We start from the raw sequence: 57,671 nt of genomic DNA, 5'->3' as shown, positions 1-57,671 counted from the left end.
TAAAGATCTTGAATCTGCCGGACAATTTTTTGCAGTTCTTTTTGCCAGGAAGTGACACTTTCGTGAATATCTTGCAACAAATTCATTGCAAAGGCGGGATTTGCTCCGTTGCGATGGCTAGTAAAGTTAGGAGTTTTCAACTTAGGTAGGCTTGGTATCTTGCTACCACTCTCTTGCGCTGGAAAAGTCTGCACAGAGGTATCATGAGTCGGTGAGTTTTGTTCCGAGTCGGTAGAAGACTCCTGTTCAGAAAATGCAGGAGCAGTTTCTGATTGCTCTGATCCCCCAATGCTAATCCGAAACGATAGAGACTGCTTTGTTAAGCCATCTGCTTCAGCAGAAACACCAGTGTTGCGAGTTCCCAAATCGTGTAGAGTTGCCTCTATGCGTTTTATGCTTGCTTTCATACTAATTTCAAAGAAAGTGTGCTGTGCTTTGTAGTGTTCAACAATGAAGGCAGAAGAGCTACTCCGCTATCTCCTCCGTAGAAACCCCTCGCATGACGGCAGGGGTCAGTGACACTTATTAAAGTTATACTTACTTCATATGTCACACTTGAGCCTTCAAATGATGCTGGTGCTAGTCTTACTATTAAAAATTATTTTGTCGGCAAGTTGCCAGCCTGATGATGAAAAATTTTAGCCCTTCTCAATTCAACATACTAGGTAAACAGTTTTGAGTAAAGTCATATTAGTGACGGGACCAGCACGTTCTGGTAAAAGTGAATGGGCAGAAATGCTGGCAATGCAATCACAAAAAGTGGTTATCTACGTGGCAACGGCAGTAGAAAACTCAGATGATCAAGAATGGCAACAACGTATTCAACAACATAAACAACGCCGTCCTCAAGATTGGGCTACATTAGAAGTACCGTACGAATTGTCTACTGTTTTGACTGACGCAAAATCAAACAACTGTCTTCTGGTAGATTCTTTAGGCACTTGGGTAGCAAATCTGCTGGAACAAGATGAGTTAATTTGGGAAAATATTGTTAGAGAGTTTTTAGAAACAGTGCAGTTAGTTGCTGCTGATGTCATTTTTGTAGCTGAAGAAACAGGTTGGAGTGTTGTACCAGCTTATGCTGCTGGTCGAACCTTTCGCGATCGCCTAGGTCATTTAGTGCGTCAGTTGGGAGGAATCAGCCAAGAAATTTATTTAGTGACTGGGGGTCATGTTCTGAATCTGGGTTTGCTAGGTTCCCCTTTGCCTAGTCGAGGTAACTAAAGACCTGACTTCTTTTTGATGAGAAAGTAACCAATAGTTAACAACTTAGTAACTTTTCTTAAGAGTTTATTTAAAATTCCTCATCTAAAAACTAAAATCTACAGTCTAGAATGATTAGCATGGCATCACAAAAAGACGTAAAAAGATACTTAGCTTACTGGTTCCAGCTAGGCAAGAAAGTTGTTATCAACAACGGTGCGGCAACCTTACTGCCGCAAAAGGTCATTTCTGGTGACCGTTACAGTGATGAATTTGAAGAGTGCTGGCAAAGAATTATTTCACCTGAATCGGGGGACTGCTACTTAGAAGGTACGCACGAAACCATTTCAGAATTACTGACACCTGCTTGGGATTTGTCTCCTTGCTCTCGTTGCAGTATGCCAGTACCAGTGAAAAACGTGGGTATGCCTCCGTTGCTGTGTCCATGCTTTGATTTAATGGGCTGGCCTAATACAGAATTACCGGGACCTCGCTCCCCAGTCAATAACCAGGAGCAACTGAGGGCAATTCGCGACCGGCTTTTGAATAATCTATCATCAAGTAGCAGTTAAAGATTTACTCATCATTTACTCATCGTATGACACAAAGGTGCTAAGTTTGCTTGGCGTCTTTGTATCTTTTTTGTATTATTTAGTACCTGATAGTATTTTAAGATAGTGATTTTTGTTAAAATTCTGGATAATTTATAAATAAAATAACCTCCACAAAGATAGACATTCTGGCAAAAGAATTTTGCATTTTTCCGTGCCACTATAGAGAATAGAGTGCCAAATTCAGCAAGAGGAAGGCAAAATAAGGCTGTGCAGATAACATTTCTAGGGACGAGTTCCGGTGTACCTACGCGATCGCGTAATGTTTCTAGTGTCGCCCTGAGGTTACCACAACGCGCTCAGATGTGGTTATTCGATTGTGGCGAAGGGACTCAGCATCAAATTTTGCGGAGTGAACTAAAAGTCAGTCAACTCTCCCGAATTTTTGTGACTCACATGCACGGCGACCATATTTTTGGCTTAATGGGTCTTCTCGCCAGTTGTGGCTTAGCAGGAAATGTACAACGCGTTGATATCTATGGTCCACCCGGATTAAATGATTACCTGCAAGTCGCCTCGCGCTGCTCCCACACCCACTTTTCTTATCCTGTCAAAGTTCACGCCGTACGTCCAGGGGTGATTTACGAAGACGATGAATTCATAGTCACCTGTGGTCTTTTGCATCATCGCGTGACGACCTTCGGCTACCGTGTTTGTGAGAAAGACAGACCAGGACGTTTTGATGTAGAAAAAGCCAAAGCGTTGCAAATTCCTCCTGGTCGCATTTACGGTCAACTCAAACGGGGTGAAGTTGTGACTCTTGCTGATGGGCGAGTGATTGATGGTAAACAATTCTGTGGACCTACGGAAACTGGACGCAAAATTGCTTATTGTACAGACACAATTTATTGCGACGGCGCAGTCGAATTAGCACAAGATGCAGATGTGTTAATTCACGAAGCGACCTTTGCTCATCAAGATGCGGAAATGGCTTTTCAACGATTACATTCCACAACCACAATGGCGGCGCAAACCGCTTTAACTGCTGGAGTACGTCAGCTTATAATGACACATTTTAGTCCTCGCTATGCTCCTGGAAATGAAATAGACTTGAAAGATTTACTTCAAGAAGCTCGTACGATTTTTCCAAATACTGACATAGCATATGATTTTATGACTTATGAAGTACCTAGGCGGCGGGATAACGAATTAAATAAGGCGGAGGCTATAGCTTAAAACAGTAGACAGTACACAGTGACCAGTACACAGTACACAGTACACACTGATAACTGATAACTGATACTGCGCTTCCTTGATAACTGATAACTGATAACTGGTAACTGTTCATTTGTGTCTATCTTCACTAAATCTTTAATTCTGATGACCGAATAAATAAAAAAAAATCGGTTTTTGATTTCCTCGCAAGTCAATTCAAACACCTGTCTACAAGTTTCAATATATAAATATCAACCTTTAAAGCTGCTTGCTACTCAGCATACTGTATACAATTGTTAGTTTGATAAAACTGTTACCCATACAAACATATCAAAAGATTTGCTTGTTACCATTGAACCACTGATTTGATGATTGTCAAATTCCAAATCTTCAAACTTTTGCTTTACTTATCTTGTTCTAACAAGCATTAAGAGCGAGTTGCAAAAGATAAACATATAGATGAACAGTAGATGTTTGAGTATTCTTCAATACTAAGAATTTTCGATGCATAACTATTTGGAAAAAATCTTCTTATCAAGATAGTGCAATATTTCTGACAAAATTAACAGTATGACAATGATTGTATAAAAAACTTATGTTAGAACTACCAAGTCACAGAAATAGATTAATAACGATATGGTAAAGATAGACAAATAGGATTGACTATTTCAGCATTGTTCACTTAGGTTTAAATGAAAATAAAAATATTTGAGTAGAGGTTACATCTTGTCACCGTTATCGTCTTGAAGAAAAGTTTCTTACTTTTCATAGATGTTGTTCAAAATTTTAACTTTAAATTCTGTCTGACTTTTTAACGTATTTGGAAAATTAAGCTGAATGTTCTCGCTAAGTTGGAATAGTGTATGGTGTAGAAAAAAAGAAGGAGTTTATCAAGTCACAGAAGTTCAGAGTTAGTTTTTAGTAAAATTTTCTACCTGCACTTGTTTGATCTCCTCCAAAAAATTTCTCACAATTTTGTAGAAAAAGTAATTTGATATAAAGAGGACTTTGATTGTGGTTGACATGAGTCTGGAGCATAAACAAATAGTTATTGCTTCCCCACAAAGCAAGGCTAAGAGCAGAAAACTTTCTACAATTCTGCTTCGGCGACGCTTGCGAATTTTGGGGGTTTCTAGCATAGTTATGTCGGTTGCTAGCGTTCTGGCTTTAACTGCAAAACCGACATATCAAAGTACTATACAAATATTGGTAAGTTCTAAGCTAAATGAAGGGGTACAGTTAAGTCATACCCAAAAGGGAGCACAAAGCAATTTGACTGACTCTGATGTAGAAGTTATTGACTACACGACTCAACAGAAGCTCATGCTGAGTTCCAAGCTGATTCAAAAAGCAGTTGATTTACTTCATTCTGAATATCCATATTTAACAGTTGAACATATCAAAGGTAAGAAAGGTCAACAGGGACCTTTGGTGATTACTCCGTTAGAACAACGGATCGCAGAAAATAAAGCGATTAATCAAGTTTTTGAAATATCTTTTAAAGACAACGATGCAGTCAGAGCACAAAAGATTCTTCAATCTTTACAAAAGATCTATCAAGAACATAACATAGAGCGACGAAAACAGAGTCTTTCCAGAGGGCTAACTTTCATCAATCAAAGACTGTCCGAGGTGAAAGACAAAATGAATCAAGCTGAGAGAAATTTAGAAAAGTTTCGTAAAAAACATCATTTAATAGACCCGCAGCAACAAGGTAAAATTCTTCTAGAATCTCTTGCTGATATTACAAAACAGATCAGAATCACTCGTGCGCATCTTAAAGACTTACAAGCTCGTTACGACAACTTAAAACAAGAATTATCATCTTTATCCAAAAATGAACTTATTTCTTTTCGCTTGAGTCAATCAACCCGTTACCAAGCACTACTCAATGAAATTCAAAAAACCGATTTGGCTTTAGCTCAAGAACGGTTACGTTATACAGATAATTATCCAGAAGTCCAAAAACTGATACAGCAGCGACGTACTCAAGTAACGCTACTACAACAAGAGATTGAACGAACAGTAGGAGACAAAGCTGGGGAAGCGATATCCGATAATTTTTTCACACAAAAGTCACTAGATACAAAGATATTGTCTGGTACAAAAGAAGCACAACAGACTGCAAGACAAGTCACAGAAGGTGATTTCAAACTTGTAGAAGAGTTCATTAAGGTTCAGACAGCAGTCTTGGGATTGCGTGCTAATGAAAAAAGTCTTGCTAATTCAGAAGCAGAAATTCGCGCTGAACTCACTAAATATCCAAGTTTGATAGCAGAGTACAACCGTTTGTTACCAGAGGTAGAAACAAATCGCAAAACACTTGAGCAACTTATGGTAGCGCAACAGTCTTTAGGATTGAAGATGGCTCAGAGAGGGTTTAATTTCCAAGTCTTAGAAGAACCTCAAGTGGGAACTTATTTCATAAATAACAAGAAACTATTTCTATTACTTGGAGGAATGTTATTGGGACCGATTTTTGGTATTGCTGCAGCCCTGATATCAGAATCCAATAATATTATTTCTTCCCCAGAAGAGTTACAAAGTCTGACAAATCTCCGTTTATTAGGAGCAGTTCCAAAACTACCACATTTTAGTACGAGAAAGAGGTTGTTTCACCTACCTTTGCAGCGAATCAAGGCTGGTTTATCATCACAACCTATATCTGATGAAAAACAGCTCAGCGTCTACGGTTTGTTACCTTCCCATGAAACGCTCGATATGGTGTATCAAAACATTCGGATATCAAAGTCTTCTGTTCCTTACAAGTCTGTGATGTTGACTTCAGCAATATCGGGAGAAGGAAAATCAACTTTAGCGTTGGGACTTGCGATGAGTGCTACCCGTATGCATCAACGAGTTCTGTTGATTGATGCAAATTTGCGACAGCCAAATTTGCACAAAATCTTGGGATTAACTAATGATTGGGGTTTATCTTTATTGTTAGTCGAGGAAACAAATTCCTCTGCTAAGGAATACATCCAGCCTATTCATCCTTCTATTGATGTTTTGACTGCTGGACCAACACCTGAAGATATAGTTAAGCTCTTGAGTTCTGCACGGATGAAAGAATTGCTAGAATTTTTCAAGCAAACTTATGATGTTGTGATGATAGATACTTCTTCGATTATTGGCACAGTTGATGCCAGAATTGTAGCTTCTCTTTGTGATGGAATTGTCATGGTAGGGCGGATGGATCAGGTGACTTGCAAAGAAGTGATTCAAGCGACAGAAATCTTGAGTAATTTGAATTTAATTGGGATGATTGCTAATGGAACAGAGCGTTCCTTGTAAGTCTCTCATTTTATATTTCGGCGTTTGTTTCATTCATAAAATGTAAGAATTCAGGAGTCAGAATCCAGGAGCGGAGGCTGGTGGCTCCGCTTCTGACTCCTGAGTGCAGCAATTCTTACCATAAAATTAACTTGTGAAGCGTCATGTGATAAATTTTTAAAAATACCCTGACCTGGAGTCAGCAAATTGTACTGTATTGCTTCAAAATTAATCTTCATTATGAAGGCGATCTGCCGAAGCGCGTAGCGTGCGCTTTGCGCTCGTAAGGCAAGCGGAGCGCTCCGGCCCCCTAAGGGGCTAGCTATCGCCTGATTTTTATCTATTTACATTAGAAGATTGCAGTGAAGTTTGGCGGACAGAATCTTCTGCCCCGAACCCACCAGAGTTTCACTGAAGAAATCTTAGTTCACAAATATCCTTCTTTTTCAGCAAATTTTCGTAAACGAGGAAGACACTGGCGTTGATAAAAACTACTTAAAGTAGAAACAGACAGACCAAATTCCGCTGAAAGTTCCTTCCAACTGACTTCCGGTGGCATACGTTTCAAAATTAACACTTGACAATTTGCTTGCGGACATCCTTGAATGTGTGTTTGGCGTAATTCTCCATCAGCATCTTTCTCTACCCACAACTTAACGTTTTCTAGAATCGGAGGAACATCAGGTTCAGCAGCAAGGTTATCTATAGGATCAACGATTTCACTTGCTTCACCTGAACGAAACCGATTGATGTTAGGAGAGACTGTTCTGGCTTGTTGTTGTTGATAGTCGCGGTAAAAGTCTTGTAGTCTGCGTTTTAAATAAACATTCAACCAAGTTGTCACACTACCTAAAGATGAATTGTATGTTTGACCTGTTGTTCCTTCACAAATATTGCGGCAAAAATATAACCAGGTTTGTTGCAGTGCATCCTGATAGTAGGGAGTTGTTTCTCTCCAGAGTTTGCTATAAGTTAAGCGAATGATTCGCGTGAGCAGTTTTTGACGTTCTGGGCTACCGGGTGGGTGTCCACAGGCTTCGTCAACTAAGCAGCGTAACAATTCCTCCAGTCGATCCATAGCATTTGTGGCAAAACAGAACAAGCATTTTTAGTATTACTCAAAAAGTGACTCTCTAGTATTACCCCTTGTAGTAATATTACATGCTGTATTGTTTTGATTAACTCCAACAACACTAATCAAAAATCAGGGCTTTTTATAAAAACTTCACAGCAAATTTGACTAGAAAAGAGCTTTATGAGTTGCTTTATTTTACTCAATTCTTTTGTAAGCTTGTTTTAACCCGCCTTTAAAAATTCGATATTGAGCTTTAGCTTCTCTCCTAGCCATAACGAATGTTCCATGTGATCTCTGACATCATCGCCTGTTTCAGGGTGGATTAAAATATCTAACCCCTCACGATTGAGCATTAACCACGGGAGTAGCTAACAAACCGGATTAATTCGGAGGGAAACGGGACAAACCGAAGTACCCAGCTACGCCAGACTTCATCGTTTCTTCGATGAGAATCGCTCTGAATGTCACAACCTCAATAGGATTCGCTAGTCCTAAGCGGTTAGGAAAGGAACATTGCCTAGTTTGTGAAGGTGAAACACCTATTCCAGTGCCAAGCATCAGAGCAAAGTTAAAGCAAACGATTACCCTAATTTAGGAGTGCAGAAATGCAAACAAATTACGTATTTCTTTTAAATGCTGACAAAACGCCACTAGATTTAATCCATCCTGCCCGCGCCAGAGAACTTCAATCGAAAGGCAAAGCACGAGTATTTCGCCACTATCCCTATGTTTTGATTTTGCAACACCAAATTATCAATCCATTCACAAAGTCTTACTCAATCAAAATTGATCCAGGCTCGGTGTGGACAGGATTTGTTTTGCAATGTGGGGATGAAATTTTGTTTCGGATGGAGTTAAAGCACCGCAGCTTAAACATTAAATCTGACCTAGAACAACGCGCTGGGTTTAGACGTGGTAGACGTTCACGCAATTTGCGTTATCGTCAAAAACGATTTAATCGTAAGCGTCCCCAAGGCTGGTTGGCTCCATCATTAATGCATCGTGTGTTAACCGTTGAGACTTGGATTAAGCGGTTTATTCGTTATTGCCCAGTAAACTGCATTGAAATTGAGCAAGTACACTTTGACATGCAAAAAATCATGAACCCCGAAATTAGCGGTACGGGGTATCAGCAAGGTACATTAATGGGCTACGAAGTTCGCCAATACCTACTTGAAAAGTGGGGACGAGAATGTGCTTACTGTGGTGCAAAAAACGTACCACTAGAGATTGAGCATGTTTACCCAAAGTCAAAAGGAGGAAGTGACCGAGTTTCCAATTTAACTCTCGCTTGTCACCAATGTAATCAAGCTAAAGGAAATCAAGATATTCAGGATTTTTTGTCAGGTAAACCAGATTTGTTAAAACAAATCTTGGGGCAGATGAAACGTCCGCTAAATCATGCAGCAGCAGTGAATTCTACGCGCTTTGCGATTGTTGCAATGGCGAAAAAATTATGCGGTGCAGTCAAATGTTGGACTGGCGGCAGAACTAAATTTAACCGCACTCAACAAGGATTGGGAAAGAGCCATAGTATTGATGCAGCTTGCGTAGGAGAGTCTGGCGCATCAATCAAATTACAAACACATCAGCCATTGATGGTGTTTTGCAAGGGACATGGGAACCGCCAAGCCCGTCGTGTTAATGCATCTGGGTTTCCCGCAGTAGAGAAAGCAAAAGATATATTCCACCACGTAACGGCTGGTGACATCGTAAAGGTTCAAATTACAAAGGACAGAAAGAAAGTGAAGGCAGGGATTTATACCACACGGGTCAAAACTCCTACCTGTAAAGGATGCGAAGTTTTGATTGATGGAAGTCGCGTCACTCTATCAACAATGAAAGACATTGTTTTTGTTCACCGCAGCGATGGGTATAGTTATGGTTTGCTGAAAAATTCCTAATTGCCCCGATTTACTCCAAATTTTCGCTATCTAGTAAATGGACACTTTAGAGCGTTTTTCAAAGCAGCATATTAAAGTGTGGTTTAATTTTGGTGATCAATCAACAGAGGTCTGTTTTGGCAACTATTCAGTGTAGAAATGTGACGTTTTCCAATATCCAGGCGATTCTGTTTGACAAAAACGGTACGTTGGAAGACTCAGAAGCTGATTTACGTGCTTTTGCACTTAGAAGCGCACGGATAATTGATGCCCAAATTCCTGGAATTGGAGAACCATTGTTAATGGCGTTTGGTGTTAATGGCGATCGCCTCGATCCAGCAGGTTTAATAGCGGTGGCGAGTCGTCGTGAAACAGAAGTCGCCGCTGCAGCATATATTGCAGAAACTGGACGGAGTTGGTTTGAGTCGTTAAGTATCGCTCGTCAAGCTTTGGAGGATGCTGAAAAATATCTTGGCAATACACCTTCACCTTTGTTTGTTGGTAGTTTGGAAGTGCTAAAGTCTTTGTCGGAAGCTGGATTAAAATTGGGGATTCTTTCAGCAGCGACAACCCAAGAAGTGTGTGCTTTTGTCAAGCATCATCAATTAAGTGATTACATTCAATTATCTATGGGAGTTGATAAAGGACCAAGTAAACCAGATCCAGTTTTATTTTTGCAAGCATGCGAAGCTTTAGGAGTCCAACCAAGTGCCACGTTGATGGTAGGAGATTCTGTGGGTGATATGCAAATGGCGCGTCATGCTAAAGCTGCTGGTTGCATTGGTATCACTTGGATAGGGAAGGCGGAGAATGTTAAAGGTGCGGATGTTGTGATAAATCAACTCGATGAAATTCAAGTTGTCAGTGAATGAGACATTATCTGGCGGGAGCATCCAAATTTGGCAAAAACGCCCGTAAGCTATAGCCTGGACGGCAGTTGCTACGATCAAAGTTAAGAAAGTGTAGAGTGGATTCCAGATAAATAAAGTGTTGTCTGCTAATTCATACTTTGATTCAGCAACGTCTTAAAAAGTGCATAAGTTGATTTCAGTGAAACTTATTTAAAGATTGAGAAGGAAAACTTCTGTCAAAGTTATTCTAAATCCAAAAAGATTCTATTCTCTAGGTGAAATATGACTATCCAGGTGAGTAATCTACCTTTCGATATCACTGATGCTCAAGTAAGTAGGTAGGCGTGAATAAAGCGTACTATGTAACAGAATGTAAATGAGTCAAAACCCTTGCGATTGCTTCACTTCGCTTCGCTTCGTTCGCAATGACATAGTTAGAAATTTTCGCGCCCACCTACTTAGCTGACCTAAAAGCTAGATTTTCAAGCTTTGGCAAGATTGAGACATTTGAAGTCATGACCGTTGAAACCGTTAAAATAATAATAGTACAGTTAGACAGTGGTGAAGACGCCGCTATTGAAGCTTTAAATGGAATAGAGTCGCCCGAAAGGAAACCTAAACATAAAGGTCCAATGGGCGAGGGGCCAAAGGATAAAGAAGGAGGTGATGGTCCTCGTCTCCAAGTTAAAAAACAAGATGACGGAAAAAAACAAGATGACGGAAAAAAACAAAAAGGAAGTTAAAAAACAAGAAGAGAGCGGATCCTAGATGAAAGAGGTACAGTTCTAAGCAGTAAAATTATCATTTTAACAATGCTTTTCCTCGGTTTTTAGCTCAATTTGCTGAGGAGTGATCCAATTTTGATCACCCTCAACTGTTCTACAGGTAGTACCAGAATTTGAGCAGTGTTATCTCATTAGACATCTCCAAAAGTGAGTCTGAAATTCTTATGGGGCTTAAGCGTAAATCTAGTTTTTGGAGATGTCTATTTGACCCGACTTTCTCTAACACCATCGCAGAGATTCCTGTTTTTATCTCTGCGATTTGCACTAGGGTTATGCAGGTAGTCCCATAGCCAATCGCAGCTTTTTGTAAGCAGTTCTTTGGGATCAACAATTTGCCACAATTTTATTGTGCCATCCGCTCTGCTTGCGGCAAGCCATTGTCCATCCGGACTAAACGCCACACTATAGACACTTCCTTGCTGCATGGAGATCGTAGCAATAAGTTTGCCCGTTAAGTCCCACAATTTTGTGGTGCCGTCATTTCCGGCAGTAGCCAATCGCTGACCAGTTGGACTCAACGCCATGCTCCAGACTTGCCCCTGTTGTGTAGCAATGGTGGTAATAAGCTTGCCCGTTAAGTCCCACAATTTTATGGTGCTGTCATCTCCGGCAGTGACTAATTGTTTGCCATCTGGACTGAACGCTACACTCTTGACCCTCCTTTGCTCGGTTGTCATCGTGGTAATAAGCTTGCCCGTCAAGTCCCACAATTTTATGGTGCTGTCATTTCCGGCAGTGACTAATTGTTTGCCATCTGGACTGAACGCTACGCTCCAGACACTTCCTTGCTGCGTAGTCATCGTGGTAATAAGCTTGCCCGTCAAGTCCCACAATTTTATGGTGCTGTCATTTCCGGCAGTGACTAATTGTTTGCCATCTGGACTGAACGCTACACTCTCGACCCTCCGTTGCTCCGTAGTCATCGTGGTAATGACCTTGCCTGCTAAGTTCCACAATTTTATGGTGTCATAAATTCCAGTGGTAACGAGCTTTTGGCCATCTGGGCTAAATACCACACTATAAACAGACCCTTGCTGTGTAGTCATCTCAGCAGTGCGGTTGCCTGCTAAGTTCCACAATTTTATGGTGCTATCACTTCCACCGGTAGCCAACCGTTGGCCATCCGAACTAAACGCTACACTATAAACAGGTCCTTGCTGTGTGGCAATTGAAGTAATGGGTTTGCCCAAATCCCACAGCTTGGTGGTACCGTCAGACCCAGCAGTAACTAGCCATTGACTATTTGGACTGAACGCCACACTCAAGACACTGCCCTGCTGCGTAGCAATCGAAGTAATGGGTTTGCCTGTTAAGTCCCACAGTTTTGTGGTGCCCTCAGATCCGACAGTAGCGAGCCATTGCCTATTTGGACTAAACGCCACGCTCCAGACTTGCCCCTGTTGCTTAGTAGTGGCAATACGCTTGCCCGCTAAGTCCCACAGTTTAGTAGTACCGTCCTTGCCAGCAGTGGCAATACGTTGACCATCTAAACTAAACTTTACATCAAAAACACTGCCCTGCTGTGTAGAAATCGAAGTCATGAGTTTGCCCGCTAAGTCCCACAGTTTAGTAGTACCATCGTTGCCAGCAGTGGCAATACGTTGACCATCTGGACTGAATGCTACGTCATTGATACCCCTCTGCTGTGTAGGAATCGAAGTAATGGGTTTGCCCGCTAAGTCCCACAGTTTAGCAGTGCCGTCCTTGCCAACAGTAGCAATACGCTGACTGTCCGGGCTAAACGCCACGCCAGAAACATCACCCTGCTGCGTAGCAATCGAAGTAATGAGTTTGCCCGCTAAGTCCCACAGTTTAGCAGTGCCGTCCTTACCAGCAGTGGCAATACGTTGACCATTCGGACTAAACGCCATGCTCAAAACTTCTTTTTGCTGCGTGGTAAATTCGACAATAAGGTTGCCTGTCAAATCCGACAACTTTACATTGCCGTCAAGTCCGACAATAGCCAACCGTTGGTCATCAGGGCTAAACGCCACTTTCCGAATACTTGTCTGCATACTTTGCCATCGATTGCGTTCTCGAATCTCACTCGCAACCCAAGTCAGCATACCAACAGTCTGATCATTTACATCCTTACGTCCAAACAACAAATGTCTACTTTGTTGCTCTGCATTCACAGCGTCTGTCATCGCTTCAAGCTGCTGATTAGTGAGTAGATTCACCTTTGCTATTTGGACTAAGGTTAAAATGTAGAGTTTTTGGAACTCTGTCCATTGAGCGAATGCAAAAATGCCTGCTGCACTAATTAATAGCGCAGCACTCACTGCGCCAGTTACACTCCTAGCCTGCCTTATCTCTCGTTGTCGAATGCGATCGCGCCGTCCTACACTAGCATCAATAAACTGATTGGCTGCGTCACAAAACCCACCCAACACCTGATTAAATGCCTCATTCCGTCTGAGTTCCAAAGCTTGCTCTAGTCTTGAGCCACTCCACAGTTCATCATCTGCTTTCGTCTTTTGCCACTGTGCCACATCTTCATTTAAACGGTTGCGCAGGGCGATGCTGTTACGATTTTCTCCAATCCATTCATTCAACCGTGTCCAAGAAGTTAACAAAGCTTCATGGACAATCTCCACGGTGGAGACTTCAGAATGAGGTTGACGATCGCTCACTAACAAGTTTTGATCAATCAACTGAGTCAACACTTTTTGTTCGAGTGGATCGTTAAACTCAAATCGCATCGCCCGTCTACGAACGGGTTTGCACTCAGTTCCCGATTCTTCATCCCCACCAATCTCAACGAGCCTCAAAAATATGCGTTGCATGCATATTTGCTCTTCTGTTGTCAAGTTGTTGTAAATTTTCTCAACTCGTTGGTGGAGTGCGCCCCACACGCCACCCAACTGCCGATGGGTATTGATATTGAGAGTGCGATCCTGAATATCGTGATTTTTAACTTCTGTTTCCCACAGTGAACTACCCAACACCGACCTGAGTACAGGTACGGTGTGGGCTTCCGGCGTCATTGACAGATGCCCCTTTTCCTTTCGGATAGGTGGTCTTACTCCGCCTCGGCGCGGCAAGAACGGGGTTCCCTCCGTCCAAAGATAATATCCGAATTCCTTCATTCGTGATGTTCAGTGCTGCATTACCATCACGCTCATGATGAGCATTGCACGATGGACAATCCCATTCACGAATATCAAGCGTTAACTCGTCAAGAACATGACCGCAGCATGAGCAGGTTTTGGAACTGGGGAAGAACCTCCCTATTTCTACAAGTTGTCCTTCTTTAGATTTCAACTTGTAGTCAAGGAAGTTAACGAACATTCCCCAACCTACATCGGATATGGACTTTGATAATTTACGGTTTCGTACCATTCCCTTAACGTTGAGATTTTCCACAACGATGACTTGACTATCGTCTACCAGTTTTCTACTTAGTTTATGTAGAAAGTCTTGGCGGGAATTTGATACTCGTTCATAAACCTTGGCTACTAGTTTTCTATATTTGTTTCTTGAATTACTGCCTTTAACTTTACGGGCAAACTTTTTCTGTTTCCTAGCTAGATTCTTTTCATGGCGTTTTAGGTGTTTTGGGTTTGAATGCTTGGTAACTTGTTCGCCATCATGAACAATAGCAAAGTCTTTAATGCCCAAATCAATACCAAGTGTCTGATCACCAGATGGTTGACCTACACCACCCTCAACCTCAAGCAAGATTGAAGCAAAATATTTATCTGTAGAAGTTTTACTGATGGTAACTGTCTTAACTTTTCCCTCGATGAGTCTATGAAAGACTGCCTTCACAACACCAATTTTAGGAATCTCCAAGTAGTTGCCCACAACTTTAACATTTTGGGGATATTGGATTGATTGCTTGTGGTGTTTTGATTTAAACCTGGGGAACTTAGCCCTACCCTCAAAGAAATTTGAGTATGCTTTGTTTAAGTTGATAGCTACGCACTGTAGAACAGCAGAATAACAATCCTCTTTCAACCAAGGATGTTCTACTTTTAATTGAGGCAAGTAAGCTTTGTAGACACTCAGTTTTAATGACTTTCCAGTTTCTTCATAGTGTTGGATACAGGCATTTAAGGCGTAGTTCCAATACCAACGCGCACAACCAAACGACTTGGCTAGAGATATTTCTTGTTCAGTTGTTGGGTATAGTCTGACCTTTATTGCCTTCAACACTTTAATCACCTCCGACGCATTGTCCCCTAATTTTTTGCCAGCCCTATTACTTCGAGTACTCGTCTTGGAACACAGATCAATAAAACAAGGGCTGGCAAAAAATTTCGTGTAAGACCCCCGCCTTGTTATAGCTATGATCGCCTTAACGAGGAACCATTGAGGAAACAAAATGAAGGATAAATATATTCGAGTTAGAACATCAGAAAGAAGATTAAATAAGTTACGTTTATATGCAGCTTTAACAGAAAAGACAATGACTCAAGTAATTGATGAGATGATTGACTCGTTAAAAATCCCAGAAATTGACAAAAACGAGGGTACCCCATTCCCGCGTTAACCGACGGTCAACATAGGTCAGGGTCGGGGTCTAACACGTTTGCGCAGCGCCCCGAAGGGGCTAGAAATTGAGCCAGCCCTATTACAACGAGTACTCGACTTGGAAGACAGATTAACAAAACAAGGGCGTAGCGGGGTTCCTCCTTGTGAAAAAGAGCCAGCCTTATAACTACGAGTACTCGTTTTGGAACACAGATCAACAAACAAAGGAAGCTCCCAAGGGGAGCCGCTGCGCTAAGGCTCTTTTTCTTTGCCCAAATGCGACGCTCAATTTCTAGGGGACAATGCGTCGGGTACGCCTCGTTTTTGTCCGGCTATTCATCCCGACACCAAGCTTTCAGCTATGGTGCGGGGCTTCTAGCCGCTTAAGCTAATGTTGATCTACTTATCAAAAAGATATAAAGCACCTGAACTGTTCGTGATCGAAATCAACAAACTATGACTGAACCTGTTATTTCTGTTCACCATCTGAATCACTACTTTGGTGAACGAGAACTGCGAAAACAAGCGTTATTTGACATCAATCTCGACATCTATCCAGGAGAAATTATTATTATGACTGGTCCGTCGGGGTCTGGTAAAACAACTTTGCTAACGCTTATGGGAGGCTTGCGTTCTGCACAAGAAGGTAGTCTCAAAATTCTGGGACAAGAAATGAATAAAGCGAGTAAGAAAGAAATGATGCAGGTGCGACAGCGAATTGGCTATATCTTCCAAGCACACAATCTGTTGACTTTCCTAACAGCCAAGCAGAATGTGCGAATGTCTCTAGAGCTACATGACGAGTATCTAGAACAAAATATGGATAAGATAGCTACCGATATTCTCAATACAGTTGGTTTGGGAAATCGTGTCGATTATTACGCGGATAATTTGTCTGGAGGACAAAAGCAGCGAGTGGCGATCGCCCGTGCTTTGGTGAGTCACCCCAAAATTGTTCTAGCAGACGAACCCACCGCAGCATTGGATAAAAAATCAGGTCGAGATGTGGTGGAACTGATGCAGAAATTGGCAAAAGAACAGGGCTGTACGATTTTGCTTGTCACGCACGATAATCGTATTCTAGATATTGCAGATCGTATTGTTTATATGGAAGACGGTCGCTTAGCAGATCAGCCCAATGCTGCTGCATTAGTGGAGTAGTCGTTGACTAAACTTAAGATACTGCCAAATGACCCACATCAGATGGACTTAAGTGAGAGTGTACAACTTCACCGTCACGAAACCAAACAACACGCTGTGTTTGACGAGCAACATCTGGCTCGTGGGTTACCATCACAACAGTGATACCACTACCATTAAGTTCACCAAAGATATCTAAAACTTCTTGAGTTGTGCGCGAGTCGAGTGCGCCTGTGGGTTCATCAGCTAGCAGTAGAACGGGACGGTTAACAATGGCGCGGGCTATGGCTACCCGTTGCTGTTGTCCTCCAGACAGTTGAGTTGGTTTATTGTTCAGGCGTTTCTCTAAGCCTACTCGTTTGAGAGCTTCTGCCGCTCTATCACGACGTTCGCCAGCTTTTACACCAGCATACACCATTGGCAGCATCACATTTTCTAATGCTGATAGCTGAGATAACAGGTGAAATTGTTGGAACACAAATCCCAGTTTTTTGTTGCGAATCTGTGCCAACTCTGTATCTTCCATTTGAGCAACATCAAGGTTATCCAGGTAATAATGTCCGGAAGTAGGACGATCTAAACAGCCAATAATATTCATAGCTGTAGATTTACCAGAACCAGATGGTCCCATGATGGAACAGTATTCACCTTGTTCCACAACTAAATTAACATCATTGAGCGCCCGCACTTCAGCTTCGCCACTGCCGTAAACTTTAAAAATGTTTTCTAAACGAATTATGACTGGTTGATTAACCGGGTTGGGAACGCGGGAATCAGTCAATGATAAAGTGTTTGCCATAATAAAATGCCATAAAAAAAAATTTAATCTAATTCAAAATGTAAAATTGCTTTAAGCGCTTCTCAATGCCACTATTGGATCGAGTTTAGCAGCACGACGTGCAGGAACAACGCCAAAGAATAAACCAATTCCACCAGAAACACCAACTGCAACAGCAATTGCTACAGGAGAAATTCCGGCTTTTAAAGGAGTCAACGTTGATACGAGCATAATGCCGCTTACACCAATTGCAGTACCGATGATGCCACCTGCTGCTGAAAGAATGATCGCTTCAATGATGAACTGTGACAGGATATCTTGCTGATTTGCACCAATAGCTTTACGCAAACCAATTTCTTGAGTGCGTTCGGTGACAGAGACAAGCATAATATTCATGATACCGATACCGCCGACAAATAGGGAGATACCAGCGACGGCAGCTAGCATAATTGTCAAAGCACCTGTGATTTGACCAACAGTTTGCAAAGCATCTTTTTGAGTGCGGATGGTAAAATCATCTTCGCTGATAATTTTGTGTCGCAGCCGTAGCAAATTGGTCATTTGAAACTCTGCCGCATCAACACTATTACTATCACGAGCAGAAGCAACGATGTAGTCTAATGCAATGCCGTAGGGAGAATTTTTTCCTACAAGCCGATTTGCCGAGGTTGTGATTGGCACTACTGCTGCTTCGTCATAATCAGAACCCAAGCTTGAGCCTTTAGCTTCTAAGACGCCAATAATTTGAAAGCTAGCATTTTTGATTCGCAACTGCTGACCGATGGGATTATTGCTACCAAACAGTCTTTGTGCCAAGTTAGCACCTAATACTGTGACTTGATTGTTGCGCTTCATATCTATGTCGGTAAAAAACCGACCTTTTGCAGTTTCAAAGTCCCGTACCTTAGGAAAGCTGGGAGTTGTGCCAATGATGTTGACATTGGTGTTTCTGTTACGGTAATTAACTACATATCTCCCGTTTAACTCAGGAGCGACTCCTGCTACTGTTGGCACTTCAGAGGCGATCGCCTCTGCATCTTCCAGTACTAGATTTTTTGGCACTTTTGTGCTAATACGCTGAGTTTCGCGATTGCCAGGAATGATAAACAGGACGTTTGGTCCCAATGATTCCAACTGCTTATTGACAAACTTTTGTCCTCCTTCACCAACGCCAATCATAGCAATGACTGAGGCATTGCCAATGACAATACCCAGCATGGTGAGGGCGCTACGTAACTTATTTGATAGCAGGGTTTTCCCTGCCATTTTCATACTTTCTAGGATGTTCATTTCTTCATCTGTTCTAGCTTCTTCTGCATCATGTACTCTGTAGGCGGATTGAGGAATATGCGATCGCCAATTTTAACTCCCTCTAAAATTTGAGTTTGGTCTTTGACTTGTGCTCCAATTGTGATCGGGCGAAACTGAGGTTTATTCTTTGCATCTGGTACCAACACACCTGTGTTTCCTTTTTCTGTCACAATTGCTACAGTTGGCACGAGTAAAGCATCTTGTACTTTGTCACCTAAAAAGGTCATGTCCACGTTCAAGCCAGAACGCAGTTTGTCTAGACCAGTATCAATTGCAACTCGTACTTGGAATAATGTAACGCCTTCTTCCTTTACTGCTTCAGGAGCGATCAAGCGGACATGACCTTTAAAAACTTGGTCAGGATAGGCATCAGCGACAATTTCTACTTGTTGCCCTTGTTTGATTCTGCCTATATCAGCTTCCGGAACACTCGCCAAAACTTCTAAGCCACGTGCTAGAGCAACAACTGAGCTAGAAGTTGCCGAGGCACTGGAAGAAGCTGAAGTTGTCGGTGTAACATATGCACCAATGTTGGCGTACTTCTGCGTGATAACTCCGGAAAAAGGAGCACGGATAATTGTATTGTCTAAATTGACTTGCTCTGTTTTTAATTTAGCTTGAGCAGCAGCAACAGCTGCTTTACGTTGGGCAATTTCTTCAGGGCGAGAACCTGCTTGGGATAGTCGCAAAGCTTCTTGTGATTCAGTAACAGCTGCTTCTTTTTGAGCAATTTCTTCAGAACGAGTCCCACTTTGTTGTAGAGAGAGTCGTTTTTGAGCTTCTATTAAACTCGCCTTAGCAGCATTATCTTCACTAATGGCTTGGTCGAGTAATTGTTTTTTTTCCGCCCCCTGCTGGTAAAGGTATTGATAACGCTTGACTTGTTCGCTTGTATAGTTCGCTTTTGCTTGAGCTGAGTCCACTTGAGCTTGTGCTTGGGCAATTTCTTGAGGACGATTACCTGCACGCGCCAAAGCAAGCTGCGCCTCTGCTTGTGCTAAACGTGCTTTTGCTTGAGCGATTTCTTGAGGACGATTCCCAGCCAAGGTTTGCTGTAACTGTGCTTGGTTCTGTGCTAGATTTGCACGAGCTTCAGTGATTCGTGCTTGAATATCTGCGCTGTCCATCTTGGCAAGAATTTGCCCTTGCTTAACTTTATCGCCTTGCTCAACAAACAACTCTACCAGAGTTCCAGAGTTTTTCGGGCTGATATTTACGCTCTGAACAGGCTGCACCTTACCACTAGCAGAAATTCGCAAAGTGACATCTTTGGCTTCCACTGGGATAGTCAGTGCAGCTATGTCTTGTTTGCTTGTTCCTCGATTCACAACTGTGTATGTTGTGGTTGCACCAATAACTAACATCCCAGCTGCTGCTAAACCAATGAACCAGCGTACTGGGTGCTTAACTTTTTTACCAATTACCGGAATTTCTAAGTATGTAGTCATAATAGCTTGTCATGAAAATAACTTTACTGATTGTTTTTCAGTGAAAGAGTGACAATAGATAATTTGGAGTTTTTATAATTTTTGGAATGAGTCATCATGAAAAAAATAGAGTGATGAATAAATCAGCAACAAATGAATATGTAAGATCACAGTTGCTTAATCTTCCTTCACAATACGACTTTATGCTCATTTGTGACTTCACCTGAATGGGTGACTTTTCCAGGTATTATGGACACAATGCATTTTGCATCAGTTGTGATTATTGTACAAAAACAGCAAGGATGAAAGTAAAATTGCACCTCCATCCCGACATCTGCCAGTTATTTTTACTTTTTTATATGCATAATTTAGCACTTTTCAAATCACTACTTTATGAATGAATCAGGACAAACTTGTCATTAAAAATATCCGTACTCAACGACTGTACAGACACAGAATTGCTTAAAGGTACCGTATTGTTTGTAAGGACACGGCAATACTGTGGCATTGCCGCATGCATATACTTTACACGAGTTAGAATTCTTTAGATTTGCACAATTCTAATCATCTCTTCTAACGATTTCCCCGTTGGGAAGTCTGATGTCCCCATTAGGAAGTTCTACAACTCTTCTTGTAGGAACAACATCTCCATCGGGAATGACAACATCTCCATTGGGAAGTCTGACGTAACCTCTATGAAGTTTGCGTATCTTCTTAGCAGGAACAACATCCCCATTAGGAAGCCTGATGTCACCATTACGAAGTTTGACTGTTCTCGGCTTTGGTTCATCGTCACGATCCCAACCACGATTGTCTCTACGAAGAGGAGGCGGGATAACTTCTGGGCGTTCATCTACAATATAATCTCTCCTCTGTGCATTTGCAGGGTTAGCGAATAAACTTGGAACAAGTACTATAGCTGTTGCTACGACAAGAAATACATGGCGTTGTCGAAACATAAAAGTGCCTCCTTTATTGTTAAAGAACAAGTTGAAAGATGATGAAAAGTTTTTCTGATTTCACTAAGCACTCAGCTGATGGTGCAATCAAGGAGCATCAGGGAATGGTTTTTCTTGACGCAGTTGTTGCAGTTGTTGCTTTTGTTCTGACGTGAAAATGTTTGAGAGTTGCTCACGTTGAGACTGCATAATTTCCTGTATTTGTGTCTTCTGCTCAGATGACAGATTTAAATTTTGTAAGACTCCTCGTTGGTCTTTGTTTTGTTCAACTGCAACTTTTAGCTGTTCTTTTTGCTCTTGTGTCAGAATGCTTTCAATCTTGGAACGAGTACTTTGTTGAACTTCTGTTAATTTAGTTTTTTGCTCTTGTGTTAACTCTAAACCTGGTGGAACAGGAAAGTCTTTCATTCTCACATTTTGAGCTTGAGCATTGGGTTCAGAAGAACTTGGCGTCTCAGCTTTTGGACTTTGACATGCAGTTGCAATTATAGAAATTGAAGTCAGAGTCACAACAAGTATAGGAAAGAATTTTAATTTCATGCACTATCCTATAAATTTAAAAATCTAAATCAGTCTATGTCTTACAATTTCATCATAGAAATCTCTTTGATAAATAACATGGAACAAAAGTCCCAAATTTATACAGGACAAAAGTAACGGTTTCGTTAAAAATGCGTTCCTTTGTCTTCCTGCGAGTTAGCTATCCCAAGGCTGGGGCTTTCTTGATAACTAGGGGTGTAGGGGAATAGGGGTATAAGGGTGTAGGGGACTCCACCAGGCGCGGGATGGAGTTTTAAACAAGGATACCGTGTTTTTTCGCCTTACTTTCGTTTGAAAACACATCTTTTTTTTCTCTTCCCCTTAAAAGAGGAGGGAGGGGGAACTCCGTGGACATTACCGGGCAATCTTGGTCAAAATGCCCACCCTTACCCCCGTCCCGTTGGCGCAGCCGCCCTTTCAGGGCTAGGGACTTGGTAAATAGAGTATCGGAAATTGGCTCAATACCTTATCAAGTACTGGCAAGGGCGGACATTGTTATATCCTTTCACGAAAATCCTGATATATTTCACTTCCCCTGCTTACTCTTCCCTGGTGCAACCCAAGTGCTTGCCCATCATGTTCCAACCTTAAAGTGAAACGATTTAGTGGTTGTCCATGTCTATGGAAAATGAAGCGACATAGATTCGAGCACACAAAGCCAGCACTCCAACTTCTGTTTGCACAACGCGCGCTGGCGCGGAAACCTCCAAAGGCGCACTCTCTCCTCAAGAAGAGCTTCTAGTGTATCCGCAGGAAATATCCTAAATTCTTCTGTGCTCTTGTTTGTAAAATTTTGCTGTCGTCAACTGGGGAAATCGTTTAAGCTAACTGAAAGTATTGTTTCATTCTTGGCAAAGAGGCGGTAGTGTGCCTAAACGAATTGGTTTGATTTCTCTTTTGATTGTTTGTGGTTTGTGTATACCTCAACCCACAAATGCACAAGCACTGATTCCTCATACACTGCAACTTGATGCAGTGAAGTTGGAACAGCAAGGGTTAAGTCTGGCAAAGGAAGCAGCACAACTCGCGCAGTTTCAACAGTATGAACTCGCTCTACCAAGAGCTAGGTTAGCATCACAACTAGCTCCTAAGAACGAGAAAGTGTGGTTTCTGTTGGGTGGTTTGTATGTACAAACTAAAAAATTGGATGAAGGTATTAATGCTCTGAAAAAGGCACAATCTCTCAATCCAAAAAATGGCGATGTTCAGTTGGCTTTGGGTTCTGCTTACTTTCAGCAGCAAAAGTACCAAGAGGCGGTGAGTTACTACCAACAAGGTTTGAAGTTTAAACCCAATGATCCAGAGGGATTGTTTGATTTGGCTAATGCTTACTATATGTTGAGGAAACTTCCAGACGCGATCGCCTTGTATAAAAAAGCTGTTTCCTTTGATAAAAAATTCTGGCCCGCCATTAATAATGTTGGATTAATTTTGTACGAACAGGGTGATGTCCAGGGTGCAATGAAGCAATGGCAAGACGCTGTGAGTATTGAAAAACAAGCGGCAGAACCTTTACTAGCATTGGCAGTCGCTTTATATGCTAAAGGCGATCGCGCACAAGGTCTAGCAATGGGACAAGCTGCTATCCGTATTGATGAGCGTTATGCTGATTTAGATTTTCTTAAACAAAATCTTTGGGGTACACGCCTGCTGTCTGATACAAAAAAATTCTTAGAATTACCTGGCATTCAAGCTGCTCTCCAGCAACGTGAAGAACCTTCAAATTCTACCACCAGGCAACGGAGTATTCCACAATAGAGGGCAGGGAAGTCTTAGGGATGAGGAAAATCTCGTAAGCTCTTTCGGGCACGCTGCGCTTACGGAGAAATTCGCTTATTCACACAGTGAGAAAAAATTTGAATTTATAATTTTAAATTTTGTTTGCGTAGCGTGCCCGTAGGGCATATGTTTGAGCAGCTAGTGAGGCAGAGACTTCTAATGGGTGAATGCGTCAAGCGTGTAGCGCGTGGCACCAACAGCCATATTTTGAATTGCTTTGTCCTTCATAACCACTTGCTCAAAATTGCATCTAATAGTACATATATATTATTCTGTTCAAGAAACAGTAGTCCTGCACACGTATTGTGATTGGGCTACTGTTCCAGGTCTGTTCTTAAGTCAAGGACACTACTATGGAAATGTCCTAAGTGGTGTTTACCATGAGGGAAACATTTTTTTTGTTTCAAATGGTGCGTTTAGTTGTTCTGTTTTGGTAGCAGTGCCAGGATCTGGTCAACAAACTGTTGATGGTCCACAATCGGCTTAGAGATGTAGCCATCAGCACCACTTTGTTTAAGAAAGTTCTCGCGATCGCCTTCCATAGCGTGTGCGGTTACCAAAATAATAGGTAAGATAGCTGTTTGCGGGTCAGCTTTTAACATTTGTGTAATTTTGATACCATCAACAGACTTACCTTGGTAAACACTTTTTGACAGAGAAACATCCATTAAGATAATGTCAACTTCTCCCGATTGGGCAATTTTGATAACTTCTTCTACATTTTCAGTATGTTTTACCTCCAAGCCACCTCGCTTAGTCAAGATTTTGGAAAAAACGCGAGCATTAATCAGATCATCTTCGACAATCAAAACAGTTTTCATGAGAATTTCACTAGGATGTGCTTATTTTAACTAGAGGCACACAGGTCAGTGAAGGGGAGAGTACCACAATCATGAAAACCTTGTGTGCTTTATTTGAAATAATCAATATAAATCTTCGTCAACAAGGATACTACTGCTTTCTATCCTGTGACTATCAAGATTGTGTAATGAAAAGTATTTCATCCGTTATGCTGTGGTTGCTGCAGTCTTCATTAACGGCAAATTCTGTGTAGTAGAAATTTAGGGAAAAAACTCATGGCAAAACAGTTAAACCTTCTCTGTGAGGGACAGGTCATCACCACAGCCTTGCATACCGAGATGCAACGGTCTTATCTCGAATATGCCATGAGTGTCATTGTCGGGCGGGCGTTACCAGATGTGCGAGATGGCTTAAAGCCAGTTCACCGACGCATTTTGTATGCAATGCACGAATTGGGGCTGACACCGGATCGACCCTACCGTAAGTGTGCGCGTGTGGTAGGAGATGTGCTAGGTAAGTATCACCCCCACGGTGACCAAGCAGTGTATGATGCCTTAGTCAGACTGGTACAGGACTTTTCTAGTCGCTATCCCCTACTGGCAGGACATGGTAATTTCGGGAGTGTGGATAATGACCCGCCAGCAGCGATGCGTTATACAGAAACGCGCCTCGCATCCATCAGCCATGAGGGAATGCTGACGGAAATTGGTGAAGAAACGGTGGATTTTATCGGTAACTTCGATAATTCCCAGCAGGAACCAACTGTATTGCCAGCACAGTTGCCATTTCTTTTGCTCAATGGTAGTTCTGGTATTGCTGTGGGGATGGCGACGAATATTCCACCGCATAACTTAGGAGAAGTGATAGATGGGTTAATAGCATTGATCGATAACCCAGAGTTACCTGATGAAAAGTTATTTGAACTTATTCCCGGACCAGATTTTCCCACCGGTGGTGAAATTGTTGGTAACGCAGGAATTCGTGAAGCATACACCACAGGGCGAGGTAGTATTGTGCTGCGGGGAATTGCCCAAATGGAGGAAGTTACCCAAAGCAGGGGGAGCAAGCGGCGAACAGCAATCGTGGTGACGGAATTGCCTTATCAAGTGAATAAGGCTGGCTGGATTGAGAAAGTCGCAGATCTGGTGAATCAAGGTCGTCTAACGGGAATTGCGGATCTGCGGGATGAGAGCGATCGCCAAGGAATGCGCGTCGTGATTGAGCTCAAACGCGATACCAATCCCCAAGAAGTCCTCCAAAATTTGTATCATCAAACTGCCTTGCAAAGTAACTTTGGGGCGATTCTCCTCGGTTTGGTAGATGGACAACCGCGTCAGTTGAGCTTACGTCAACTGTTGCAGGAGTTTTTGAGTTTCCGAGAGCAAACACTGAACCGCCGCTATTCTCATCAGTTAGGTAAGGCGGAAAGTCGGCTGCATTTGCTTGAAGGTTTACTTAAAGCGCTGTCTCATCTGGATGAGGTTGTAGAGATTTTACGAAGCGCTGCTGATGGTACTACGGCAAAAATTGGCTTGCAAAACCGATTGGATATGAGTGAGGTGCAAGCGGATGCGATCTTGGCTATGCCAATGCGACGCTTAACCAATTTAGAACAGCAAAACTTACACAAAGAACATGACGAGCTCAATGAACAAATTCAGAGCTTGCGAAGATTACTAGAGGATAGACGAGAATTACTGAAGTCACTCAAAAAAGATTTGCGATCGCTCAAGCGCAAATACAGTGATGAGCGTCGGACGAGGATAGGCGTAATAAGTGAGGAGGAAGCCAAGGGACAAGGGGACAAGGGGACAAGGGGACAAAGGGACAAAGAAGCAGAGGGTCTAAAATCCACATTCCCAGGCGGTAACCTAGGAACGAGAAATTCTAATTTGGAAGTACCACCAGAAGATGTGGTTTTAGAGTTTACCCAACGGGGATATGTACGCCTGAGGTCTTCATCCCGAAAGGCAAGAGCTGACAATGGTACGTCTGATAATGACACGATTATCCAAAGTGTGTTGACCGACACAGCAAAAGAGTTGCTTATCCTCACTAGTGGTGGCAAAGTTTACCCAGTGAATGTGGTAGATATTCCTCCCACCAGTGGACGTTCTGCAAGGGGGACACCATTGATTACTTTGCTTTCAAATTCTGCTCAGCAGGATGCTCAAGAAGGTGTGATTAACCGCTTTGTATTACCGGATCATCCAGAAAATGGCGAGATTGTTCTGTTGACTAAGCAAGGAAGAATTAAGCGTCTACCCCTGACAGAATTGACGAACCTCACTCGTCGTGGAATAACTATCTTGAAACTCAAAGACGACGATGAATTGTTATGTACTCAGTTCACCACTGGGGGTGAACATTTGGTTTTAGCAAGTTCGGGTGGGCGAGTCTTGAAGTTTGAGGTGAATGACAATCAACTCCCGATTATGGGTCGTGCTGCTATGGGTCTGCAAGGTTTACGCGTGCGCCAGCAAGAGGAAATGGTTGGTTGTGTGACCTCAAGCACAAAGGAAAACCTGTTACTAGTCACTCAATTAGGATACGCTAAACGCATTCCTGTGAGTACTTTGCGGGCAGCAAATCGGGGTGACATTGGAACTCAAACCTTTAAATTCACTAGTAAAACTGACTTACTAGCAGGAATGGTACGAGCAACTGCTGATGCTGAAGTGGTCCTGGTTACTAATCACCAGAGAGTGGTACGCCTGAAAGTGGAAACAATTCCAATTTTAAGCAAAGATGGCACTGGTGAAAATATCCTTCAACTCAGTCGCGAAGAAAAAATCATGATTGTTACCGAACTCTCTAGTCATGCTTAGCTTACAGCGATAAGGGTAGAAAGCCTACGGCGCATCTTAAAGATGCGGACGCCAGAATAAGCATGAGGAAAACCCTCCTGGGCGTGCTGGCGAATGAATGCGTTGCAGCTAAAAGCAACAAGTGCTGTTAGAAAGCGCCAATGACCCTGAAGATTTTTACTTTACGAAAAAATTACATAGGACTTATGCACCATCTGCCACCAAACTGGTTTTGTGAGTTCGTATTTGGTTACGAAACAGATGATTTTTGGTAAAAACCAGGTTTCTTTGCGTAAGTCCTGATACAAATCGAGAAGTTTTAACAAAGCCATAAAAAACATGACACTTCTTCAAAATGTTTGTTATATTTATTTACGTAAGGTAACAAACCTTAAACAATTTAGTTTGGAGTGCCAGTTATGACAAACCCAACAAAAGCTACTATCCCCGTAACTGATGACCGCAATACCTGGCGTTGGGGTTTCACACCTCAAGCAGAAATTTGGAACGGTCGCCTAGCAATGATTGGCTTTCTAGCAGCCGCTTTCATTGAACTGTTTTCTGGTCAAGGTTTCTTACACTTCTGGGGCATCCTGTAAGGTTTAAGACTACAGATTGCTAAGTCATAAATACATACATAAATAAGCAAAAACCTGGAAGTTTTCACAACTCCAGGTTTTTTCACAATATGCTATCGAAGTTTTGTTAGCTTAAGTCCTGCGGAGGCTTGCACCAACATTTAGCTCAAGCCCTAGGAAGACCACACTCAATACAGTTGCTGTTAACGTAAATTGTTGCTCAGAAAAACCTGGTAACTTCTGTGAAGCCGGGTTTCTATTAAGCGTGCTTATCACCAACCATATTGGAACCACACTAGGAGAGACACAAATGTGATTTAACTCCTGCTGGAAAAAGCTTCGAGAAACCTCAGTTGAGATTTCTCTTAAATTCAATCAAAATTCAAACAATTCAATGATTTTTTGAATTTTGTATCTCTTTAGAGGAAGAGCTAAGAATTTCATGCAGTGTGTCCCTAATGCTTTAGGAACGAAAGCGAGAGTCATTTGTCTAAAATCAATAACTCATGACATATAATAGAAGACTAACGGATGTACTCTTTAAGAACGCTGTTGCGATTTGGATGACGTAACTTACGTAACGCCTTAGCCTCAATTTGACGAATTCGTTCACGAGTCACATTGAAAATTTGTCCAATTTCTTCTAGGGTCTTCATACGACCGTCATCTAACCCATAACGCAATCTGAGAACATCTCTTTCACGAGGGCTAAGACTATCGAGGACTTTTTCGAGATCTTCTCGCAGCAGGTTTTTAGAAACTTGGTCTTCTGGTGTTTCACTATCAGACTCAATAAAATCGCCCAGTCGAGAATCTTCTTCTTTGCCAATAGGCGTTTCTAGTGAAATAGGCAGTTGTGCAGATTTTGCAATAAACCGCAGTTTCTCAATGGTCATCTCCATGCGAGTCGCTATTTCTTCTTCAGTAGGTTTGCGACCCATTTCTTGAGAAAGCAGCTTGGTTGTTTTCTTAATCCGGGAAATGGTTTCGTACAGATGAACCGGAAGGCGGATAGTACGTGATTGGTCAGCGATCGCACGGGTGATTGCTTGACGAATCCACCATGTTGCGTATGTAGAAAACTTGTATCCTTTCTCGTGATCAAACTTTTCTGCTGCACGAATCAAGCCGAGACTACCTTCTTGAATCAAGTCTTGGAAAGACAAGCCTCGATTCATATACTTCTTAGCAATTGAGACTACAAGACGCAGGTTAGATTGCACCATCTTGTCTTTCGCTCTGCGACCAATGTGCAGTCGATAGCGAAATTGTGGCAAAGGTATTTGTACCGCTTCTGCCCATTCACTGTCTCGAGGATCACGTGCTAACTGCTGCGAAAGTTTTTCGCGCACTCGCTCTAATTCCAGTAAATCGGCAATCTTGCGTGCCAATTCAATTTCTTCGTCCGCACGCAACAGGCGAATTCGACCTATTTCTTGCAAGTAAAGCCGGATTGAATCTTCGGTGTAATGCTTTTTCTTGCTTTGAGACCGACGACGCCCTTTAGCGGCTTTTCCAGACTTTGCGTCGTCCTCATCAGACTGAGGCTCTAAAAATTCATCGAGTTCGCCTTCATCGCCTGTCAGTAAGTCCTCTTCATCGTCAATTAAGAGTTCTTCTAACTCAATCTCAGGCTGATTTATTATTTCTAGGTCATCAGGCTGATATATATTTTCGAGTACGTTGTTAGCCTGGTTCATGCCGCGTTCCTCATGCTCCTTGCAGAATCAATTACTTAAGACGTGTTTGCTGCTCTTAAGGTGAACTATTTACCAACAGAAGAAAAAGAGTGCTTTTGGCGACTTTGCCTAAGATAACTTGAGAATTTTTACACCTTCATAACGGAATTTTCCCTTAGAGGAAAAGCTTAGTTGAAGGTCAATTCTTAATCCTTAGTCAACACCATGTGTGTTGCACAGCAACATAACTTTTAACTAGCTAGTCTAAAAAAGACCCATCTTGCTAAAAAAATTTAGCACTCCATACAAATGAATATGACTGTTGGGAGATTCTTTTGTAAAGACTGTTCCGATTGTAGCCTGTTTCACAGAAATTGCACTGTTTTTGTGTCGTAATCATGAATTTTTTGAGCAAATTGAAGGCTATTCCACAAAAAGTAAGACATAGAAAAAAGAACCCGTACTTTTGTATTTTCTCCAAAACTTTGTGAAATTGCAGGAGTTGGGTAAAACAAGCGAAAAATCGCGGTTCCTCCAGAAAAATCGCCCGATGAGAGCATTGTGAGCCACTTGCTGTGAGTCCACCGCTGACCTTGCCCAGTTTTTTGTGTCGGGATATACTCGTGTTCCGACTTAGGGAGGACCATGCTTGGGGAGGCAGTAGCCCGAGTCTCCTCCAACCCCAGAGGGGAGCCTAAGCTTCCGGTTGTCGCAAGTGGCGTGCATTTCTGTCCGCCCTTGCCAGTGGGCTGTTGGACGTTAAGCGGAGTTCCAGAGTACCCAGGGGGGAACGCTCCGTTATCGCACAAGTGCGTGAGAACCAAAGACGAGCAAGTCACACAGGAGGGCTGCTGTGCCTAATTGAGGAGCCACTGCGTTTGGGGGGTTTTCCCAAGTCGGTGCAAGTGGCGTCGGACTGGCTCATTCGCAAGCAGGTGATCAAGCGCTAAGGCTTATGAGGCACCGCAGTTTTTCAGCACGAGCAATGAAGCGGTATTCTCATTTCAATTTTATGTTGTCACACCGGCTTCTAACTTGTCCAAGGTCTTACGTGGAACATTTATTACCTATAAACTGCATGTTTTTTGACAAATTAAGTCAAAAAAATGAGTATACTCATTTTTACATTTCCTTTACAAGCTACTGAGTAGAGTTAAGATCGCCATCTGGCGACAAGTATGTCATACACAGCCTATCTAAGGTGGCTTTGTGTTTTCTTCTATTGGGCGTACCATAGGCACCATGAATGGGAATAGAACAATGGTGGTGTTTTGTGGTCACTTAACCTTGTTCTGCCAATCACTTTAACTCAGGAGTCAAGACTTTGGCAGCATCAGTTAGATAGACAAGGAATGTAGACTGAGTCAATTTGCTCTTAATCACACGTTAACGCACTGTTGAAACTTCAACCTTATGAATCTTGACAAACTGTTCTTATTGTATCCAACGATATTTTAATCAATTCAAAAAGGATTTGACAGATAGGACTATCGATAATCACCCACATAACGCCTTATTTCATAAGATAGATGCGAGATATACTATAACTTACTATTCGGCGCAGTGATCCTGGGCATCAAAAACACGAGAGGAAGGTCAGGAGCAAACAAGGAGGTTCTTCATTTTCAAATCAGGCATTCATGGGAAAATCCCACGGTTCTTGCCATGAAAAAGATTTTTTCCTTTGATTGTTGTGCCTGCTTGAGTTGTTGCGTTCTATTCTCAGGCTAGAAAGGAAGAGGGTTTGAGCTAACTTCACTTTTCGTGACATACTTATTTACAATAATTTGCGCTTTCAACGCTTTTTTATAAAAAAAACTCATTATATTTTAAAAATAAATTATTTTTATTAATATAAAAACTTCATAAGTTATACCAAGTGTGAAAAATGATTGCCACAGGCGGACTAGTAAAAACGATTACCAGTGACTCTTTCACAATGACGCACTACGGAGCAGGTGAAAAAATTGGGCTAGTCCGTTGTGAGTTCTTTGTTCGGTGATCACTTTGTTATTTAACGAGAGCCAAAACTTGCTGGAAATTTAGAATTTAGGAGGTAGTATAACTTTGTCTACTACGTGAACAACGCCATTACTAGCTGGAATGTCTGCTTGAATGACTTTAGCATCGTTTACGATGATAGTATTGGTTGTGGTGTTAACCTTTACTGTTACAGCAGAACCTTCAACTGTTTTGACTTGTCCTGATGTCAGTTGACTGGATGTGACTTGTCCGGGTAAAACATGGTAACTTAGAAGCCTCGTTAATTTCTGCTTGTTTTCTGGTTTGAGAAGGCTCTCAACTGTACCTTTTGGTAAAGCAGCAAAAGCAGCATTAGTCGGAGCAAAGACTGTATAAGGTCCTTGTTTTGCCATTTGTTGAGTTAAGCCTGCGGCTTCGACTACTCGTGTTAGGGTTGTAAAAGAGCTTTCACTAGATGCTGAGCGTGCTAGCTCTGCTAGGTTTTTGCTTGCTGTTGGTGTTGTAGGAGTTTCCGCAATTGGAGAAACTGTAGAAAAATCTGCTTTTGGAGTTTGCGCAGTTTGAGGAGCAGTTCTATTATCCACTGTAGGCTGACCACAAGCAGACAAAGCAACGAGGTTAACTGCAAAAATCATGCAAAACAATAGTTTTGCTGAAATGCTTTTGCTTGCTTTCATGGATTATGAATATGGGTATTAAAGAATCCATAACTTTTTACAAAAGTTAATAAAGTAGCTGAGTGCGTTCTTCACTTTTAAGACATAAATTATGAAGTAGCACAACCGACTTCGCTTTGCTGGGTGGAGGTTGGCTTTTCCGGTTTCAACAACTCAGCCTCAAAATCTGAAGAAATTTACAAAAGCGCTCCGAAGTCCAAAGTTTAAAGCTTTGGACTTTCACTTGCGACTTACTGATTAGTCTAACAAGTTATTAGCGAACTTAAAGTAAATAGCTGGTTGGATTAGATATCCAAATCTGTTAAGTTGAGTTTAGAACCGTAAGTTTCAATAAACTCGCGACGAGGTGCGACGCGATCGCCCATTAAAATGGTGAAAATGCGATCAGCTTCTGCGGCGTCTTCTATTTCCACTTGCTTGAAGGTGCGAGTTTCTGGGTTCATTGTAGTTGTCCAGAGTTGTTCTGGCATCATTTCACCCAAACCTTTGAAGCGTTGGATGGTATAGTTGGCGTTGTCGGGAAACTCAGCGATGCGCTGTTGCAATTCGCGATCGCTATAGCAATAGTAGTGATTGCGTCCTCGTTCTACCTTATAGAGTGGGGGACAAGCGATGTAAATGTAACCCTGTTCAATTAATGCTCTTTGATACCGATAGAAGAAAGTCAACAACAGAGTCCGGATATGCGCTCCATCTACGTCAGCGTCAGTCATGATTACAATACGGTGATAGCGCAATTGGGAAGCGTCGAATTCCTCTCCCTTGACTCCCAAACCAAGCGCCGTAATTAACGATTGGATTTCCGTATTTTTGTAGATTTTGGCGTCGTCAGTTTTTTCAATATTCAGGATTTTACCGCGTAAAGGGAGAATTGCTTGGAAGCGGCGATCGCGTCCTTGTTTAGCACTTCCACCTGCTGAGTCTCCTTCCACAAGGTAGATTTCTGACTCTTTGGGGTCTCTAGTACTGCAATCTGCTAATTTACCTGGTAAAGGTGAAGATTCGAGAACCGATTTGCGACGCACCAATTCCCGCGCATGTCGGGCGGCTTCTGCGGCTTTGAAAGCTTGGATAGCTTTATCTAAAACAGAATCAGCAACACTAGGGTGAAATTCTAGGTACTCGCTAAGAACTTCTCCTACAAAAGAATCTACAATTCCCCGGACTTCTGTGTTACCAAGTTTAGTTTTGGTTTGTCCTTCAAATTCCGGTTCTGGCACTTTAACAGAAATTACGCCTGTCAAACCTTCACGCACGTGTTCGCCACTGAGGTTAGATTCATTCTCTTTAATTTTGTTGCGCTTGCGGGCGACTGCGTTTAAGGTGCGAGTCAGAACAGCTTTTAAACCTTCTAGATGTGTACCACCGTCTACCGTGCGAATGTTATTGGCAAAGCCCAGTACATTGTCTGTATAAGCATCAGTACACCACTGCAAAGCAACTTCCACGTTGACGTTGTTACGTTCTCCCTGCACGAAAATGACTTCTTCATGCAGTGGCTGCTTATCGCTGTTCATATAGGTGATGTATTCCCGAATACCGCCTTTATATTCATAAGTTTCTACCTTGGGCGTATCACTTTTAAGTAATTCCAGACGGTTATCAGTAAAAGTAATTTTAACGCCTGCATTTAGGTATGCTAATTCTCGCAGGCGACTAGCTAAAGTCGTGTAATCAAATTCAGTGCTCGTTGTAAAAATTTGGGCATCTGGTTTGAAAGTCACAGAAGTTCCTGTGCGGTTTTCTTTGTAGGGCTTTGCTATGAGTTCCGTGACGGGTATACCCCTCTCGTAGCGCTGGATATGAACCTTTTTATCTCGCCAAACTGTCACTTCTATCCACTCGGATAGGGCGTTGACTACAGAAACACCAACTCCGTGCAAGCCCCCAGAAACTTTGTATCCTCCACTGCCAAATTTTCCTCCAGCGTGTAATACAGTTAACACGGTTTCCAATGCTGATTTCCCCGTTTGGGGGTGAATATCTGTGGGGATGCCTCGACCATCATCTACAACGGTTACAGAACCATCAGAGTTGAGATCCACCTCCACATGGGTGCAGTAACCCGCCAAAGCTTCATCGATCGAGTTGTCCACCACCTCGTAAACTAAATGATGGAGTCCTCGCGGACCTGTGGAACCTATATACATTCCCGGTCTTTTGCGAACGGGTTCCAGACCTTCCAGAACTTGAATCTGAGCGGCACTGTAACTGCTCGTCATGTAAACTCTCCTGTTAAGTGGGGGTGAAATCGCAAAAAAACAAAAAATAGAAAAACACTCCAAAATTGTAACACAAAAGGCTTCATGACGACTTTAGGGCAATTTGAAGAGAAGTTTATGATGGGGATGCACCTAACAAGTTATCAGTTATCAGTTATCAGTTATCAGTTATCAGTTACCAGTTATCAGTTTGAAGAAGAATTCAGCAATTGGTGCAATTCTTGATTCAGAAGAAATAAATAAAGAATTGCGACTCCTGACTCGGTGACTCCTGACTCGGTGACTCCTTTACTGTGTACTGTGTACTGAATTATTGACTAATGACTAAATTAATTGTGATTTGTGGCGCGACAGCGACTGGTAAGTCGGGGTTAGCGTTGGATTTAGCGATGCGGCTAGACTCAATAATTCTGAGTGCGGATTCTCGTCAGGTTTATCGGGAGTTTAATATTGGCACGGCTAAACCTACAGAAGCTGAACAAAAGTTAGTACCGCACTATCTTATAAATATCTGTGACCCCACAGACAATATGACTGTTGCAGACTATCAAGAGCAAGCACAGGCTTTAATTGCTTCTCCTCCAATTATTGAACACGGTGACAAACAGACAAACAGACAAACAGACAAAAAGAAAATTTTTCCCCTTGTCCCCTCTGCTTCTTGTCCCCCTCTTTTCTTAGTTGGTGGGACTGGCTTATACATACGTTCTATTACGCAGGGGATGAAGATTCCCAGGGTTGCACCGCACAAGGAATTGCGATCGCAACTAGAATCTTTAGGTCAAATGCAATTGTATGCCATGTTACAACAAGTTGACTTCATTGCCGCACAAAAGATTCATCCTCATGACTTAGTGCGGACTTTAAGAGCATTGGAGGTATTTTACGTCACTGGTCGCTCAATTTCAGAGCAGCAAGGAGAAACCCCTCCAAATTATCAGATTTTGCAAATCGGTTTAGACTGTGATTCTGCTTACCTTACCCAACGCATTGCACAGCGTACAGAGAAGATGATTGCAGATGGTTTGGTCACAGAGGTAGAATACCTTTGCAAGAAATATGGTGCTGATTTACCTTTACTGAATACTTTAGGATATCAGGAAATTAAACAATATTTGGCAGGAGAGATTTCTTTGGATGAAGCAAAAGAATTAACTGTTTTGCATACACGACAATTTGCCAAGCGCCAACGTACTTGGTTTAGAGCATATCCTCAAATTGAGTGGTTTGATATCGAAAATCCCGATTTACTAAAAGAAGTATGGCATTCTGTAGAGAAATTCATATATCTCCCATAAATACTTTATGTAAACCTAGTAATTTTATGTAAACAACCTATTAAAATACGTTAGTTAAGTGCAAATCGAATCGTGCCTTTACAATTCGGTCATCTTTTTTGTATATACATTATTAAATCTGTACCTTCTTAAAAGAAAAAGCAAAGCATTGACTTGCTAAAAAAAACATGAATAATAGAGCCATAATCTTATTACTGTTTACTTCTTTAACACTCAATCTTTTGTGTTTTGTACTTGGGACTTTTTTCTGGATGAAAAAAGGTGGTTGGGAATATTTTTACAAGAAAATTCTCAACAAAAATTCGCCAAAAGAAGATTATGATCCATACTATCTTCATAAAAAGAGTCTGTTTGAACTTTTGCCGAAATCGGGTTTAGAAATTATTTTTTTAGGAGATAGCCTGACTGAACAAGTTGACTGGTCAGAGTTATTACAAAATCCTAATATCAGAAATCGTGGCATTGGTGGTGATACTACGGATTTGATCCTGAATCGCCTAGACACAATATTAGCATCGAAACCCAAGAAAATTTTCTTAATGGTGGGTATTAATGATATGCTTGGCTTGGGTCAGGCTGTTAAAACTATAGAACAAATACTACTTGTATATTCTGCTATTTTGACGGAGTTTAAAAACAAAATACCGAACACAGAGGTTTTTATTGAAAGCGTTTTGCCAGTTCATAACAAGATAACTCGTTACTGGCAAGACAACAATAATATAGTGCAATTAAATTTACACTTAATAGAACTGGCAAAAGAGTTTTCCTATCAGTATATAGATGTTTATTCTCACGTATCAGATTCGGAAAATCAATTAGATATTTGTTATACAGAGGATGGTTTGCATTTAAATGGTCGAGGATATTTAAAGTGGAAGAATGTTATTGAAAAATATGTAAACGACACTAATCGAACTATTTTAAAAAACATTTCCACTGAAGATGTTTTTACAGAGTGTTAGGGTCAAAAATCAATATTATTACAACAAAGCTTTTATGATCTCCGCTTTCAAAGAAGAAGCGGAGATCATAAAAGAAAAAATCTTTTGGTGACGGGCGAGACAGACGTAATACTACCGACTGACAGCAGCGAAAACTTCCTGAGAACGGGCAATATTCTTACGTACTTCTTGTGCGGAAGTATGTAAAGCATTTCTTTCTGCATCAGTCAGTTTTAATTCCACGACTTCCTCAATTCCGCTATATCCCAAGCGACAAGGAACACCGATAAAAATATCATTTAAACCGTATTCACCTTGAAGATACGCCGCGATTGGCAACAGACGTGACTGATTTCGCAATATCGATTCCACCATTACGTAGGTAGAAGAGGCGGGTGTATAGAAAGCACCACCTGTCTGCATCAGTTCCACAATTTCTGCACCACCATTACGGGTACGTTCCACTAATCGCTCAATCGTCGCTGTAGTTAGCAATTCTGTAATCGGAATACCGTTAACAGTCGCATAACGTGGTAAGGGTACCATTAAATCTCCGTGGCTACCTAGCACCATTGCTTTAACATCAAGGGGACAAACTCCTAATTCCATCGCAATAAAGCTTTCAAAGCGTGCTGAGTCTAACACACCAGCCATACCCATAATGCGATTGCGTGGTAGTCCGATTGCTTGCCATACCAAATAAGTCATCACATCCAAGGGATTTGTGACAACGATATAGACAGCATCGGGAGAATAAGTCATTGCTTTCTTCGCAGCTTCGACTACTATCTTCGCATTTGTTAAAAGCAAATCATCTCGAGTCATGCCCGGTTTACGAGGAAAACCTGCTGTGATGACTACAACATTAGAACCAGATGTTTCAGCATAGTTGGTTGTACCAGTGATTCGACGATTATGCTGTTCAATTCCCCTTGCTTCCATCAAATCCAGTGCTAGTCCTCGGGGCATACCCTCGACAATATCAAGCAACACAACATCTGCCAGATTTTTTTCGGCTATGCGTTGGGCTAAAGTACTACCAACTTTACCAGCACCAATAACGGTGACACGGGGTGAATGACACTTGATTGGGGAGGAAGGGGAATAACTCATATTTGCGAATGGTTGAGTGTTATTTAAATTCTTCAAGTTGATCCAGACGTAACCAAATGTTTGGAGTTGGTACTTTCCCAAACTTTACAAAGGCATAATCACCTTTGATATCTACGATTTCACCCTTGGTCTCAAACAAATAAGAAGGAAAACGAGAGTCACTAGCTTGCGCTTCTAGACTGTTTTCCAGCTTCTCGCGGACAGCACGAACCATATCTCCTCTTTTTACAGCCATGAGTTTCCCTCGTGAGTATGTAAATTGTTTGATTAAGAAAGAATTCAGGAATCAGGAACCAGGAATCAGAATGACTCCTCAAGCAATGCTCGGTTGAATCAATGGCTTTAAGATCCCTACGCTCTTTGGTTCAGTAGTCTCAAATCCGCAGGGGATTTAACCCGCTACTGATTTGGGCTGGCTGAATTCTGACTTCTTCAATCAGGATTTTAGCTCGCATCAAGTCCTTATAAAGCAGGAGTTACTTCCTCCCTATTTGTGTTGGGATATGTCTTATACATTCTTTGCGTAGATATTCAGTTAGTTTTATGGCTGCTATGTTTAGATTCCTTAAATTTTCTACTGATAGTAGCTTCTTCAGAATCCAAAATTGCAACTGTAGGTGCGCGCAGATGTACGCAGATGGTTTTTAGATAACCTTCTGCTCTCATTTGCATTTATTCAAAATTCAGAATCTAAGTTCAGAATTGTATCATATCAATACATGATTTTTTATACATTAAAAATTTCAATATTAAGTTGTAACCTTTTTGATTTTGACTTTTAAATTGCTTATCGTTGGCATTGAACACAATAATGACTGGAACGCCCAGCTAACCGAGTCCGTTGAATTGCTGTACTACAAACTCGACAGGGTTCTCCAGCACGGTTATAAACCCAGGCAACTCCACCGTAGTTACCGTTGACTCCCTTGACATTTAGGAAATTACTGAACGTCGTACCACCAGCCTCAATGCTGGCTTTTAACACTTGAATGATACAAGAGCGCAAACGCTCAATTTGCTCTGGTTGCAAATGTGTACATAATGTTTGTGGCAAAACTCCACTCAGAAACAGCGCTTCATCAGCGTAGATATTACCTAAACCCGCTACTATTGACTGATCAAGAAGTGCTGTTTTTATGGGACGGCGGCGGTTTCGCAGCTTTCGCGCCAAATACTCAACAGTAAATTCAGGTGAAAAGGGGTCAACTGCTAATTTTCTCAAACCTGTAATGATACTTTCTGGTGCAACTCCTGGAGGAACCCACCACATTTGACCAAAGGTCCGCTGGTCAATAAAGCGCAATTCGTGTTCATCTTCAAAAAACAATCTGATTCGTGTGTGCTTGTGTAACAGCTCGTCTCGATGTAGCCACAGAAGTTGACCTGTCATTCGCAGATGAACACCCAGTATAGAGCATGGAGAAGATGAGGAGGAAACGGAGAGTTCGGCTAAGAGATATTTGCCGCGACGATGCCAAGTTGTGATTACACTCCCTTTGATTCGGGTGACAAACTCTTCTACAGAAAACGGGTGGGCGAGTGTGCGATGAAGCAGAACATCTCCACCCGTAATTTTTTGGTTAAGGGTCAATTGATTCAGACCCCGCCGGACTGTTTCAACTTCAGGCAGTTCAGGCATCTTTAATTTAGAAGATAAACAGATGAGGGAGATGGAAGGATAAGGGAGATACTTCCTCATTCTCCTCATCTTCCTCATCATAATCAGGCAAAGCCTGTTATTTCTTCGCCTTTGCTTTTGGAGGTTCAACTTCCAATAGTTCTGCCTGGGCAAAGTTATTGGTGTTGATGCCAGAGTAGTTTACTTTGTCAAAACGGACGATGACTGGGTATTTAATACCGCTTTGGTCAACAGACGCCACGGTTCCTACATCTTGGTACCAGTAGGATTCTGGGCGGAGAACACGCACTTTAGAACCACGTTGAACCATGAGTTTCTTCCCTTTTAGTTATCAATTGCCAATATATAAGGCTAATTGATTTCACTCTACAACCAGGAGGTCTCACTAAGAGGCTTTGTTAAGTTATTTATCTTGCTAAGGGAGGTCACAAAAATGTGATAACTCCCCATTATCCAACTCTTGGTAGGCGACTGTGCGGCTGATGCGCTACTCGAAGTCACGGAATTCCTTACCGTGCCATACCCGTAACACAAAAACGGTATCATCCTCTTGAAGATAGCGAACTACGTAGTTCCCGGCGATGAGTTCACGTACGTTTTCAAGTTCTGGGACGGGACGCCCGATATCCGGATTGAGTACAAGCTTTCCTATTGCTTGCCGAAGCCTGAGTGATACCCGTTCTGCCGCGTTCGAGTCGTTCCTGGTGATGAAGTCGCGTAGCCTTACCAAATCTCTTACCGCGCTTTCTGAGAACTTGAGCTTCATACCTTGGGTGCTTTTTCTTCAGTGACAGTTCCCCAAGTTTCAAGCCACTTCATGACTTCCTCACCAGAGACAACCCGGCTTGCCTGAATGTCGGCGATCGCTTCTTGTGTTTCTTCAAGCATCCGCAATTTCTGCTCTTGACGCGTTATGTATTGACGCAACGCGTCGTTTATGACCCAGCCTTTCGTACGTTGAAGTTTTGTAGCGGTTATTTCAAGCTTTTCTTCGAGGTCTTCATCCAGTCTGAAACTCGTGGTGCTCATCGCTCTCTCAAATATAATGCATCTTGATACAATGCATTATACACGAAAGATTGACTGATTGAAACTACAGTACCGAGGTCAGGATCTGAGGCAGACGAACGTCAGTGCGCAATCGCCACCCAACAAGTCCAAAGAAAAAATCACATGCCTTGCAAATCTGCCCGTTGTGATCTTACAATTTCAGTTTTAAAGCTCAATTCTATGCAGCTTCATGTGAAATTGGTACTGTAAAGCATTACAGGATAAAGGTTATCGGGTGTAGGAAATAGGTTACAGAGTATGTGGTTTAAAGATATTTGACTCTTAATCTGCCACCTGTTATTCTTTATTCCATATTTTTTCAAAAAAGTATGAAGTCTACTTGACAAAGGTCTTGAGATCGCATAACTTCAATGGTCGCAAGAACTCATTGAGGAGGATCTATTAACTTTCGTCAAAACAAATATGCTTCCTTCATTACCCCTACCAATACGCAAATTGTTATCTATATAAGTGATATCTAGCCAACCTTGTTGTTTATCACTGTTTAAAGGAAAATCAATTGCGGTGAGTTTTTTACCAACTTCAATTTGTTGAATAAAACTCTCTGGTGATGTGTACCCTATTAAGCGTTGTAAACCAATAATAGACCGCTCAAATTTTACGTTGATGCGCCGACGTGAAACTGGTTCAAATTTTGCAGCAACGCTGACTAGACCTTCAAATAAAGGTAAGCTATAAGTTTCAGCTATATTGTAAATTCTGTTAGTTTCTACGCGAATGCACTGATAAATTTGACCTAGTTTATATAAGGGTAGATTATCAATGTTTAATAGAGCTTTGCTAGTGGTATACAGTAATCGCCAGTTGCCATTGAGCAAGTCTGTTGCTTCAAATGGAGACGGTGTAGGATTTACATCTTCTAAATTTGCAATTGCTACTAAGATCGCCTGTTTCTCTTGCTCAGTTGCAAGTAGTCCACGGTTTGTACCAGCAATTGCTTCTAATAGGGTCGCTTTTCCTAGCATTGTTTGTCACCTCAGAAAACATGATTAAGTTGAGAAAATATTGATTAACTATGTATAGTGTCATACCTATAAGTTTTGCTCTTTCACCGTTTCCTCTATCTATGATAAATAAAAAATTTTTTGTCGGATTTTTGAGTTAAGAGTTGAATTAACAAGTAAATAGTGCTGTATCAAGTGATAGACTCTTAGTGTCTAACTACCTTCCCGTTATATTGTCTTCGTAGATATGCTAAATTCTCCATTGCACGAGGTACCCCGAAACCAGCGGGCGACTGTAATTCCATTAAAACAAGAGTCCTCACTGCTGGACTGGTTGCAATCAAGCGGTCGTCTTATAGCGCGTGATGTTCACGAGTCTGATTTCCAAGACGACGAAGAAGAGATCTCGGAGTTTTTGAGTACTGAAGATGGAATTGGTGAATATGACTTTGATGACGACGATGATACCGCTCCAGAAGAGGAGTGAATAATCCGGGCTGAAGGTATACTATTGGCACAACTCGTCCCTATTGTTTAGTTTTGCAAGTCAAGTGTGGAGTGAAGGGAAGTTTCCGTGGACGCAAAATTATCTCCTGACCAAGGGTTAAACATCATTAATGGCATAGGTCTGGTCTCTCTACTGGGTGCAAGTCTGGGTGTATCAGCACTGGTGTTAGATGGGATGGCAAACAGATTGCCTTGGCAAGGTGTATCGCTCACCCTGCCATTTTTATTCTGTGCGCTCGCCTCAGCCGCAGTCGGTTTTTGGGTAGTACCACTTCTGCAAGCACTGAAAACGGGGCAAATCATTCGTGAGGATGGTCCTCAGGCTCATCTTAAGAAAGCAGGTACACCGACAATGGGGGGCATATTCTTTGTTCCTGTGGCGGTGATCACTGCTTGTGTGTGGTCTGGCTTTACAACAGAGGTGCTAGCAGTTTCTGCTTTGACATTAAGCTACGGATTGATTGGCTGGATAGATGACTGGCAAATTCTGCGCCGTAAATCTAATAAAGGTATATCTCCTCGGACGAAACTCGCTTTGCAAATCGGTTTTGCAGCGACGTTCTGTCTGTGGCTAATTTTTACTCAACCTTTTGACATTACAAATATCGCTTTGCCTTTGGGTTTTTCTTTACCACTAGGATTACTATTTTGGCCCTTAGCGGGCTTCGTACTAGTGGCAGAAAGTAACGCGACTAACCTTACTGATGGAATTGATGGCTTAGCAGCAGGAACAGTGGCGATCGCACTCCTGACACTAGGTGCTCTTAGCGCCCCCTCCTCGCCTGGATTGATGGTCTTCTGTGCTTGTATGAGTGGCAGTTGTTTAGGGTTTTTGGCTCATAACCGTAACCCAGCCCGTGTTTTCATGGGAGATACTGGTTCCTTGGCTCTTGGAGGGGCTTTAGCAGCCGTGGGACTCCTAACCAACAGCTTAGTTGCACTGTTCATTCTCAGCGGAATATTCTTCGTAGAAACCCTTTCCGTAATGGCACAGGTTAGCTATTACAAAGCTACCAAAGGTCCAGATGGTAAAGGCAAGCGTTTGTTCAAAATGGCACCATTACACCATCATCTAGAACTCTCCGGCTGGTCTGAATTACATGTTGTTGCCTTCTTCTACATAGTTGGTGCAATTTTAGCTGTTGTCAGTTTGACAATTGGTCGGTTCTGATGACCGTAGAAAATGCCTGAAGAAAAAATAACCTCCTCCTCAACCAGAGGGGGTTGTTTTTGATTGGCGTAACTGCCCAACTAAATGAACGAGTTCTGGCAAAATAAGTTTTTCCATCGCCAGCCGCACTGCATTACTGGAACCTGGAAGAGAAAAGATGAGTTTCTGCTGATAAACACCAGCAACGGCGCGAGATGCGATCGCTCGCGAACCTATCTCTTGATAACTTAAAAAACGGAACAACTCACCGAATCCAGGTAGCGTTTTTTCAATCATCCTTTCTAGTGTATCATATGTAGTGTCTCTTGGTGCAATACCTGTGCCACCATTAAATATCACGACATCCAGACTTGATTGCTGCCCTAGTCGTTCGATTTGCTCTTGAATTTGCACAGGTTCATCTTTAAGAATTGTGTAAGCTTCTATAGAATGATTGGCATTGCGGAGTAATTCTTGAATCAGCTGACCACTTTTGTCTGTTTGTTGTGAACGTGTATCGCTGACTGTTACAACAGCGCATTTTACAGCTATACCTGGGGAGTCTGGGTGAGGAATGTGCGTCATAAGTCAAGCATACTGTCCATGATCGTTAGTTGTTAGTTGTTAGTTGTTAGTTATTGGTTGTTGGACTAACCACTAACCACTAACTGATGACTAATAACTACTCAAGATTTATTGAATTCCAGACCATTCTCTTTAGCATACCTCTCCATAAACCGCATAAAGCGGTCCCACTCCTCTTTGGATTTCATCAGATAAGTCGCTTCTAATGCTTCTGGCTTACCGTTTACGAATTTACCCTTGACTTCGCGGGTGACAAGTTCTCCCTCTTCGTCAATCATGTACATCCCTGTAATTTCTTCTGTGTTGCTACTACTCAACGCTTTGGGATTTTGGAAGATAAACGTTGCTGTTGCACTGTCACCACTGCGCGATCGCGTCAGGCGCACATCTGGAATGATTTCTTCGCTGATACCTCTGGAGAACTCAATTTTAGCCATGACTGGGTGAATTTAAACTTTTGTTATCGTTAGTTTAATATTCTCTCATCATTTCGTACTCAGCAGTCTAGCTAATGGTGATCTTTTTATTTTACGTATAAGTACTTAAGTCGCTTCTCGCTCTAGTAACAAAGTCACAGGACCATCATTTTCAATCGAGACTTGCATCATTGCCCCAAATCGACCTGTTTCTACCTTGAGACCGCTTTCACGCAACTTGTCTACAAAGTAATTATACAAATCTTCCGCTAATTTGGGAGCGGCTGAGCGGTCAAAGGAGGGACGGCGACCTTTGCGACAATCCCCGTAAAGTGTAAACTGACTGACAACTAGTAACTCGCCGCTTATCTCTTGTACAGATTTTTGCCAACGTTCATCTCCTTCTGGTTCTGGAAACAAGCGTAATTCCAAACACTTACGCACCATCCAGTCAAGTTCAACATGGGTGTCAGTATCAGCAATACCTACGAGCAAGTTTAACCCTCGCCCAATTTTACCAATAATTTCACCGTTGACAGTGACTTGAGATGATTTTACTCGTTGGATAACGACACGCATATTAAAGCAGGAGTCAGGAGTCAGGAGTCAGGAGTCAGGAGTCAGGAGTCAGGAGTCAGGAGTCGTGACGTCAGGAGTCAGGAGTCAGGAGTAAAACAGGCTTTATATCTAGTTTTTAAACTTAGGCAGTGTACTTTATTTACTTACAAACTGCTGTGAAGCTAATGAAGTTTATTCAAACACATATTGTTCTGCGACTTTCCAATATCGGGAGAAGCGCTTCAAGTCAATGTAGCCATCGTAATCAAAAAATGGTTCTACTTCAAAGACTTCTAGTTCCAAAGAATGCTCAATTTTATCGCAGATAGCATCAAACCGGGGGCTTGGACTGTTTGCTGTGACAACTTTCCTGGTATTATGTTCTTTGGCAAAGGCTAAAACTTCTTTCGCCACATCGCCACGGCGAATGATAACGGGTAATTCTAGCAAGCATTCGTAGATAAAAGCGAGACGTTTGAGGCTGAGTTGCCATTCTTCAATTAAAGCATCATCCCAAACCCAGATGGCGGGTGCTTCTGGATATTCTTGTAGTGCAGGGTTTTCGGGACTTAGGCAATCTCCGTGTATCCAAATAATTGGCTGACTCATTATATTTTAGATTTTATTGTGGTTCTTAATTTAGCGAATTTAGGCTTTATCTAATGCTTGTGATAACTGCTTGACAAATGTACTGTGTTCTGTTGAATTGAGTCCTTGTTGCAGCAGTGCTAAAACTTTAGTCATGTTTCCTGTAAGGAGTGCTGGTAAAGCTAACCATAAACCAGGAAACACTTGACTTTTGATAACTCCATCTGTATCTACTTTTAGTGGGACATATTCGCCGTTTTGCAAGCTGAACCAGTCTAATCTATTATCCAAGACTTGCCAGACGATATACTCTTGAACACCATTGCGACGGTAAGCTCGTTTTTTATCATGTAAGTCAATTGATGCGCTACTGGCTGCTACTTCTGCGACTAACTCGGGTGCGCCTTCGATATAGTCATCGTTACTGATGCGTGCTTGTCCTCCCAATTGTTCATCTATTAACAATACAGCATCAGGTTGTAGTTCGTTATCTAAATCTAAGCGTACTGTGGGATTATTTCCTAAATCTATGCTTGGAGTGTAAACTTGATAAATTCCCAACCAGGTAATTAGATGTGCATGAGGTTCTGCATGACTTCTAAAACGTACTGGTGATGCTAAGTAAACGACTCCTTCTATTAATTCTGCTTTTTTAATATGAGGCATAGCGGTATAACGACGCTCAAATTCGTGGCGGGTGAGTCTGTCCCCACTTTCTAATGGTGGGATGCGATCGCCTATTGTTGAGTTATCTTTGATAGAAGCACTCATGAGCCGAGTCCTTAATATAAGTTCTGTTTCTCGCTTTACTTTTAGCAAACAATAGTCGAATTATTCTATAAAACTAAACTGAAAAATTAGGCGATCGCTAGCCACCCCGCATTTGTTCATCAAATCTCCGCAAATCTGGGTTACCAAGATTGTCTTTACGAGCAGCAATTAATAGCTCTTCCAGTCGCCCTTCAGCATTAGCCCATTCTATCAGGTTGGATACTACTTCTGAGTGGTTTGCACCTCCTGCGATCGCATCTAAATTCTCATCTAATTTGAAGCGAATCATCTGCTTGAGTTTTGCTGTGGTAGGAAATCCACTCAGGAGTGCTTTGTGGAATTGCTGCAAGCGTTCTCCATTGAACCATAATTCAGTTGGTGGTTGAGGTGATGATTGAGTTTGGGTAATTCCCCATACCAAGTTATTTAATGCTTGAATATCATCAAGATTTGTAGAAAACTCTACCCATCTATACTCTTTTAAAAAGACTAATTTTTCGGGGAGTTGAGTCACGCCAGGAAGGAGAACAGGAATCAAAGGGATATCTTTTTCGACACATCTTGTTGTTAATGAGCGTAATTCCATTGTCTGCCATTTTCCTAATCCTTTTAAACCAATAAAGATGACGGCAGATTTGACGAGTGGAATTGCTTTTTGGATTTCGTCTTGAAATGATCTTCCTGGTGGAATTTGTTCTTCATCAAGCCATATCTTAATACCGCGTTCCTTGAGTTGATTGGCTATGGCTCTCACTTCGGGTTTGTCTGCACTGTTGTGTGCGAGGAAGACATCAAATTCTTCGGTTTCAGGTTGTGCTTGGGTATCTGATATTTCTGGCATATCATTAATTACAATTTATTTTTGATTTAATATTTTCCAAATCAGCCGAGTACTTCCCTCTTTTAAAGACAATTTCAAGTTCGGAGCAGATTTTACAAAGTGCTTGTTTGTTACCTATACTATGCAAATAGCTAATTAGCTCTAAGGCAAAGTCAGCATCGGTGGATTGCCTTAAAAATCCAAGTTGATTTGGTTCAATTCCAATTTTTACACAAAGAGCTTTTCGCGCCGAATATTCTGCACGTCCACTACGTATTAAGAGTTCTGTAAGTACTTCTCTGTCAGAGTCGTTTAGTTCTTGATCTAACTCAGACGCTAGTTCACTGGGGACTGGAGGTTGGTCTTTAGATCCATAAAAAGGCTTCTTCTTAAGAGTTGGGGTTAGTTGCTCTGGAATACCTGCTAACCTAATTGCAGCACAACCAAATTTGTAGGCAAACTCAATTGAATGCCCTGCTCCTAAAGCATCGTAAAAACCCACAGCAAATTCAATTGCTGCTCTATCTCCAATCGCTTTTTTCATGCCAATCACATAGTTAATATGTTGAGCGATCGCGTTCGCCTGCACCTCTGAGTAACAGCCATTGAGCACCACACACTCAATGTGATTCGCAAACAATTGAAATAATCCAGCCAGTGCATCTCCACTCACTAGCTTGGACTGCCCACTTTCATCCTCAAAAACCAATCCTTCTTCCCCTAGGCCATGTCCCGAAAAATGGACTATTTGGGGATTACAATCTAGAAATGCCCTTGGGATATCCCTCGGTCGGACTGCCCACTTCTGTTCTAAGACAAACTGATCGCGGTGTTTGGCTCGTTGCAATCCAGCATCAATTTCACGTACCTCCTCATCCAAACGCAGTGGTGTTGTGCTTTTAGGATTTGCTGCCAGAATCAGAATTTTTTGGCCCTTTTGATTGTGGTAGAGATCGGGAGTGTCTTCTGGCAGATCAGGAAGCTCTTCAATTTCCTGACGCATCGCGATGAACCATTCCCGCTCCCCTCTCCCTAAACTAGGATTAGCTTCTGCTTCATCCAACCACTCTTTTGCCTTTACCGGATCTAGAAAATTGAGTGCAGTCAGTTGTTGCGCCCGTTCTAATTCAACTCGATCTGCCCAAGGTGAATGATACTCGACATACTGCCAAAGCAGCGTAGCAACATCTTGAATTCGTTGTCTTGCATCTTCCCTTCTCATCAACTCCTGCAACAACTCATTGCGAGTTTCTGACTCGATTTCATATAGTTCTGCGTCAATTTCACGACACAGCCCAGAAGTGAGAAACTCAAACTCGACTGTATGAGAAAGTTGCTCTGGCGGATCAAGAATGAAGTTAATTCGGAGAAAGTGCAGCAACTCAGGATTTAAGGCAACGGGCATGGCAGCGTGATACGCCAATTGCAAGGCTACATCCCCATCCTTACCACATCTACGCTTAAAGTCATTCAAACGCCGCTCTACAAGTTTGCTCGACATGGTGAGAGTTAGGTAGATAAAGAGTTTATGGTGTCATTGCGAACGCTCCACTACGTTCTGCTCGCAATGACAACTTATCATCTCTACAAGTTAAGACACAATGTTAGGCACTGATTGAAAAAACATCTTCAGCCACTTTTGGTAAATCAATAGGCACAAAATAATTTTCTGGATATAGATAATCCTCTTGTGATTCATCAATCACTCGCATCATGTGATGCTCAATAGCTTTACTATCAGGAATGACCTGATATATTTTTCGCACTTCCAAGGATGCGGCGTAATTCTCATTTTTGATGCAGACGACAAATTGTGTTTTGATAGCATTTTCACTCATAATAGTTAATTCAAAATATACTTTATTTTGATTTCTTTTTTACCAATGCCGTGTGCTTCATACCAATGAAGTTCAGCCTCGCAAACAGTGCCATCATTTAAGCTGATAGTTGCTATTCCTTTAAGTTTTCTCCATCTACTAGAACCATAAGCTTTTCGCAGGCGCTCTAACTCACGAATCGAATTACCAACTGCAATGATTTCTATGTTGGTAATTTCTCCAATGATTTCAAAATCCAATGATAACTTCCTATTTGACTTGAGGAGGTGAAAGGTAAAATTTGAAATAATAAAGCTTTCTTAATTTTACCTTTTCTCCCCATTCCAAAATCCAAAATCTACAATTGATTTAATTGATATGTAGTTGGAGTGTCAGGAGGCTGAGCCTCCTTGCATTGCGTTCCCAGACTGAGCCTGGGAACGAGGGTTGATCTTTTCTTACTTTATAGAGTACTCATAGAGGTTTTTCTATTATATATTGATGTCCACGTAGCACATTCACCGCCTGCTGAATGCCCTCCCGATTCAAAGGAAACATCGGCACATGGCGTGCAATCTGGGCAGCGGTGTTATCCTTCCAATATGACTTAGGCAGGGGATTCAGCCAAACATAGTTTAAAGTGTAAGCGCGGAGTGCTTTGATAAAAGAGATGGTATCTAACAGACGCACGACGTTGTAGTATTTACGCACAGCACCAGCATCACTCATCACTACCACAAATGCATCGCTGGCATATTTTTGAAGAACTTCCTCCAACGCAATAGGAGAGAGCAAATCAGGATCTTCATACAGATAACCTGTTTTGAGGGGAGTTATCTGAGGCAAAATGGTATCAAGAACTGGAAAGAGTTTGTCACCCTCTAGCACTTGCTCATCAGCACCTTCAGCAGGAACGTTGTGGAAGTAATAAATTGCTGTTTCTTCCAATCTCCCTGCTTGTTGAATTGCTCTGCAAACTTCTTCACAAAAGCGATGGAAAGCAGTCATTGAACCCTGACGATCCACAAGCATTAGTAACCGCGCAACGTTGCGGCGTCTCGGTCTTAACACAACAGAAGTTGCAAATCCCTGTTGACAACGACGCGCAATTGTGAGTTCTACATCCAGTTCTGTTGCTGCTCCCACCCGCACAGGGCGGCGTAAGCGCCGCCAAGTTTGAGCGACTTCTCGATAGGTTAATGGAAACTGCGGTACGAAGATAAACCGACGTTCAGAAAGTTGCACATCCTTTAAGGAAATGGGAGGTAAGCCGCTACGAGATTCGGTGACAATCTCGTCATGTTCCTGAGGTTCCGGAATGTCTTGATACGGCTTTTTTTTTGATGAGTCTGTCGCATCAGAATTGTTTTCTACTTGCACAGAAGACAATTGCCAATCTTCGTTCTTTGGTGCAAGTTGGTTAAACAGGGCAGTGATAATTTCCTGTTCTTGGCGCGACTTCGCCCACAGGAAATTGCATAGATCCCGCAGTGCTTCTTGTGATGTCCAACCAAAGCCAGCTTGCAAAGACTGTCGCAGCGTTTCATAGTCATCAGGTGTGAGTGGAAACCCACGACGGCGTAGCTTTTGAAATAACTCCCAGAGAAACGCGGGTAACTTGGGTTGCTTCACTACTTAACAAGAGCCTCCATTGCGCGTTGGCGTTCGCGAAGCGCCTGCTTTCAGCAGATCGCTCTCTTGTTTAAGCAACGCTCCCAAATATGGCAATTTGTCAAGTTCCTCTACTGGAGTTTTTACCGCTTCCAAATAACCCACCCAGTCCAGCAGTTCACTTAAACCCGGTCGCTTGCTAAGATCAAGTTTGCGAAGTTCTAACAAAACTGCGATCGCTTTGTCGCTCAATTCTTGGTTAGAAATTTGGTGAGTTGCTAAAACCTGTTGCAAATCCTCCTCTGTTTCGGGAAATTCAACGTAGTGAAAAATGCATCGGCGCAAAAACGCTGTTGGTAATGCTTTTTCTTCATTGTGCGTGACAAACACGATTGGGCGTAATGCTGGGTTGTCGCCAACGGCGTAATATATTTCTGGAGCTTCAGTAACGCGAAATTCCAACCGATCCAACTCCCATAACAAATCATTGGGAAAATCGAGATCAGCTTTGTCGATTTCGTCTATCAGCACGACTGAACGACGCCCATATTGAGCGCGGGCGATCGCTCTCCCCAAAGGACCTAATTGAATATAGTTCTTAATTTCTCGACTATGCAATCCTTCAGATCCTAACTGAGCATCATAAAGCCGATTGACAGCATCGTAGGTGTAAAGTAAATCTTGGGCACGACTGGTAGACTTGATATAACTGACTTCTAAAGGTAAACCCAAGGCATAGGCGACAGCGTAGGCTAAGCGTGTTTTACCACAACCAGGTTCACCTTGTAATAGTAAAGGACGACCGAGGGCGATCGCCAAATTAACTGCTTCAACTAACTTGTCATCAGGTAAATAAGGTTCCTTATATATTGTTATCGTCTTTTTTGCAGGGTTTTCTTCAGATACTGTGATTTCCAGAGTTTCGATTTTACGAGAGTCCTCCAAGGATTCGTAAGCGATGGTGGAGTAGTTAGTAGAGGTATCAATAGAGCGTTTAAACATCAGCTAAAATCTCAAGTTCTTGTAGAAAAGCTTCTGCTGAAAGGTTTTGTTGTAAAAGTTTAATAGCGTACTCTAAATGCTCATAAACTAACCTAGTATTTAAGCATTCACTCTCAAGACATTCATCAATCATATATCGCTTCCACTTATTTCTATCTTCTTCTGTCCATCCCAAATTATCTGTCACCTCAAGAATCCATTCATGAGCATCCGCTTTTGTGAACTGTGGAGGTGTTAGCTGAGTGACATCTTGTGGAAAAAATTTGTATTCACTGCTCACCATAATAATGATGAAACGGTGTTCAAAAGAATTTTGAGTATCTTGAAACTCAGCCGAAATTTTTTCCCAGAATTCATTGCTTGACTTGAAGTCAGACACAGCAACTCGAATTGGACAAATGACATCGCCTTTTTGTAGAAGTCTTTTGTATCGTTTCATTGTCGTTACTGCTGTGTCTACAGAAGTGCGATAATTATCCAATGTCAAAGGCTGTTTGTTGTCAGTGTGACTTTTACCAATTCTTTCCTTCAAACGTTCGCAGAAGTATATCAAAAAAGGATCTTGGTTATAGGGAACAGCGAGTCCAACAAGTCCCTGTTTGTCTTCTAATATGTTCAAACAGCTTCTAATTAATTCGCCCAAGTCAAATGTGCATGGATTCATCAATCTATAGGATTGTTTTGTTGTAGTCTGCCCTTGCAACAGTTCTTCACAAATTCTCTTCAACTCCGGATTACCGGGATTACCATCACGGTCTTTATCACGTACAGCAATTAGTAAATTTTCCAGATTCGCATTAGTTTCAGCCCATTCAATTAGTTTGAAGACGACTTCCTCATCGTTTTCACCTGTTGCGATCGCGTCCAAATTCTGATCTAATCCGAAGCGAACCATCTGTTTCAATTTTGCTCGATTAGGAAACGCACTGAGTAGTGCTTCTTTTAACTGTCGGAACTGTGTACCCTTTAGCTGCATCGTGGCTGAGTCAGGTTAGTCAATATATACTTTAATAAACTAAAACACATTCAAATTGTATATTTTCGGTCGCGTGTAGGTGTGAATTCTTTGTATAGCCGTTTGAAATTGAGTGTAATGCAGATCGTTTGTAGGGGCACAGCAATGCTGTGCCCCTACCTTGTGGTGTATGCTTCCGCCTCAGACTCGAAACTTCCACTTCAAAACTTCTAACTTTCACTCTTCAACCTCAGTCTTGGGTTTTGTTGGGTTGCGCTATCTGCTTACGGAAATGCAGTGGCGTTTGCTTAACCCAACCTACGATTATTATGAACTAAATAATTTCTATTCAAAAATCTTGTTGAGAGCAACTAAATAATAAAATTATATCAGTGTCAATTAGATTTTTATTTGTGAGCTACGACAACGTTTGTAAAATATTAGCTGAAAAATACCCAACCGATTTTGCGCGTTGGTTGCTAGCGGTTGAACCACGCAGCATCGAAGTTTTAAAAACAGAATTGAGCATTGAACCAATTCGCGCTGATTCTTTGACATTTCTGCAAACAGAAAACCGCATCTTACACATCGAATTTCAAACCATAACAAAGTCTAAAACCCCGATTTCTTTTCGGATGCTGGATTATTCAGTCAGATTGATACGTCAATATAAAGTCCCTGTCACGCAAGTCGTCATTTTTTTACAACAAACAAATGACGAAATTGCCTTCACTGAAGAATATCGCAGTGAAACGACAACTCATCGCTATCGCGTTTTGCGGATGTGGGAACAAGATTCAGGGCAATTTCTCAATAATCCTGCACTCTTACCGTTGGCACCGTTAACGCAAACAAGCTCACCTCAAGCGTTATTATCACAGGTTGCCCAGAGCGTTGCTAGAATTTCGGATAGGGAGACAAGGCAGAATATTGCAGCATGTACACAAATATTAGCGGGTTTGAAATTTGAGAAAAACTTGATTCGTCAATTTTTGAGCGAGGATATTATGCAAGAGTCAGTCATTTATCAGGATATTTTGCACAAGGGAGAACAGAAGGGAGAACAGAAGGGAGAACAGAGGGGAGAACAAAAAGAAGCACTTAGATTTTGTCTATCTTTACTTGATGAACGCTTTGGTGAAATTGATTCGTCAATTATTGAGCGAGTTCAAGTTTTCAAGAAAGAACAGCTAGAAGCTTTAGGTAGAGCACTTTTTAGAATGTCATCAATCGCTGATTTAGTGACTTGGCTAGACGAACAAGAAAGCAATTAACTTGTAGATAGTTCAATTATAGGAGGCAGAGCCTCCTGTATGGCACTCCCACGCAGAGCATGGGAGCGAGAGATTTTTGAGCGAGGATGTTATGCAAGAGTCAGTCATTTATCAGGATATTTTGCACAAGGGAGAACAAAAGGGAGAACAGAAGGGAGAACAAAAAGAAGCACTTAGATTCTGTCTGTCTTTACTTGATGAACGCTTTGGTGAAATTGATTCGTCAATTTTTGAGCGAGTTCAAGTTTTCAAGAAAGAACAGCTAGAAGCTTTAGGTAGAGCGCTTTTTAGAATGTCATCAATCGCTGATTTAGTGACTTGGCTAGACGAACAAGAAAGCAATTAACTTTTAGATACAGCAATCTGCTGTCTCACCCAAGCACGAAAAGCGCGGGTTGTCTTCATTTCTCCATTCTTTTTAGTTTCTTGAATAAACCGGGGAATTTCCTTTACTGGTACGGGTGCAAAAGTCGGGCTAGTTTCAACTTCTGTGTATTGCCCATCATTCCCATGATTAAGTATATAAATTCGTAATACACTGCCGTTGTATCGCCAGAATTCTGGCACACCAATTGCTGTGTAAATTTTTGATTTATCAACTTTGGGTTTGGAGTATTCAACCTCTAACACTAAGTCTGGCGGTGGATCAATGGCTAAATCTATGTTTTCCCTGTTCCTTACTCTAGATTCATTCTGAATATAGTAGCTGCTATCTGGTTCACCTCCTCGCTCTACATTATCCCGTGTTAAAGTTAGCGAACCAGCACGTTTAAACTCCAAGCCAAACTCTTCACACAACGCAACAACAAAACCTTCGATAATGCGGTTAGAGTTTTCGTGCGGCATCAGTGGTGTCATAATTTCTAATATTCCGTTGTCATAAGCAAGTCGGTTTTTTCGCTCCGAACCCATTTCTGCCAGCATGGTTTTAAATGTTTGCCAGCTGATGTTTGATAGTATTGTCCTAGTTTCTGCGGGTGTTGCCGTTGTAACCATCATTTACCTTCCTCGTTCCCTGGTTCTGTCAGGGGATGATAACTGTGGACTGCTGCCTTAATATAATTATGGGAAGCAGTGTTTATGAATAAATTATTCCGTAGGGTGTGTTATGGCATAACCATTCTCGTTTCCAGCAATTGTCTTTTTAGCTGTAACGCACCGGCTTTTTTGGTGCGTTACGCTTCGCGATAACACACCCTACGCATTGTTAAAATTTATTTTATAAACCCCTCTAAGCTGCTTCTCCCCCGACAACCACATCACGTATCCTTAAACTAGGACCACCGCAACCTACAGCTAAACCATTTTGCCCACCTTTTCCGCAACCGCCAGACTCATCCCAGTAAAAGTCATCGCCGATCGCCTCAATATCTGCCAAAGTTTGAAAAACATTCCCTGAAAGCGTCACATCTTTGACTGGTTCGGCAATCTTACCATTTCTAATCATCCACGCTTCCCCAGCGCTAAAGGTAAACATTTCTCCATTCGTCATTCCACCTAACCAGTTACGGGCATAAACTCCTTCTTTTATACCGTTGAATAAGTCCGCAACTGGCGTTTTACCCGGTTCAATCCAGGTATTCGTCATCCGTACAATCGGAGGAAAGTGATAATTGAGACACCTTGCATTCCCTGTTGGCGCTTCGTCCAATTTGCCAGCTGTTTCGCGGGAATGCAAACGTCCTATCAAAATTCCATCTGAAATCAGTTGGGTTGTGGTTGCAGGTGTGCCTTCATCATCATAAAAGTAGCTACCACGATGTCCTTGTGGTGCAGCACCATCAAAAATCTGCAATTCTTCTGGTCCAAATCGCCGCCCAATGGTCATGACTTCCAATAAGTCTGGATTTTCATAAGCCATATCAGCTTCAGAAAGATGTCCAAAAGCTTCGTGAACAAATAACCCAGACAGAATTGGGTCAATAACTACAGTATAAGTGTTGCCTTTGACTGATGGCAAAGATAAAGCTGCAACTGCTCTTTGTGCTGCGTTTTTGACTTGTTCATCCAATGTGAGCAAATCTTCAAAGGCTTTGCGCGAACCAGTTGTTTCTCTTCCTGTTTGCACAGTTTCGCCGTTTTTTGCTGTGGCGGCAAAGCGCATTTCCATGTCTACCCAAGATTGTTCAATCAAAGTTCCTTCACTCGTGGCGAGGATAACTCTTTGGGCGGTGTCTCCATAACGAACAGAGGTGGTGGTAATCCGGCTGTCAACGCTTTTGAGTAATTCTGTGTAGCGATCGCATAATTCTTTTTTCTTCGTCAACGAAATCTGCCGGGGGTCAGTTCCAGTTAATGGAAGAATGCATACTGCTTGCACGATGTCAATTGGTGCTAAGACAGTTTCTTCATCACCAACAATTTTGGCAGCGGTAATGGCTTCTTCAATGCGATCGCCAATTGTCGCCAGCTGGTTAAAGCTGCTAAAACCCCATCCACCTTTGTAACATGCGCGAATTTGTCCACCAATGGAGATACCTTCACTAAGGCTTTCTACCTTGTCGCCACGTAAGAAGATATCAGTTCCTTCGGCTTGTTCAAGGCGAATCATCAGATAATCTACACGGGATGAGTAGCGCTTGAGTAAGTCAGAAAGTAAATTTTGAGCGTCAGCAAGTAAAGTCGGCATTTGTGGAACACAGAACAATGAGGAACTGCCTTCATTGTGCAATGCCAGCAGGTGTTGTCTACCACTAAATGACAAGATTTCTTGCAAAAATGAAATATGTCATGTTGAGCGTACCTCTTTCGTTTCTCGTTCCTATGCAGACCATAAGAATGAGAGAACAATAGAGCGTGTGTGGGAAACAACGTCTTACAATAAAAATTTCCCCCGTTTGCTTAAACCAGGGTCAGTGAGTGATGTTGTCTAAATTACGAAACAAGCTGCGACTAACCTCAGAGTTGAACTCAAAAACACGCACTGATATTAACTTTGTCTTGCCGTTGGCAGCAGTTTTCTTTATTCTTTGTCTTATAATCACCCTAAATCGTTATTACAGTTTTTACGCTTCTTTCGATCAAGGAATTTTTAACCAAGTTTTCTGGAATAATCTTCACGGTCGATTTTTTCAAAGTTCGCTTTCTTCAAGTCTTTCCACTAATGTTGTTCATTCTGGAGAAGTTGCGACTGTCTATTACCACCGCCTCGGTCAACACTTTACTCCAGCGTTGTTGCTTTGGCTACCAATTTATGCCCTGTTTCCCTCTCCGGCGACTTTAGGAGTTTTACAGGTTATATTTATCACTGCTGCGGGTTTGGTTTTATACGTACTGGCACGACAGTATCTAGAACCACGATTAGCAGTGATGATAACTGCCAGCTTTTACGCCGCTAATGCTGTTATTGGTCCCACTTTGAGTAACTTTCATGACATTAGTCAAATTCCTTTGTTTGTCTTTGGCTTGTTACTCGCGATGGAAAAACGTTGGTGGTGGCTGTTTTGGCTGCTAGCCGTTTTGATTTTGGTAGTCCGGGAAGATGCTGGTGTGAATGTATTCAGTGTTGGTGTTTACATGATTTTAAGTAAACGCTTTCCCCGGATTGGACTAGCTGCATGTATTCTTAGTTTTGGTTACATGTTGGTTCTGACTAATGCAATTATGCCCTTGTTTTCTGAGGATATTTCCCGGCGGTTCATGTTGGAACGGTTTGGACAATTTGCAGATGGAGATGAAGCCTCTACTCTGGAAATTATTTGGGGGATGATAAGCAATCCTTGGCGATTGATTGTAGAACTTGTCACGCCAGTAGACCGGACAATTAAATATTTACTCGGTCAATGGTTACCGTTGGCGTTTGTACCTGCTGTTTCTGGTGCATCTTGGATGGTTGCTTTTTTCCCACTGTTGAAACTTTTTTTGGGTAAAGGAGAGACAGTGCTAGCAATCAATGTTCGCTATGCTTTGACTGTCGTTCCAGGATTATTTTACGGTGCTATTCTTTGGTGGTCACAGCATCCAAAAAGATTTAAGCTGTCATTTCGCCGTTTTTGGGTTGTCTGTATTAGTCTTTCTTTATTATTTTCCTATACTTCCAGTAGTTCTAGCTTAAATAGAGCATTTTATTTTCTACTACCAGATTCGTTTAATCCTCTAGTGTATGTGTCTTTACCTCAACAATGGCGTCATGTTTTGCAGTTTCGCCCTATACTTGGACAAATTCCACCAGAGAGAAGTGTTTCTGCAACGACTTATCTTGTTCCTCACCTTTCTAGTCGCCGGGAAATCATTCGCTTACCTGCACTAGAACTGCGAAATGATGCACGCCAAGTTGTAAAAGTTGATTATGCGATCGCAGACCTTTGGCAATTACAACAGTATCAACCAGCATTCAAAGAAGAGCGTAATCTTTTACGGGAACTCTTACAACTGTTTGACCAGCTCACTCAGACTCAGGAATATGGAATTATTGATTTTAGAGATGGTGTTATTTTACTTCAAAAAGCTGCTACTTCTAATCCACAAGCAACAGCCGCTTGGTTAGCTTTTCGCCAACAGCTTGGGAAAAAATAAAGACAAAACAGGGCAAGATGAAGAGAGGAGAGGGGGAGAGGGGGAGATGGGGAACTCACCGGCCCCCACGGAGGAGCCAGTGCGGTCTTGGGGTCTCCCC

At 42.0% G+C, this 57,671-nt stretch carries 53 protein-coding genes and 1 pseudogene (1 of these 54 running past the window's edge); 19 read left to right on the top strand and 35 right to left on the bottom strand.

Annotation, left to right across the window (positions count from 1 at the left end):
* Window positions 1–407, bottom strand: partial view of a hypothetical protein gene (locus tag DP117_RS27740; protein WP_169221423.1) — the 5' portion only. It extends 367 nt beyond the left edge of the window; 407 of the gene's 774 nt are visible here — the first part of the coding sequence; its start codon is at window positions 405–407; the stop codon falls past the left edge of the window.
* Window positions 408–675: 268 nt separating this feature from the next.
* Here DP117_RS27740 and cobU point away from each other — a divergent pair, with 268 nt between their 5' ends.
* The 4 genes from cobU to DP117_RS27720 all read left to right on the top strand — a co-directional run bounded on the left by cobU (window position 676) and on the right by DP117_RS27720 (window position 6,263).
* The gene (cobU, locus tag DP117_RS27735; protein WP_169221422.1) at window positions 676–1,224 is read left to right on the top strand and encodes a bifunctional adenosylcobinamide kinase/adenosylcobinamide-phosphate guanylyltransferase; all 549 of its coding nucleotides are present in this window, start codon (window positions 676–678) and stop codon (window positions 1,222–1,224) included.
* Window positions 1,225–1,343: 119 nt separating this feature from the next.
* Window positions 1,344–1,775: a hypothetical protein gene (locus DP117_RS27730; RefSeq protein ID WP_169221421.1), complete on the top strand. Its 432-nt coding sequence runs from the start codon at window positions 1,344–1,346 to the stop codon at window positions 1,773–1,775.
* Window positions 1,776–2,024: 249 nt separating this feature from the next.
* Entirely contained in the window at window positions 2,025–2,990 is a 966-nt protein-coding gene (locus DP117_RS27725; RefSeq protein WP_169221439.1) for a ribonuclease Z, read from the top strand.
* A gap of 1,002 nt (window positions 2,991–3,992) precedes the next feature.
* Window positions 3,993–6,263, top strand: coding sequence for a tyrosine-protein kinase domain-containing protein (locus tag DP117_RS27720; protein ID WP_169221438.1), 2,271 nt, complete (start codon window positions 3,993–3,995; stop codon window positions 6,261–6,263).
* 406 nt (window positions 6,264–6,669) lie between these two features.
* Here the strand turns inward: DP117_RS27720 and DP117_RS27715 are convergent, their stop codons facing one another.
* Window positions 6,670–7,320 (bottom strand): sigma-70 family RNA polymerase sigma factor, encoded by a 651-nt coding sequence (locus DP117_RS27715; protein WP_169221420.1) that lies wholly within the window; start codon window positions 7,318–7,320, stop codon window positions 6,670–6,672.
* A gap of 218 nt (window positions 7,321–7,538) precedes the next feature.
* Window positions 7,539–7,685, bottom strand: a pseudogene (locus tag DP117_RS27710) (DOPA 4,5-dioxygenase family protein); the annotation flags it as partial.
* A 237-nt stretch (window positions 7,686–7,922) separates the two neighbouring features.
* Here DP117_RS27710 and iscB point away from each other — a divergent pair.
* The 3 genes from iscB (at window position 7,923) to DP117_RS27695 (ending at window position 10,794) form a co-directional block, all read left to right on the top strand.
* A complete protein-coding gene (iscB, locus tag DP117_RS27705) occupies window positions 7,923–9,221 on the top strand; it encodes an RNA-guided endonuclease IscB (protein ID WP_169221419.1) in 1,299 nt (432 codons plus the stop codon).
* A 116-nt stretch (window positions 9,222–9,337) separates the two neighbouring features.
* On the top strand, window positions 9,338–10,072 hold the full coding sequence (locus DP117_RS27700; RefSeq protein ID WP_169221418.1) for an HAD family hydrolase: 735 nt from the start codon (window positions 9,338–9,340) through the stop codon (window positions 10,070–10,072).
* Between the two features lie 494 nt (window positions 10,073–10,566).
* Entirely contained in the window at window positions 10,567–10,794 is a 228-nt protein-coding gene (locus tag DP117_RS27695) for a hypothetical protein (protein ID WP_169221417.1), read from the top strand.
* 242 nt (window positions 10,795–11,036) lie between these two features.
* Here DP117_RS27695 and DP117_RS36590 read toward each other — a convergent pair whose 3' ends face one another.
* Both DP117_RS36590 and DP117_RS27680 read right to left on the bottom strand, forming a co-directional pair.
* Window positions 11,037–13,823: a WD40 repeat domain-containing protein gene (locus tag DP117_RS36590; protein ID WP_248277861.1), complete on the bottom strand. Its 2,787-nt coding sequence runs from the start codon at window positions 13,821–13,823 to the stop codon at window positions 11,037–11,039.
* Window positions 13,774–14,994 carry an RNA-guided endonuclease TnpB family protein gene (locus DP117_RS27680; protein ID WP_339381020.1) on the bottom strand — a complete coding sequence of 407 codons (1,221 nt, stop codon included), beginning with the start codon at window positions 14,992–14,994 and terminating at the stop codon, window positions 13,774–13,776. Before DP117_RS27680 ends, DP117_RS36590 begins: the two co-directional genes overlap by 50 nt.
* A gap of 169 nt (window positions 14,995–15,163) precedes the next feature.
* On the opposite strand from DP117_RS27680, the gene DP117_RS27675 reads away from it, so the two are divergent.
* Together DP117_RS27675 and DP117_RS27670 are read left to right on the top strand one after the other, a co-directional pair.
* Window positions 15,164–15,331 (top strand): hypothetical protein, encoded by a 168-nt coding sequence (locus DP117_RS27675; RefSeq protein WP_169221416.1) that lies wholly within the window; start codon window positions 15,164–15,166, stop codon window positions 15,329–15,331.
* 437 nt (window positions 15,332–15,768) lie between these two features.
* On the top strand, window positions 15,769–16,473 hold the full coding sequence (locus DP117_RS27670) for a DevA family ABC transporter ATP-binding protein (protein WP_169221415.1): 705 nt from the start codon (window positions 15,769–15,771) through the stop codon (window positions 16,471–16,473).
* A 13-nt stretch (window positions 16,474–16,486) separates the two neighbouring features.
* Here the strand turns inward: DP117_RS27670 and DP117_RS27665 are convergent, their stop codons facing one another.
* The 5 genes from DP117_RS27665 to DP117_RS27645 all read right to left on the bottom strand — a co-directional run bounded on the left by DP117_RS27665 (window position 16,487) and on the right by DP117_RS27645 (window position 21,467).
* Window positions 16,487–17,251 (bottom strand): ABC transporter ATP-binding protein, encoded by a 765-nt coding sequence (locus tag DP117_RS27665; protein ID WP_169221414.1) that lies wholly within the window; start codon window positions 17,249–17,251, stop codon window positions 16,487–16,489.
* Window positions 17,252–17,302: 51 nt separating this feature from the next.
* Window positions 17,303–18,520, bottom strand: coding sequence for an ABC transporter permease (locus tag DP117_RS27660; protein WP_169221413.1), 1,218 nt, complete (start codon window positions 18,518–18,520; stop codon window positions 17,303–17,305).
* The gene (locus DP117_RS27655; RefSeq protein WP_169221412.1) at window positions 18,517–19,989 is read right to left on the bottom strand and encodes an efflux RND transporter periplasmic adaptor subunit; all 1,473 of its coding nucleotides are present in this window, start codon (window positions 19,987–19,989) and stop codon (window positions 18,517–18,519) included. Before DP117_RS27655 ends, DP117_RS27660 begins: the two co-directional genes overlap by 4 nt.
* Before the next feature lie 539 nt (window positions 19,990–20,528).
* Entirely contained in the window at window positions 20,529–20,927 is a 399-nt protein-coding gene (locus DP117_RS27650; protein ID WP_169221411.1) for a hypothetical protein, read from the bottom strand.
* 87 nt (window positions 20,928–21,014) lie between these two features.
* Entirely contained in the window at window positions 21,015–21,467 is a 453-nt protein-coding gene (locus DP117_RS27645) for a P pilus assembly/Cpx signaling pathway, periplasmic inhibitor/zinc-resistance associated protein (RefSeq protein WP_169221410.1), read from the bottom strand.
* An 867-nt stretch (window positions 21,468–22,334) separates the two neighbouring features.
* Between DP117_RS27645 and DP117_RS27640 the strand changes: the two genes are divergently transcribed.
* A complete protein-coding gene (locus DP117_RS27640; RefSeq protein WP_169221409.1) occupies window positions 22,335–23,225 on the top strand; it encodes a tetratricopeptide repeat protein in 891 nt (296 codons plus the stop codon).
* Between the two features lie 437 nt (window positions 23,226–23,662).
* Here DP117_RS27640 and DP117_RS27635 read toward each other — a convergent pair whose 3' ends face one another.
* A complete protein-coding gene (locus DP117_RS27635) occupies window positions 23,663–24,067 on the bottom strand; it encodes a response regulator (RefSeq protein ID WP_169221408.1) in 405 nt (134 codons plus the stop codon).
* Window positions 24,068–24,322: 255 nt separating this feature from the next.
* Here DP117_RS27635 and DP117_RS27630 point away from each other — a divergent pair, with 255 nt between their 5' ends.
* Window positions 24,323–26,875 carry a DNA topoisomerase (ATP-hydrolyzing) gene (locus DP117_RS27630; RefSeq protein ID WP_169221407.1) on the top strand — a complete coding sequence of 851 codons (2,553 nt, stop codon included), beginning with the start codon at window positions 24,323–24,325 and terminating at the stop codon, window positions 26,873–26,875.
* Between the two features lie 398 nt (window positions 26,876–27,273).
* Entirely contained in the window at window positions 27,274–27,453 is a 180-nt protein-coding gene (locus tag DP117_RS27625) for a chlorophyll a/b-binding protein (RefSeq protein ID WP_169221406.1), read from the top strand.
* A gap of 503 nt (window positions 27,454–27,956) precedes the next feature.
* Here DP117_RS27625 and rpoD read toward each other — a convergent pair.
* From rpoD to gyrB, 3 genes are all read right to left on the bottom strand, one after another.
* The gene (gene rpoD / locus DP117_RS27620) at window positions 27,957–29,132 is read right to left on the bottom strand and encodes an RNA polymerase sigma factor RpoD (RefSeq protein WP_169221405.1); all 1,176 of its coding nucleotides are present in this window, start codon (window positions 29,130–29,132) and stop codon (window positions 27,957–27,959) included.
* 2,021 nt (window positions 29,133–31,153) lie between these two features.
* Window positions 31,154–31,771, bottom strand: a complete 618-nt coding sequence (locus DP117_RS27615) for a fasciclin domain-containing protein (RefSeq protein ID WP_169221404.1) — start codon at window positions 31,769–31,771, stop codon at window positions 31,154–31,156.
* A gap of 284 nt (window positions 31,772–32,055) precedes the next feature.
* Window positions 32,056–33,993, bottom strand: coding sequence for a DNA topoisomerase (ATP-hydrolyzing) subunit B (gene gyrB / locus DP117_RS27610; RefSeq protein ID WP_169221403.1), 1,938 nt, complete (start codon window positions 33,991–33,993; stop codon window positions 32,056–32,058).
* A 320-nt stretch (window positions 33,994–34,313) separates the two neighbouring features.
* Here gyrB and miaA point away from each other — a divergent pair, with 320 nt between their 5' ends.
* Together miaA and DP117_RS27600 are read left to right on the top strand one after the other, a co-directional pair.
* Window positions 34,314–35,291, top strand: coding sequence for a tRNA (adenosine(37)-N6)-dimethylallyltransferase MiaA (gene miaA, locus DP117_RS27605; RefSeq protein WP_169221402.1), 978 nt, complete (start codon window positions 34,314–34,316; stop codon window positions 35,289–35,291).
* A 251-nt stretch (window positions 35,292–35,542) separates the two neighbouring features.
* Window positions 35,543–36,256 carry a GDSL-type esterase/lipase family protein gene (locus DP117_RS27600; RefSeq protein ID WP_248277860.1) on the top strand — a complete coding sequence of 238 codons (714 nt, stop codon included), beginning with the start codon at window positions 35,543–35,545 and terminating at the stop codon, window positions 36,254–36,256.
* A gap of 111 nt (window positions 36,257–36,367) precedes the next feature.
* Here DP117_RS27600 and mdh read toward each other — a convergent pair whose 3' ends face one another.
* The 7 genes from mdh to DP117_RS27565 all read right to left on the bottom strand — a co-directional run bounded on the left by mdh (window position 36,368) and on the right by DP117_RS27565 (window position 41,023).
* The gene (mdh, locus tag DP117_RS27595) at window positions 36,368–37,348 is read right to left on the bottom strand and encodes a malate dehydrogenase (protein ID WP_169221400.1); all 981 of its coding nucleotides are present in this window, start codon (window positions 37,346–37,348) and stop codon (window positions 36,368–36,370) included.
* Window positions 37,349–37,367: 19 nt separating this feature from the next.
* Window positions 37,368–37,583 carry an NAD(P)H-quinone oxidoreductase subunit O gene (locus tag DP117_RS27590; RefSeq protein WP_169221399.1) on the bottom strand — a complete coding sequence of 72 codons (216 nt, stop codon included), beginning with the start codon at window positions 37,581–37,583 and terminating at the stop codon, window positions 37,368–37,370.
* 552 nt (window positions 37,584–38,135) lie between these two features.
* Window positions 38,136–38,987: a DNA-formamidopyrimidine glycosylase gene (locus DP117_RS27585; RefSeq protein ID WP_169221437.1), complete on the bottom strand. Its 852-nt coding sequence runs from the start codon at window positions 38,985–38,987 to the stop codon at window positions 38,136–38,138.
* Window positions 38,988–39,084: 97 nt separating this feature from the next.
* A complete protein-coding gene (locus tag DP117_RS27580) occupies window positions 39,085–39,297 on the bottom strand; it encodes a photosystem I reaction center subunit IV (protein WP_169221398.1) in 213 nt (70 codons plus the stop codon).
* 177 nt (window positions 39,298–39,474) lie between these two features.
* Window positions 39,475–39,753 (bottom strand): type II toxin-antitoxin system RelE/ParE family toxin, encoded by a 279-nt coding sequence (locus DP117_RS27575; protein WP_169221397.1) that lies wholly within the window; start codon window positions 39,751–39,753, stop codon window positions 39,475–39,477.
* Entirely contained in the window at window positions 39,750–40,016 is a 267-nt protein-coding gene (locus tag DP117_RS27570) for a ribbon-helix-helix protein, CopG family (protein ID WP_169221396.1), read from the bottom strand. Before DP117_RS27570 ends, DP117_RS27575 begins: the two co-directional genes overlap by 4 nt.
* Window positions 40,017–40,405: 389 nt before the next feature.
* The gene (locus DP117_RS27565) at window positions 40,406–41,023 is read right to left on the bottom strand and encodes a PAP/fibrillin family protein (RefSeq protein ID WP_169221395.1); all 618 of its coding nucleotides are present in this window, start codon (window positions 41,021–41,023) and stop codon (window positions 40,406–40,408) included.
* A gap of 226 nt (window positions 41,024–41,249) precedes the next feature.
* Between DP117_RS27565 and DP117_RS27560 the strand changes: the two genes are divergently transcribed.
* Both DP117_RS27560 and mraY read left to right on the top strand, forming a co-directional pair.
* Window positions 41,250–41,489, top strand: a complete 240-nt coding sequence (locus tag DP117_RS27560; protein WP_169221394.1) for a DUF3134 domain-containing protein — start codon at window positions 41,250–41,252, stop codon at window positions 41,487–41,489.
* Window positions 41,490–41,576: 87 nt separating this feature from the next.
* On the top strand, window positions 41,577–42,680 hold the full coding sequence (gene mraY / locus DP117_RS27555; protein ID WP_169221393.1) for a phospho-N-acetylmuramoyl-pentapeptide-transferase: 1,104 nt from the start codon (window positions 41,577–41,579) through the stop codon (window positions 42,678–42,680).
* Between the two features lie 39 nt (window positions 42,681–42,719).
* Here the strand turns inward: mraY and DP117_RS27550 are convergent, their stop codons facing one another.
* The 12 genes from DP117_RS27550 to DP117_RS27495 all read right to left on the bottom strand — a co-directional run bounded on the left by DP117_RS27550 (window position 42,720) and on the right by DP117_RS27495 (window position 51,803).
* The gene (locus tag DP117_RS27550) at window positions 42,720–43,244 is read right to left on the bottom strand and encodes a MogA/MoaB family molybdenum cofactor biosynthesis protein (RefSeq protein ID WP_169221392.1); all 525 of its coding nucleotides are present in this window, start codon (window positions 43,242–43,244) and stop codon (window positions 42,720–42,722) included.
* Between the two features lie 101 nt (window positions 43,245–43,345).
* Window positions 43,346–43,681, bottom strand: coding sequence for a photosystem II reaction center protein Psb28 (gene psb28, locus DP117_RS27545; RefSeq protein ID WP_169221391.1), 336 nt, complete (start codon window positions 43,679–43,681; stop codon window positions 43,346–43,348).
* Between the two features lie 105 nt (window positions 43,682–43,786).
* Window positions 43,787–44,239 carry a D-aminoacyl-tRNA deacylase gene (gene dtd, locus DP117_RS27540; protein ID WP_169221390.1) on the bottom strand — a complete coding sequence of 151 codons (453 nt, stop codon included), beginning with the start codon at window positions 44,237–44,239 and terminating at the stop codon, window positions 43,787–43,789.
* Window positions 44,240–44,410: 171 nt separating this feature from the next.
* Window positions 44,411–44,827, bottom strand: a complete 417-nt coding sequence (locus DP117_RS27535; protein WP_169221389.1) for a hypothetical protein — start codon at window positions 44,825–44,827, stop codon at window positions 44,411–44,413.
* Window positions 44,828–44,866: 39 nt separating this feature from the next.
* Window positions 44,867–45,577: a Uma2 family endonuclease gene (locus DP117_RS27530; RefSeq protein WP_169221388.1), complete on the bottom strand. Its 711-nt coding sequence runs from the start codon at window positions 45,575–45,577 to the stop codon at window positions 44,867–44,869.
* Window positions 45,578–45,674: 97 nt separating this feature from the next.
* Window positions 45,675–46,418 (bottom strand): effector-associated domain EAD1-containing protein, encoded by a 744-nt coding sequence (locus DP117_RS27525; RefSeq protein WP_169221387.1) that lies wholly within the window; start codon window positions 46,416–46,418, stop codon window positions 45,675–45,677.
* A gap of 4 nt (window positions 46,419–46,422) precedes the next feature.
* Window positions 46,423–47,400: a CHAT domain-containing protein gene (locus DP117_RS27520; RefSeq protein ID WP_169221436.1), complete on the bottom strand. Its 978-nt coding sequence runs from the start codon at window positions 47,398–47,400 to the stop codon at window positions 46,423–46,425.
* A gap of 601 nt (window positions 47,401–48,001) precedes the next feature.
* Window positions 48,002–48,235, bottom strand: a complete 234-nt coding sequence (locus DP117_RS27515; RefSeq protein WP_169221386.1) for a hypothetical protein — start codon at window positions 48,233–48,235, stop codon at window positions 48,002–48,004.
* 5 nt (window positions 48,236–48,240) lie between these two features.
* Window positions 48,241–48,474 (bottom strand): hypothetical protein, encoded by a 234-nt coding sequence (locus DP117_RS27510; protein WP_169221385.1) that lies wholly within the window; start codon window positions 48,472–48,474, stop codon window positions 48,241–48,243.
* 214 nt (window positions 48,475–48,688) lie between these two features.
* Complete coding sequence (locus DP117_RS27505; protein WP_169221384.1) at window positions 48,689–49,846, bottom strand: hypothetical protein; 1,158 nt, start codon at window positions 49,844–49,846, stop codon at window positions 48,689–48,691.
* A gap of 3 nt (window positions 49,847–49,849) precedes the next feature.
* A complete protein-coding gene (locus DP117_RS27500) occupies window positions 49,850–50,827 on the bottom strand; it encodes a MoxR family ATPase (protein WP_169221383.1) in 978 nt (325 codons plus the stop codon).
* The gene (locus DP117_RS27495; protein WP_169221382.1) at window positions 50,820–51,803 is read right to left on the bottom strand and encodes an effector-associated domain EAD1-containing protein; all 984 of its coding nucleotides are present in this window, start codon (window positions 51,801–51,803) and stop codon (window positions 50,820–50,822) included. The genes DP117_RS27500 and DP117_RS27495 overlap by 8 nt, the downstream gene beginning before the upstream one ends.
* A 392-nt stretch (window positions 51,804–52,195) precedes the next feature.
* On the opposite strand from DP117_RS27495, the gene DP117_RS27490 reads away from it, so the two are divergent.
* On the top strand, window positions 52,196–53,056 hold the full coding sequence (locus tag DP117_RS27490) for a DUF4351 domain-containing protein (RefSeq protein WP_169221381.1): 861 nt from the start codon (window positions 52,196–52,198) through the stop codon (window positions 53,054–53,056).
* A gap of 91 nt (window positions 53,057–53,147) precedes the next feature.
* Window positions 53,148–53,402, top strand: coding sequence for a DUF4351 domain-containing protein (locus tag DP117_RS27485; RefSeq protein WP_169221380.1), 255 nt, complete (start codon window positions 53,148–53,150; stop codon window positions 53,400–53,402).
* On the opposite strand, the gene DP117_RS27480 is transcribed toward DP117_RS27485, so the two are convergent.
* Window positions 53,399–54,052: a Uma2 family endonuclease gene (locus DP117_RS27480; protein WP_169221435.1), complete on the bottom strand. Its 654-nt coding sequence runs from the start codon at window positions 54,050–54,052 to the stop codon at window positions 53,399–53,401. The two genes, DP117_RS27485 and DP117_RS27480, sit on opposite strands and share 4 nt — an antisense overlap.
* A 235-nt stretch (window positions 54,053–54,287) precedes the next feature.
* The gene (locus DP117_RS27475; RefSeq protein ID WP_169221434.1) at window positions 54,288–55,685 is read right to left on the bottom strand and encodes a TldD/PmbA family protein; all 1,398 of its coding nucleotides are present in this window, start codon (window positions 55,683–55,685) and stop codon (window positions 54,288–54,290) included.
* 233 nt (window positions 55,686–55,918) lie between these two features.
* Here DP117_RS27475 and DP117_RS27470 point away from each other — a divergent pair, with 233 nt between their 5' ends.
* Window positions 55,919–57,571: a DUF2079 domain-containing protein gene (locus DP117_RS27470; protein WP_169221379.1), complete on the top strand. Its 1,653-nt coding sequence runs from the start codon at window positions 55,919–55,921 to the stop codon at window positions 57,569–57,571.
* Window positions 57,572–57,671: the final 100 nt, after the last annotated feature.

This window comes from Brasilonema sp. UFV-L1 (assembly GCF_012912105.1).
In the GTDB taxonomy this organism is placed as follows: domain Bacteria; phylum Cyanobacteriota; class Cyanobacteriia; order Cyanobacteriales; family Nostocaceae; genus Brasilonema.
Note: the sequence above shows the minus strand (reverse complement) of the source record. Positions and strands in the feature narration are given on the sequence as shown.

Bases quoted from the DNA above. Each gene is read 5' to 3' on its own strand.
- DP117_RS27585 (WP_169221437.1), bottom strand. From the start codon at position 38,987: ATGCCTGAACTGCCTGAAGTTGAAACAGTCCGGCGGGGTCTGAATCAA.
- DP117_RS27695 (WP_169221417.1), top strand. From the start codon at position 10,567: ATGACCGTTGAAACCGTTAAAATAATAATAGTACAGTTAGACAGTGGT.
- DP117_RS36590 (WP_248277861.1), bottom strand. From the start codon at position 13,823: ATGACGCCGGAAGCCCACACCGTACCTGTACTCAGGTCGGTGTTGGGT.
- DP117_RS27575 (WP_169221397.1), bottom strand. From the start codon at position 39,753: ATGAAGCTCAAGTTCTCAGAAAGCGCGGTAAGAGATTTGGTAAGGCTA.
- DP117_RS27645 (WP_169221410.1), bottom strand. From the start codon at position 21,467: ATGAAATTAAAATTCTTTCCTATACTTGTTGTGACTCTGACTTCAATT.
- DP117_RS27660 (WP_169221413.1), bottom strand. From the start codon at position 18,520: ATGAACATCCTAGAAAGTATGAAAATGGCAGGGAAAACCCTGCTATCA.
- miaA (WP_169221402.1), top strand. From the start codon at position 34,314: ATGACTAAATTAATTGTGATTTGTGGCGCGACAGCGACTGGTAAGTCG.
- DP117_RS27470 (WP_169221379.1), top strand. From the start codon at position 55,919: ATGTTGTCTAAATTACGAAACAAGCTGCGACTAACCTCAGAGTTGAAC.
- DP117_RS27485 (WP_169221380.1), top strand. From the start codon at position 53,148: ATGCAAGAGTCAGTCATTTATCAGGATATTTTGCACAAGGGAGAACAA.
- DP117_RS27670 (WP_169221415.1), top strand. From the start codon at position 15,769: ATGACTGAACCTGTTATTTCTGTTCACCATCTGAATCACTACTTTGGT.
- gyrB (WP_169221403.1), bottom strand. From the start codon at position 33,993: ATGACGAGCAGTTACAGTGCCGCTCAGATTCAAGTTCTGGAAGGTCTG.
- DP117_RS27715 (WP_169221420.1), bottom strand. From the start codon at position 7,320: ATGGATCGACTGGAGGAATTGTTACGCTGCTTAGTTGACGAAGCCTGT.
- DP117_RS27625 (WP_169221406.1), top strand. From the start codon at position 27,274: ATGACAAACCCAACAAAAGCTACTATCCCCGTAACTGATGACCGCAAT.
- mdh (WP_169221400.1), bottom strand. From the start codon at position 37,348: ATGAGTTATTCCCCTTCCTCCCCAATCAAGTGTCATTCACCCCGTGTC.
- DP117_RS27665 (WP_169221414.1), bottom strand. From the start codon at position 17,251: ATGGCAAACACTTTATCATTGACTGATTCCCGCGTTCCCAACCCGGTT.
- DP117_RS27655 (WP_169221412.1), bottom strand. From the start codon at position 19,989: ATGACTACATACTTAGAAATTCCGGTAATTGGTAAAAAAGTTAAGCAC.
- DP117_RS27630 (WP_169221407.1), top strand. From the start codon at position 24,323: ATGGCAAAACAGTTAAACCTTCTCTGTGAGGGACAGGTCATCACCACA.
- DP117_RS27475 (WP_169221434.1), bottom strand. From the start codon at position 55,685: ATGCCGACTTTACTTGCTGACGCTCAAAATTTACTTTCTGACTTACTC.
- DP117_RS27730 (WP_169221421.1), top strand. From the start codon at position 1,344: ATGGCATCACAAAAAGACGTAAAAAGATACTTAGCTTACTGGTTCCAG.
- DP117_RS27480 (WP_169221435.1), bottom strand. From the start codon at position 54,052: ATGGTTACAACGGCAACACCCGCAGAAACTAGGACAATACTATCAAAC.
- psb28 (WP_169221391.1), bottom strand. From the start codon at position 43,681: ATGGCTAAAATTGAGTTCTCCAGAGGTATCAGCGAAGAAATCATTCCA.
- DP117_RS27720 (WP_169221438.1), top strand. From the start codon at position 3,993: ATGAGTCTGGAGCATAAACAAATAGTTATTGCTTCCCCACAAAGCAAG.
- DP117_RS27590 (WP_169221399.1), bottom strand. From the start codon at position 37,583: ATGGCTGTAAAAAGAGGAGATATGGTTCGTGCTGTCCGCGAGAAGCTG.
- DP117_RS27635 (WP_169221408.1), bottom strand. From the start codon at position 24,067: ATGAAAACTGTTTTGATTGTCGAAGATGATCTGATTAATGCTCGCGTT.
- DP117_RS27600 (WP_248277860.1), top strand. From the start codon at position 35,543: ATGAAAAAAGGTGGTTGGGAATATTTTTACAAGAAAATTCTCAACAAA.
- DP117_RS27520 (WP_169221436.1), bottom strand. From the start codon at position 47,400: ATGCGTCAGGAAATTGAAGAGCTTCCTGATCTGCCAGAAGACACTCCC.
- iscB (WP_169221419.1), top strand. From the start codon at position 7,923: ATGCAAACAAATTACGTATTTCTTTTAAATGCTGACAAAACGCCACTA.
- DP117_RS27570 (WP_169221396.1), bottom strand. From the start codon at position 40,016: ATGAGCACCACGAGTTTCAGACTGGATGAAGACCTCGAAGAAAAGCTT.
- DP117_RS27515 (WP_169221386.1), bottom strand. From the start codon at position 48,235: ATGAGTGAAAATGCTATCAAAACACAATTTGTCGTCTGCATCAAAAAT.
- DP117_RS27580 (WP_169221398.1), bottom strand. From the start codon at position 39,297: ATGGTTCAACGTGGTTCTAAAGTGCGTGTTCTCCGCCCAGAATCCTAC.
- DP117_RS27650 (WP_169221411.1), bottom strand. From the start codon at position 20,927: ATGTTTCGACAACGCCATGTATTTCTTGTCGTAGCAACAGCTATAGTA.
- DP117_RS27495 (WP_169221382.1), bottom strand. From the start codon at position 51,803: ATGCAGCTAAAGGGTACACAGTTCCGACAGTTAAAAGAAGCACTACTC.
- DP117_RS27565 (WP_169221395.1), bottom strand. From the start codon at position 41,023: ATGCTAGGAAAAGCGACCCTATTAGAAGCAATTGCTGGTACAAACCGT.
- DP117_RS27560 (WP_169221394.1), top strand. From the start codon at position 41,250: ATGCTAAATTCTCCATTGCACGAGGTACCCCGAAACCAGCGGGCGACT.
- DP117_RS27530 (WP_169221388.1), bottom strand. From the start codon at position 45,577: ATGAGTGCTTCTATCAAAGATAACTCAACAATAGGCGATCGCATCCCA.
- DP117_RS27525 (WP_169221387.1), bottom strand. From the start codon at position 46,418: ATGCCAGAAATATCAGATACCCAAGCACAACCTGAAACCGAAGAATTT.
- DP117_RS27550 (WP_169221392.1), bottom strand. From the start codon at position 43,244: ATGACGCACATTCCTCACCCAGACTCCCCAGGTATAGCTGTAAAATGC.
- dtd (WP_169221390.1), bottom strand. From the start codon at position 44,239: ATGCGTGTCGTTATCCAACGAGTAAAATCATCTCAAGTCACTGTCAAC.
- DP117_RS27675 (WP_169221416.1), top strand. From the start codon at position 15,164: ATGAAGGATAAATATATTCGAGTTAGAACATCAGAAAGAAGATTAAAT.
- DP117_RS27615 (WP_169221404.1), bottom strand. From the start codon at position 31,771: ATGAAAGCAAGCAAAAGCATTTCAGCAAAACTATTGTTTTGCATGATT.
- rpoD (WP_169221405.1), bottom strand. From the start codon at position 29,132: ATGAACCAGGCTAACAACGTACTCGAAAATATATATCAGCCTGATGAC.
- DP117_RS27535 (WP_169221389.1), bottom strand. From the start codon at position 44,827: ATGAGTCAGCCAATTATTTGGATACACGGAGATTGCCTAAGTCCCGAA.
- DP117_RS27500 (WP_169221383.1), bottom strand. From the start codon at position 50,827: ATGTTTAAACGCTCTATTGATACCTCTACTAACTACTCCACCATCGCT.